Annotated in this window: 61 protein-coding genes, 3 pseudogenes and 1 riboswitch (2 of these 65 only partly in view); of the genes and pseudogenes, 29 read left to right on the forward strand and 35 right to left on the reverse strand. The window is 49.9% G+C overall.

All coding sequences use genetic code 11. The features are described 5' to 3' along the window. The 5 genes and pseudogenes from radC to O5O45_RS32060 form a co-directional block, all read left to right on the forward strand. Positions 1 to 528 carry the 3' portion of a RadC family protein gene (gene radC, locus O5O45_RS26490; protein WP_305902309.1) on the forward strand. Its footprint begins 24 nt before the window's first position, so the window shows 528 of its 552 coding nt (coding positions 25-552); its start codon lies off the left edge, out of view; the stop codon is at positions 526 to 528. Between the two features lie 383 nt (positions 529 to 911). Further along, entirely contained in the window at positions 912 to 1,133 is a 222-nt protein-coding gene (locus O5O45_RS26495) for a hypothetical protein (RefSeq protein ID WP_305902310.1), read from the forward strand. Further along, positions 1,130 to 1,693, forward strand: coding sequence for a hypothetical protein (locus tag O5O45_RS26500; protein ID WP_305902311.1), 564 nt, complete (start codon positions 1,130 to 1,132; stop codon positions 1,691 to 1,693). The genes O5O45_RS26495 and O5O45_RS26500 overlap by 4 nt, the downstream gene beginning before the upstream one ends. Before the next feature lie 278 nt (positions 1,694 to 1,971). After that, a complete protein-coding gene (locus O5O45_RS26505) occupies positions 1,972 to 2,523 on the forward strand; it encodes a hypothetical protein (protein WP_305902312.1) in 552 nt (183 codons plus the stop codon). Between the two features lie 144 nt (positions 2,524 to 2,667). Next, positions 2,668 to 2,880, forward strand: a pseudogene (locus tag O5O45_RS32060) (hypothetical protein); the annotation flags it as partial. 618 nt (positions 2,881 to 3,498) lie between these two features. Here the strand turns inward: O5O45_RS32060 and O5O45_RS26510 are convergent. Together O5O45_RS26510 and O5O45_RS26515 are read right to left on the reverse strand one after the other, a co-directional pair. Further along, complete coding sequence (locus O5O45_RS26510) at positions 3,499 to 3,897, reverse strand: GNAT family protein (protein ID WP_305902313.1); 399 nt, start codon at positions 3,895 to 3,897, stop codon at positions 3,499 to 3,501. A gap of 105 nt (positions 3,898 to 4,002) precedes the next feature. Next, complete coding sequence (locus O5O45_RS26515; protein WP_305902314.1) at positions 4,003 to 4,392, reverse strand: GFA family protein; 390 nt, start codon at positions 4,390 to 4,392, stop codon at positions 4,003 to 4,005. Between the two features lie 350 nt (positions 4,393 to 4,742). Between O5O45_RS26515 and O5O45_RS26520 the strand changes: the two genes are divergently transcribed. Then, complete coding sequence (locus O5O45_RS26520; protein WP_305906251.1) at positions 4,743 to 4,820, forward strand: hypothetical protein; 78 nt, start codon at positions 4,743 to 4,745, stop codon at positions 4,818 to 4,820. 19 nt (positions 4,821 to 4,839) lie between these two features. After that, the gene (locus O5O45_RS26525) at positions 4,840 to 5,106 is read left to right on the forward strand and encodes a transposase (RefSeq protein ID WP_305902315.1); all 267 of its coding nucleotides are present in this window, start codon (positions 4,840 to 4,842) and stop codon (positions 5,104 to 5,106) included. Positions 5,107 to 5,747: 641 nt separating this feature from the next. On the opposite strand, the gene O5O45_RS26530 is transcribed toward O5O45_RS26525, so the two are convergent. The 4 genes from O5O45_RS26530 to O5O45_RS26545 form a co-directional block, all read right to left on the reverse strand. Beyond that, positions 5,748 to 6,191 carry a GNAT family N-acetyltransferase gene (locus O5O45_RS26530; RefSeq protein WP_305902316.1) on the reverse strand — a complete coding sequence of 148 codons (444 nt, stop codon included), beginning with the start codon at positions 6,189 to 6,191 and terminating at the stop codon, positions 5,748 to 5,750. Positions 6,192 to 6,237: 46 nt separating this feature from the next. Further along, complete coding sequence (locus O5O45_RS26535; RefSeq protein ID WP_371747892.1) at positions 6,238 to 6,630, reverse strand: GFA family protein; 393 nt, start codon at positions 6,628 to 6,630, stop codon at positions 6,238 to 6,240. 123 nt (positions 6,631 to 6,753) lie between these two features. Then, positions 6,754 to 7,140, reverse strand: coding sequence for a DUF4267 domain-containing protein (locus tag O5O45_RS26540; RefSeq protein ID WP_305902317.1), 387 nt, complete (start codon positions 7,138 to 7,140; stop codon positions 6,754 to 6,756). 136 nt (positions 7,141 to 7,276) lie between these two features. Continuing rightward, positions 7,277 to 7,753: an SMI1/KNR4 family protein gene (locus O5O45_RS26545; RefSeq protein WP_305902318.1), complete on the reverse strand. Its 477-nt coding sequence runs from the start codon at positions 7,751 to 7,753 to the stop codon at positions 7,277 to 7,279. 226 nt (positions 7,754 to 7,979) lie between these two features. On the opposite strand from O5O45_RS26545, the gene O5O45_RS26550 reads away from it, so the two are divergent. Further along, on the forward strand, positions 7,980 to 8,120 hold the full coding sequence (locus O5O45_RS26550) for a hypothetical protein (RefSeq protein WP_371747893.1): 141 nt from the start codon (positions 7,980 to 7,982) through the stop codon (positions 8,118 to 8,120). A gap of 283 nt (positions 8,121 to 8,403) precedes the next feature. Here O5O45_RS26550 and O5O45_RS26555 read toward each other — a convergent pair. From O5O45_RS26555 to merT, 5 genes and pseudogenes are all read right to left on the reverse strand, one after another. After that, positions 8,404 to 8,973 (reverse strand): annotated as a pseudogene (locus O5O45_RS26555) (IS3 family transposase); the annotation flags it as partial. 147 nt (positions 8,974 to 9,120) lie between these two features. Beyond that, positions 9,121 to 9,621, reverse strand: a complete 501-nt coding sequence (locus O5O45_RS26560; protein WP_305902319.1) for a globin — start codon at positions 9,619 to 9,621, stop codon at positions 9,121 to 9,123. Beyond that, the gene (locus O5O45_RS26565) at positions 9,614 to 9,829 is read right to left on the reverse strand and encodes a GDCCVxC domain-containing (seleno)protein (protein WP_305902320.1); all 216 of its coding nucleotides are present in this window, start codon (positions 9,827 to 9,829) and stop codon (positions 9,614 to 9,616) included. Before O5O45_RS26565 ends, O5O45_RS26560 begins: the two co-directional genes overlap by 8 nt. Beyond that, entirely contained in the window at positions 9,826 to 10,110 is a 285-nt protein-coding gene (gene merP, locus O5O45_RS26570; RefSeq protein WP_305902321.1) for a mercury resistance system periplasmic binding protein MerP, read from the reverse strand. Before merP ends, O5O45_RS26565 begins: the two co-directional genes overlap by 4 nt. Before the next feature lie 12 nt (positions 10,111 to 10,122). Beyond that, positions 10,123 to 10,494 carry a mercuric ion transporter MerT gene (gene merT, locus O5O45_RS26575; RefSeq protein WP_305902322.1) on the reverse strand — a complete coding sequence of 124 codons (372 nt, stop codon included), beginning with the start codon at positions 10,492 to 10,494 and terminating at the stop codon, positions 10,123 to 10,125. A gap of 42 nt (positions 10,495 to 10,536) precedes the next feature. Between merT and O5O45_RS26580 the strand changes: the two genes are divergently transcribed. The 4 genes from O5O45_RS26580 to O5O45_RS32065 all read left to right on the forward strand — a co-directional run bounded on the left by O5O45_RS26580 (position 10,537) and on the right by O5O45_RS32065 (position 14,455). Continuing rightward, on the forward strand, positions 10,537 to 10,941 hold the full coding sequence (locus O5O45_RS26580; RefSeq protein WP_305902323.1) for a MerR family transcriptional regulator: 405 nt from the start codon (positions 10,537 to 10,539) through the stop codon (positions 10,939 to 10,941). Between the two features lie 339 nt (positions 10,942 to 11,280). Continuing rightward, a complete protein-coding gene (locus tag O5O45_RS26585) occupies positions 11,281 to 12,003 on the forward strand; it encodes a Tll0287-like domain-containing protein (protein ID WP_305902324.1) in 723 nt (240 codons plus the stop codon). A gap of 92 nt (positions 12,004 to 12,095) precedes the next feature. Further along, a complete protein-coding gene (locus tag O5O45_RS26590; RefSeq protein WP_305902325.1) occupies positions 12,096 to 13,808 on the forward strand; it encodes a methyl-accepting chemotaxis protein in 1,713 nt (570 codons plus the stop codon). Between the two features lie 281 nt (positions 13,809 to 14,089). Further along, positions 14,090 to 14,455 carry a DUF192 domain-containing protein gene (locus O5O45_RS32065; protein ID WP_371747894.1) on the forward strand — a complete coding sequence of 122 codons (366 nt, stop codon included), beginning with the start codon at positions 14,090 to 14,092 and terminating at the stop codon, positions 14,453 to 14,455. 47 nt (positions 14,456 to 14,502) lie between these two features. Here the strand turns inward: O5O45_RS32065 and O5O45_RS26595 are convergent, their stop codons facing one another. The 3 genes and pseudogenes from O5O45_RS26595 to O5O45_RS26605 all read right to left on the reverse strand — a co-directional run. Further along, positions 14,503 to 14,889, reverse strand: a complete 387-nt coding sequence (locus O5O45_RS26595) for a type 2 periplasmic-binding domain-containing protein (RefSeq protein ID WP_305902326.1) — start codon at positions 14,887 to 14,889, stop codon at positions 14,503 to 14,505. A gap of 319 nt (positions 14,890 to 15,208) precedes the next feature. Then, positions 15,209 to 15,937: a substrate-binding periplasmic protein gene (locus O5O45_RS26600; protein WP_305902327.1), complete on the reverse strand. Its 729-nt coding sequence runs from the start codon at positions 15,935 to 15,937 to the stop codon at positions 15,209 to 15,211. A 361-nt stretch (positions 15,938 to 16,298) separates the two neighbouring features. Continuing rightward, positions 16,299 to 17,201 (reverse strand): annotated as a pseudogene (locus O5O45_RS26605) (IS3 family transposase); the annotation flags it as partial. A gap of 300 nt (positions 17,202 to 17,501) precedes the next feature. Between O5O45_RS26605 and O5O45_RS26610 the strand changes: the two are divergent. Beyond that, on the forward strand, positions 17,502 to 17,750 hold the full coding sequence (locus O5O45_RS26610) for a hypothetical protein (protein ID WP_305902328.1): 249 nt from the start codon (positions 17,502 to 17,504) through the stop codon (positions 17,748 to 17,750). 114 nt (positions 17,751 to 17,864) lie between these two features. Here O5O45_RS26610 and O5O45_RS26615 read toward each other — a convergent pair whose 3' ends face one another. The 5 genes from O5O45_RS26615 to O5O45_RS26635 all read right to left on the reverse strand — a co-directional run bounded on the left by O5O45_RS26615 (position 17,865) and on the right by O5O45_RS26635 (position 25,191). Then, positions 17,865 to 18,110 (reverse strand): hypothetical protein, encoded by a 246-nt coding sequence (locus tag O5O45_RS26615; protein WP_305902329.1) that lies wholly within the window; start codon positions 18,108 to 18,110, stop codon positions 17,865 to 17,867. A 597-nt stretch (positions 18,111 to 18,707) separates the two neighbouring features. Then, entirely contained in the window at positions 18,708 to 19,301 is a 594-nt protein-coding gene (locus O5O45_RS26620) for an imm11 family protein (RefSeq protein ID WP_305902330.1), read from the reverse strand. Between the two features lie 337 nt (positions 19,302 to 19,638). Then, on the reverse strand, positions 19,639 to 20,019 hold the full coding sequence (locus O5O45_RS26625) for a hypothetical protein (RefSeq protein WP_305902331.1): 381 nt from the start codon (positions 20,017 to 20,019) through the stop codon (positions 19,639 to 19,641). A gap of 23 nt (positions 20,020 to 20,042) precedes the next feature. Further along, a complete protein-coding gene (locus O5O45_RS26630) occupies positions 20,043 to 21,059 on the reverse strand; it encodes an RHS repeat domain-containing protein (RefSeq protein WP_305902332.1) in 1,017 nt (338 codons plus the stop codon). Positions 21,060 to 21,084: 25 nt separating this feature from the next. Next, entirely contained in the window at positions 21,085 to 25,191 is a 4,107-nt protein-coding gene (locus O5O45_RS26635; RefSeq protein WP_305902333.1) for an RHS repeat domain-containing protein, read from the reverse strand. A 598-nt stretch (positions 25,192 to 25,789) separates the two neighbouring features. On the opposite strand from O5O45_RS26635, the gene O5O45_RS26640 reads away from it, so the two are divergent. Then, entirely contained in the window at positions 25,790 to 26,854 is a 1,065-nt protein-coding gene (locus O5O45_RS26640) for a helix-turn-helix domain-containing protein (RefSeq protein ID WP_305902334.1), read from the forward strand. After that, positions 26,838 to 27,341 carry a DUF3368 domain-containing protein gene (locus O5O45_RS26645; RefSeq protein WP_305902335.1) on the forward strand — a complete coding sequence of 168 codons (504 nt, stop codon included), beginning with the start codon at positions 26,838 to 26,840 and terminating at the stop codon, positions 27,339 to 27,341. The genes O5O45_RS26640 and O5O45_RS26645 overlap by 17 nt, the downstream gene beginning before the upstream one ends. Here the strand turns inward: O5O45_RS26645 and O5O45_RS26650 are convergent. Next, the gene (locus O5O45_RS26650; RefSeq protein ID WP_305902336.1) at positions 27,338 to 27,703 is read right to left on the reverse strand and encodes a hypothetical protein; all 366 of its coding nucleotides are present in this window, start codon (positions 27,701 to 27,703) and stop codon (positions 27,338 to 27,340) included. The genes O5O45_RS26645 and O5O45_RS26650 overlap by 4 nt on opposite strands. A gap of 182 nt (positions 27,704 to 27,885) precedes the next feature. On the opposite strand from O5O45_RS26650, the gene O5O45_RS26655 reads away from it, so the two are divergent. Continuing rightward, positions 27,886 to 28,920: an IS630 family transposase gene (locus O5O45_RS26655; protein WP_305902337.1), complete on the forward strand. Its 1,035-nt coding sequence runs from the start codon at positions 27,886 to 27,888 to the stop codon at positions 28,918 to 28,920. 314 nt (positions 28,921 to 29,234) lie between these two features. Beyond that, entirely contained in the window at positions 29,235 to 30,995 is a 1,761-nt protein-coding gene (locus O5O45_RS26660) for a DUF262 domain-containing protein (protein ID WP_305902338.1), read from the forward strand. A gap of 52 nt (positions 30,996 to 31,047) precedes the next feature. Here the strand turns inward: O5O45_RS26660 and O5O45_RS26665 are convergent, their stop codons facing one another. Beyond that, positions 31,048 to 31,596: an Eco29kI family restriction endonuclease gene (locus O5O45_RS26665; RefSeq protein ID WP_305902339.1), complete on the reverse strand. Its 549-nt coding sequence runs from the start codon at positions 31,594 to 31,596 to the stop codon at positions 31,048 to 31,050. A 193-nt stretch (positions 31,597 to 31,789) separates the two neighbouring features. On the opposite strand from O5O45_RS26665, the gene O5O45_RS26670 reads away from it, so the two are divergent. Together O5O45_RS26670 and O5O45_RS26675 are read left to right on the forward strand one after the other, a co-directional pair. Then, positions 31,790 to 32,194 carry a very short patch repair endonuclease gene (locus O5O45_RS26670; protein WP_305902340.1) on the forward strand — a complete coding sequence of 135 codons (405 nt, stop codon included), beginning with the start codon at positions 31,790 to 31,792 and terminating at the stop codon, positions 32,192 to 32,194. Positions 32,195 to 32,200: 6 nt separating this feature from the next. Further along, a complete protein-coding gene (locus O5O45_RS26675; RefSeq protein ID WP_305902341.1) occupies positions 32,201 to 33,379 on the forward strand; it encodes a DNA cytosine methyltransferase in 1,179 nt (392 codons plus the stop codon). On the opposite strand, the gene O5O45_RS26680 is transcribed toward O5O45_RS26675, so the two are convergent. The 3 genes from O5O45_RS26680 to O5O45_RS26690 form a co-directional block, all read right to left on the reverse strand. Next, entirely contained in the window at positions 33,380 to 34,225 is an 846-nt protein-coding gene (locus tag O5O45_RS26680; RefSeq protein ID WP_305902342.1) for an Eco29kI family restriction endonuclease, read from the reverse strand. 313 nt (positions 34,226 to 34,538) lie between these two features. Beyond that, positions 34,539 to 35,147 (reverse strand): helix-turn-helix transcriptional regulator, encoded by a 609-nt coding sequence (locus O5O45_RS26685; protein WP_305902343.1) that lies wholly within the window; start codon positions 35,145 to 35,147, stop codon positions 34,539 to 34,541. Positions 35,148 to 35,157: 10 nt separating this feature from the next. Continuing rightward, entirely contained in the window at positions 35,158 to 35,631 is a 474-nt protein-coding gene (locus O5O45_RS26690; protein WP_305902344.1) for a hypothetical protein, read from the reverse strand. A 526-nt stretch (positions 35,632 to 36,157) separates the two neighbouring features. Here O5O45_RS26690 and O5O45_RS26695 point away from each other — a divergent pair. From O5O45_RS26695 to O5O45_RS26705, 3 genes are all read left to right on the forward strand, one after another. Further along, a complete protein-coding gene (locus tag O5O45_RS26695; protein WP_305902345.1) occupies positions 36,158 to 37,123 on the forward strand; it encodes a hypothetical protein in 966 nt (321 codons plus the stop codon). A gap of 570 nt (positions 37,124 to 37,693) precedes the next feature. Further along, entirely contained in the window at positions 37,694 to 38,260 is a 567-nt protein-coding gene (locus O5O45_RS26700) for a hypothetical protein (RefSeq protein ID WP_305902346.1), read from the forward strand. Positions 38,261 to 38,427: 167 nt separating this feature from the next. After that, positions 38,428 to 39,234: a peptidoglycan-binding protein gene (locus tag O5O45_RS26705; RefSeq protein WP_305902347.1), complete on the forward strand. Its 807-nt coding sequence runs from the start codon at positions 38,428 to 38,430 to the stop codon at positions 39,232 to 39,234. 126 nt (positions 39,235 to 39,360) lie between these two features. Here O5O45_RS26705 and O5O45_RS26710 read toward each other — a convergent pair whose 3' ends face one another. The 10 genes from O5O45_RS26710 to O5O45_RS26755 all read right to left on the reverse strand — a co-directional run bounded on the left by O5O45_RS26710 (position 39,361) and on the right by O5O45_RS26755 (position 46,896). Beyond that, the gene (locus O5O45_RS26710; protein ID WP_305902348.1) at positions 39,361 to 39,909 is read right to left on the reverse strand and encodes a hypothetical protein; all 549 of its coding nucleotides are present in this window, start codon (positions 39,907 to 39,909) and stop codon (positions 39,361 to 39,363) included. Continuing rightward, on the reverse strand, positions 39,909 to 40,313 hold the full coding sequence (locus O5O45_RS26715; protein WP_305902349.1) for a DUF5675 family protein: 405 nt from the start codon (positions 40,311 to 40,313) through the stop codon (positions 39,909 to 39,911). The genes O5O45_RS26710 and O5O45_RS26715 overlap by 1 nt, the downstream gene beginning before the upstream one ends. A gap of 16 nt (positions 40,314 to 40,329) precedes the next feature. After that, positions 40,330 to 40,620: a DUF6127 family protein gene (locus tag O5O45_RS26720; RefSeq protein WP_305902350.1), complete on the reverse strand. Its 291-nt coding sequence runs from the start codon at positions 40,618 to 40,620 to the stop codon at positions 40,330 to 40,332. 59 nt (positions 40,621 to 40,679) lie between these two features. After that, on the reverse strand, positions 40,680 to 41,033 hold the full coding sequence (locus O5O45_RS26725; RefSeq protein WP_305902351.1) for a DUF2793 domain-containing protein: 354 nt from the start codon (positions 41,031 to 41,033) through the stop codon (positions 40,680 to 40,682). After that, positions 41,033 to 43,219, reverse strand: coding sequence for a phage tail protein (locus O5O45_RS26730; RefSeq protein ID WP_305902352.1), 2,187 nt, complete (start codon positions 43,217 to 43,219; stop codon positions 41,033 to 41,035). The genes O5O45_RS26725 and O5O45_RS26730 overlap by 1 nt, the downstream gene beginning before the upstream one ends. Then, entirely contained in the window at positions 43,209 to 43,424 is a 216-nt protein-coding gene (locus O5O45_RS26735; RefSeq protein ID WP_305902353.1) for a hypothetical protein, read from the reverse strand. Before O5O45_RS26735 ends, O5O45_RS26730 begins: the two co-directional genes overlap by 11 nt. Further along, entirely contained in the window at positions 43,421 to 43,654 is a 234-nt protein-coding gene (locus tag O5O45_RS26740) for a hypothetical protein (RefSeq protein WP_011399368.1), read from the reverse strand. The genes O5O45_RS26735 and O5O45_RS26740 overlap by 4 nt, the downstream gene beginning before the upstream one ends. A 9-nt stretch (positions 43,655 to 43,663) precedes the next feature. Further along, on the reverse strand, positions 43,664 to 44,473 hold the full coding sequence (locus O5O45_RS26745) for a phage BR0599 family protein (RefSeq protein WP_305902354.1): 810 nt from the start codon (positions 44,471 to 44,473) through the stop codon (positions 43,664 to 43,666). Next, positions 44,470 to 45,747 (reverse strand): hypothetical protein, encoded by a 1,278-nt coding sequence (locus tag O5O45_RS26750; RefSeq protein WP_305902355.1) that lies wholly within the window; start codon positions 45,745 to 45,747, stop codon positions 44,470 to 44,472. Before O5O45_RS26750 ends, O5O45_RS26745 begins: the two co-directional genes overlap by 4 nt. After that, a protein-coding gene (locus O5O45_RS26755; protein ID WP_305902356.1) for an IS3 family transposase occupies positions 45,737 to 46,896 on the reverse strand; the annotation gives its coding sequence in 2 pieces (ribosomal slippage) (positions 45,737 to 46,632 and positions 46,632 to 46,896; 1,161 coding nt in all). The genes O5O45_RS26750 and O5O45_RS26755 overlap by 11 nt, the downstream gene beginning before the upstream one ends. 870 nt (positions 46,897 to 47,766) lie before the next feature. On the opposite strand from O5O45_RS26755, the gene O5O45_RS26760 reads away from it, so the two are divergent. Next, positions 47,767 to 49,200 (forward strand): aminotransferase-like domain-containing protein, encoded by a 1,434-nt coding sequence (locus O5O45_RS26760; protein WP_305902357.1) that lies wholly within the window; start codon positions 47,767 to 47,769, stop codon positions 49,198 to 49,200. A gap of 6 nt (positions 49,201 to 49,206) precedes the next feature. On the opposite strand, the gene O5O45_RS26765 is transcribed toward O5O45_RS26760, so the two are convergent. Beyond that, positions 49,207 to 49,812, reverse strand: coding sequence for a hypothetical protein (locus O5O45_RS26765; protein WP_305902358.1), 606 nt, complete (start codon positions 49,810 to 49,812; stop codon positions 49,207 to 49,209). A gap of 106 nt (positions 49,813 to 49,918) precedes the next feature. Continuing rightward, a riboswitch (cobalamin riboswitch) is annotated at positions 49,919 to 50,193 on the forward strand. A gap of 78 nt (positions 50,194 to 50,271) precedes the next feature. Between O5O45_RS26765 and O5O45_RS26770 the strand changes: the two genes are divergently transcribed. From O5O45_RS26770 to O5O45_RS26795, 6 genes are all read left to right on the forward strand, one after another. Next, the gene (locus O5O45_RS26770; RefSeq protein WP_305902359.1) at positions 50,272 to 51,153 is read left to right on the forward strand and encodes an ABC transporter substrate-binding protein; all 882 of its coding nucleotides are present in this window, start codon (positions 50,272 to 50,274) and stop codon (positions 51,151 to 51,153) included. Continuing rightward, on the forward strand, positions 51,143 to 52,114 hold the full coding sequence (locus O5O45_RS26775; RefSeq protein WP_305902360.1) for a FecCD family ABC transporter permease: 972 nt from the start codon (positions 51,143 to 51,145) through the stop codon (positions 52,112 to 52,114). The genes O5O45_RS26770 and O5O45_RS26775 overlap by 11 nt, the downstream gene beginning before the upstream one ends. After that, complete coding sequence (locus tag O5O45_RS26780) at positions 52,111 to 52,893, forward strand: ABC transporter ATP-binding protein (RefSeq protein WP_305902361.1); 783 nt, start codon at positions 52,111 to 52,113, stop codon at positions 52,891 to 52,893. Before O5O45_RS26775 ends, O5O45_RS26780 begins: the two co-directional genes overlap by 4 nt. Before the next feature lie 2 nt (positions 52,894 to 52,895). After that, positions 52,896 to 53,654, forward strand: a complete 759-nt coding sequence (locus O5O45_RS26785) for an energy transducer TonB (protein ID WP_305902362.1) — start codon at positions 52,896 to 52,898, stop codon at positions 53,652 to 53,654. A gap of 175 nt (positions 53,655 to 53,829) precedes the next feature. Then, complete coding sequence (locus tag O5O45_RS26790; RefSeq protein ID WP_305902363.1) at positions 53,830 to 54,846, forward strand: LacI family DNA-binding transcriptional regulator; 1,017 nt, start codon at positions 53,830 to 53,832, stop codon at positions 54,844 to 54,846. A gap of 287 nt (positions 54,847 to 55,133) precedes the next feature. Further along, positions 55,134 to 56,176, forward strand: the beginning of a protein-coding gene (locus O5O45_RS26795; RefSeq protein WP_305902364.1) for a glycoside hydrolase family 3 protein. The gene runs 2,128 nt beyond the window's last position; 1,043 of the gene's 3,171 nt are visible here — the first part of the coding sequence; it begins with the start codon at positions 55,134 to 55,136; the stop codon falls past the right edge of the window.

Consider the following 56,176-nt stretch of genomic DNA (forward strand, 5'->3'; position numbering starts at 1 on the left):
GCCACGCTTCATTTGAACAGGCGCACCGGGGAATTTACCCTATCCGTGCCCCTGGATTCGGACATCGTTTTAAAGGCCGCCAAACGCGCTCTGGCGCAACGGTTTAAACGTCATTCCTGCAATATGGATGACCCGGGTAAAGTGAAAGAGTATCTGATGATGCATCTGGCGCCGGAGCCACGCGAAACGTTCGTGGGACTTTTCCTGGATACTCAGAACCGATTGATCGCCTACGAAGTGCTATTCCGTGGCGCGATCGACGAGGCCCATATTTATCCTCGCGAAGTGGTGAAAGCGGCGTTACGCCATAACGCTGCGAAAGTCATCGTCGCCCACAATCATCCCTCTGGCGATCCCAAACCTAGCGTGAACGACCAGCTCATTACCTACCGCTTGCTGCAAGCGTTGATGCTTGTTGAAATTCCACTCATCGACCACTTTGTGGTGGGAGGGGATCAAGTCGTGAGCATGGCGGCGCAGGGTCTTTTTGGGAAACGGCCACGGAAACTGCCCGAGCCAGTAATGTAAAAACTCTATGACGACGGGAATAGACACGTCCCGTCGTTTCACTCGCTAACCTTTCCAATAGGCAAAAGTCACCAGCCTCGGGACTTCATCCTCTTTAGCTGATACTCCATTGACGATTGGCTCATTAGACGTGTGATCTCTTTTAAGCTCAATCCACGATATGTTTTGGCTTCTTTATGAGAGATTTCGCCGCTTAGCAATGACGTTTCAAGGCTATCGCAAAGTGCAGCGTCAGGCACATATTCAGGGAGATATCGACGAATTGCTTCTTCAGCAATTTGTTGGGGAGATTATTGACTGCGCCGGTCCATAAGAAATATGGAATTTCTCCCGATAGGATTGAGGTTCTCGCATGCTGCCAAGTTCCAGGAAGCGCCCTCCAAGTGTTGGCTAATGCAGCTGGCGTTCCTGTATTTGCAGGTGGAGGTATGGCAGTGCAATCAAATGGTGACGTACGCGTCGTCGATGAGAAAAAAGCTGCCGAGTTCTTTAACGGAGAGGGTGCGAATATTAAGCCCGAAGACTTAACAGGAGCACAGCAAAGGGCTTTGAATTACCCTAAAGGCCAAGACGGCACTGTTTTCTTTCCGGAGAAAGAATCATGAAAACATTCATTTTAGAGGCAATTGGGTTCTGGTCTGATCGTTACGAGGACGGAGTGACCCCAACGTATCTATGTGGCGAACTTCATTCAGACTTGAAAGCCAAAGTGATTGGTTATTTGAAAAATGGAGTTCGAGGCATGTCATTTTTAGGCTATGCCAGGTGCCGTTTTGAATGCGAAGACTCGGAAACGAATGTGCTTGGTAGTGCAGATCTGACAGACGGCAAATGGATTTGGCCTGAGGGCCTTTATCACTATGTTGAGAAGCACGATCTGTTGTTACCCAGGAAGTTTATTGATCATCTGGTGTCGATAGACTTCGTCCTCCCAGAGATTGATAAGGATTTAGCTCGGGTGCATGAGGACCTTTTTGAAGCTAGCGATGTCGAGCTTAAGGTCAGCTCGCACGAATGGAATGCATGGCTAAAAGAAATGGGAGAAGACGAGTATTTAAAATCGCCCGTCATCGTGCCTAAGAAGGTGCATAAATTCGATCCTGACTACGACCCCATAGCAATGGCTCACTTGATGTTTGGGGACGACGACAATCAAAAATTCTGATTTCTGCTTACTCACTTATCATGTGAGGGGCACGTGATAGGATAGTTTTATTTTGGACACCTCTAGCTTGCAACACTTCAAAGAACATTGCCCCGGCTTTCGTCATTACTACGCGCTGTACGAGTATTAGATGAACAGAAGGTTACCCAGCGCACTGAAGCGAAGGGTCGCCCCCCCCTCACGAATGAAGAGCTAAATTCTTGTTTGCGTCCTGTAGGGGAAGGATTTGAAACCTTCGCACCCAATGGTTCATGTTCTACTGTCGCATAGGAATAAACATGATCGTCACCTCTCTGAATGAAATCGGCTTCTGGTCGAATAATTATGAAAACGGAGTTACTCCAAGCTATCTGTGCGGAGATATTGGTTCTGACAAAGAAAGCATCATAAATTACCTGAAGAATGCCGCGCGCTGCGATGGTTGGCTCGGGTACGCACGCTGCCGCTTTGAATGTGAACACTCAGAGAGTAGTCCGCTTGGCGCTGCAGAACTGACTGATGGAGAGTGGTATTGGCCTGAGGGACTGGCTCACTATGTTGAAGCCCATCATCTATTGCTCCCCCCTCAATTTCTGGAACATATCAGGTCCTTAAACTACAGGGTCCCGGAGCTAGATCCAGTGTTCTTAAAGGCAGTTCGTAACGCCTCCAACCTAAATGAAAATGACGAGTTCAAGATCAAGTTCAGTAATCACATCTGGCTGAACTGGCTCAGTGAAATGGGGGAGGAAAGCTATCTAAAACACCCAGTAGTTGTCCCTAAAGCAAAGCCAGCAGCTAGTTCGACTTTCGATCAGGATAGTTTACTACCGGGTAACGGAGACCTATAGGAGCTACGACTGGGGCGCTTGTTCTTGGCTGCTCAACTTTCGGTGACACTTTAAGCTCAGGAAGAATTGTACAGAATCTAGGACTTTTTCAATTTATCCACTTTAAAGGGCCACTGCCCCGGCTTTCGTCATTACTACACACTAGTCGACTGCGCCATTGACGAGCGCATTTATCCGCAATTAACCAAAGGCTCCTGCGACAGCTCGACGCTCTTTTGGCACGTTATTGGAGAAACGTTAAAGGCTGCGTCTCCCCACATCGTCGAGTTGGGCAGCGATCTTATTCGCTATGACAAGAAGGACTGCAGCTATCTGGGATTGCTGCAATTGGCATGTGGCCTGTTATGGTTTCGTCGGAGGAAGCTACCGGCGAAATTGGTGCGCCAAATCCGGTCAGGGTGGCAAGAGATTCGTTGTTGTGCATGGCTAAAACTCCCAATGTCATAACAACCAAGCCAAATAGCAGGCGTTATTCATGATGGGTATCTAACTCGGGCCTCCTAATTGGTCGGTAATTGACCTTATGCCTGTTAAATGAATCGTTTCCAACCCTCCAACAAAATGAGGGGACGCAATGGATTGCTCATATTTCCACCAAGATTTTTAAAAAAGCATCTATATTTAACGGACAAAAGGTAGTTGTACATTGGGACTACCTTTTGATGTGGCACAGCGCCCCAACCAGAAGTTGTTTGCTAATTCACTCTGGAGTTTGGATTGTTCAAGTGGTGTAGAGGCAACAATTAGCCTTGGGCTGAGAAAATATGAAAACCTGTGGAGACTGTCCTGTCGCCCTCCGTGTGAGGGCGTGGATTGAGTGGTTTTGATGGAGCCAGAACTGTTCAAATAATGTAAATGTGTCCACAAAGCATCCACGCAAGTTGGCAAAGTGGGTATCTAATCAGACGGTGAAACAAAAACCGATATGGATGGGTAGGATCAGTGTTACTACTATTTGTCTAATTCACCTGTGAATTACCAACTTTGAAGCTGAATTCCTTCACTTGTATTGCCGACTATACGCCAGCCAAGTTTTGTGTATAACTTTGGTATGTGCGTTAAAGCATATAGTTTAGGCGTTCGAGATACTGCTTCTTTTATTAAGCAGCTTGCTACCCCCAACTTACGTTTACTAGGGTAGGTATAAACAGCGTTTACCCAAATTGCCGTACCTTCACCGTTTAGCCCGATATAGCCACAGAACGACACTCCACCAACTAGCGACTCCTTTTCAAATGCGCCGAGCGGTTTGGGTATCACAACTTCATTCTTTTTTCGCTCGAACGATGTTAAGTCAGGCCATTCTTTTTTGAACATCCTAAGCAAAGCTTCAGCGATCGGACTCTCAAATTCAACTTCGCGCACTTCTAACATTCTTGTTTCCGCCGTCCTTCACATAACGCTTTGCACAGCGGCGCGAGGTATGAGCGTCCGGCACCGCAGGTGCGAAGTGCTGCAACTTGTTATACATTTTTCCTATTACTCGTGCGGGTGTTCATTAAACTGTTTGGCATTATCGCCAATTTTTAACCAGCCAGTTTTCTCAGAAACAAACTCATGAAACTGATTTTCGATTTCACTGTCTATGCAATTTGCATTTATTGGAAAAGACCCCATTTCCGAAAGAACCTGGCCAAGAGCAGAGCCACAAACCGAACAAAAACACCGATCATATTTGTATGGTGCCACGGCCTTGTAGACTGTAATTTTATCGCGGCCAGTAGTGATATCAAATTTATCAGATTTTACGAATACCAAAGAGCTAGCCCCGATTTTACGGCAGCGGCTGCAATGACACATGCCCATCATGCTAGGCTTTTCGGTCAATTCAAATTGAACCGCTCCACAACAACAGCTTCCCTTAATCATGTCACACCTTTAGGTAAAAGATATTTCGCCTGCAAAAGAGTGACACAGCGACTGTATGAATAAACAGTGCCCGATGATGTATAACATGTGTATATCTCGCATGCGCATCTTTCCATTGCAACACTTTGAAGATAGTTCCTCCAGCCCACTGATGCCAGTGCAAAAATCCCGGAAAGTCAAACTGCCTCATTTACGAAAAAACGTGCGAGTATCTTGACTCCTTCGTTAACGAACACCCTGTGCCGACAGCATCTCCATGACACAGTTGTTCGCAAGCTCTTGCGACGGGCGGTGAAAGACGCAAGCCGTGTCAACTGCCCACATTTCGTCATTCTTACGCTACTCATCTCTTGGCAGCGGGCACAGACATCAGGACAGTTCAGGGATTACTTGGACACAATGATGTTATTAATCAGGCATCGATATAGATATCGATACAATGCCTGCATGATTATACACGCCAAGGCGGTGAAAGCTTGGCTTGAGGAGAACCGGGATCATATTGAGGTATTCTATTTACCCGCCTATTCCCCGGAACTGAACCCGGACGAGTACTTGAATTGTGACTTAAAAGCAGGAGTACATGGGGGTAAGCCGGCGCGAAGGAAAGGAGATCTGAAAAAGAAAACCCGATCACATATGTGCATGTTGCAAAAGAAACCTGCGAGGGTGAAGAAATACTTTAATCACCCAAGCATCAAATATGCGGCATAAAATACCTATATCGATGCATGGTTAATAGTACAACTCAAACCTATACACACGTCCTGGGAAATCATTACGCGGAAACTGGGAGTCCTCTGGACCAAATTAAATCAGGTTAAGCTAGATTGGCTGTTACAGCTTGATTCCAAAGCATTCAATAATGGAATTCTTGATCTATCCAAAACCTTTCCCCCTGGGACTTAGAGCCTAACTCCCTTTTCACAAACTCGGCATTTACGAAAACCGCGCAGGCGTGGGGAGGAGTGAATTTTCACTAAGTAGAAGGTTTCACAGCACGCTGACCGGATGCTTGGTTGCTAATCCGGCCTCTCAACATTCACATAGAATATATGATTAATATTTCTCTTTGATTTTCAGAAAACTAAAAAATATAGAGATATCACAATTCCGAAAATTGGACACACATGTCCACATAGCGTCCTCGGAGGTCACCAAAACGGCATCTAATCAGATTTTGGTACAGAAGCCGATATGGCTAATTGCTTGAATCCGCACTTGAGGGCTTAACGCCGCCAGCAGCGGCAGCTTGTATGGAGCATCTTTTGTGTAAAAATGAGCGTAGCGAAACACAAAAGGTGCGGAGTGTAAGCTGTCCATCCCACGCAGTGGGGCGATGCTGCCCGGCCTTGTTAGAAGCGGTAAATAAGTGGAACCACAAAATTTGGAACTTCTTTGCTCGGAAAGTAAGAACTAAACCCAAATTTACGATAAAAACCTTCAGCATTTTTTGAAGAGTTTACACGGATGTAGCCTCTAGTATTTTTAGGCCTGCATTTACTAACCGCCTCGCTAAGCAATAAACGACCAGCACCACAACCGTGATTGACTGGAGTAACAAAAAGATCTGACAAATTCCAAGAATCCTGCACCAAGATAAAGCCCAGCACCTCTTCAGACATACATTTTAAAAATACATTGCTTTCTTTTTGGACACCTTTCTCAATATGTATAAACGTATTTGCAATAATTTCAGCTTTAATTTCTACCGGGACATCAACTGAACTTTCAATTGCTTCTTTGGCAATACCTTTCAGAATCCCAAAATCGTTCTCTGACACTAACTCGATGTTCATTATTCGGACTTCTAAGGCATTGTTATATCCTCGATTGTTTAATGCTTTAGGATGGATGGCCATCAAACTGTTTCGCAGAATCAGCGATTTTAAGCCAATTTGGCTTTTCGGAGACGAATTCGTGGAATTGGTTCTCAATTTCGATTACGTCATCAATACAATTCGCGGCTATTGGAAACGACTCCTCTTGAGAGAGGATTTCTCCGAGAGCTGAACCGCAAACCGAACAAAAACACCGATCGTATTTGTACGGAGGGATTGCCCTGTAAGTGGATATTTTATCTCGACCCTGCGTGATTTTGAGCGCATTGGATTTAACGAAAGCTATAGCACTTGCCCCAACTTTTCTACAACGAGTACAGTGGCATGTGCCCAACATGGTGGGAGCTTCACTTAACTCGAATTGGACAGCGCCACAGCAACAGCTACCTTTAATCATTCTCGTATTTCCTGTAAATGGGTATAACGCCTGCCGCTACGGATTGCGGTAAGAAGGCGGCATTATTATGCATGTTTTTGCATAAATGGTGACAGCTTGACCAAGTCCGCTTGATGGTGCTTGTTAGGCATTTTCTCTTTTTACAACCATTTGCAAAACCATAAATGTAGCAATTAGATAAACTACTGTAACCACATGCTTAGCAACTATATCGGTCGAAGCTCCCGCCTGATAAGCAAGCCAACCATCAGTGATTGGCATTACAGTGCCGAATAATGTAGCCCATAAGAGTACTTTGAAGTTCCGAAGATAAAGCAAAAACATTATTATAAGTGCAACGAACAAGGTACGAGAAGCATATATTTTTACCCAATCTAAATCGCCTTGCGACTCTAAAACAGTACCCCGAACAGCGGAAAATGCCACTGGATCTAAATAAGCGAAAATGGAATAAAAACCCTGTAGCAAGGCCATCAGTAGTACTAACGTAAATCCAATTTTACTCAGCATACTTATTATTCTTCCTGTAACTGTATTTGGCTAATTCTACGACCGCCTAACGCCTCAAACACTGGTTTGGTGAAGCTGGCGGATTTTTTTGGAACAAAAAGGTGACATCTTTGCCAAGTCCGCGTGCTTTGATTTGTTAGCCGTTGCTTGGCGCCAAACCATTTAATAACCATTCTTCTAATGAAGACGCCAATAGATAAATCTCGCTATCGGCCTCCCACTCTACAATTATTCGGCCATCTGGATCTATTGCGATCGGACTTCCTGAACCGTCCCATCCGATGATAAAGCAATTACCAATAGTCCAGCCGTTTTCAATAACACACTCTTCATCAAACTTAGTATAAGTTGAATGCAATTCGTCGATTTGATCTACCCACTCAGAGCCAATGACGCCACCTCCGCAGTTTAAAAGAAACCATTTATAGTCTTCAGGTATCTCTCGACATGCCCCCTCGAACTCTTCGATTTGCGATTTACTCGCAGCAGAATAAGTAATATCTGGCTCTCTTGCTGCCCAGAGATCAAGGATTATTTTCTTCGATTCTTCGCTGATCATATTTAAACGGTTAACATTTGTATATCGTGTATGCGCGTTTTCCCATTCCAACACTTTGAAGATAGTTCCTCCAGCCCACTGATGCCAGTGCAAAAATCCCGGAAAGTCAAACTACCTCATTTACGAAAAAACGTGCGAGTATCTTGACTCCTTCGTTAACGAACATCCTGTGCCGACAGCATCTCCATGACACAGTTGTTCGCAAGCTCTTGCGACGGGCGGAGAAAGACGCAAGCAGTGTCAACTGCCCACATTTCGTCATTCTTACGCTACTCATCTCTTGGCAGCGGGCACAGACATCAGGACAGTTCAGGGATTATTAGGACACAATGATGTTAGTGCAATTCAAACCTATACACACGTCTTGGGAAATCATTACGCGGAAACTGGGAGTCCTCTGGACCGAAATAAATCAGGTTAAGCTAGATTGGCTGTTACAGCTTGATTCCAAAGCATTCAATAATGGAATTCTTGATCTATCCAAAACCTTTCCCCCTGGGACTTAGAGCCTAACTCCCTTTTCACAAACTCGGCATTTACGAAAACCGCGCTGGCGTGGGGAGGAGTGATTTTTTGTTCCATAAAGCCTTGCAGACCGCAGTGATTGTTGGCGGATGCAGAAGCTTTAATTACTGCTTAAATGCTGAACTCGGAACTGGTGGTAGTGAATCGCTCCGGTTTTGTCGGAGGCAGTTTTATTTGAGTCATGCAACTGCAGACTCGGCTTGTTGATAATACAGGTTTTCGTATTCGACGGGAGGCACATCTCCTATCGACTGTAACAATCGACGATTGTTGAACCACTCCACCCAGGTGAGGGTCGCCTGTTCTATTTCATCCAGCCCTTTCCAGGGCCCTTTTTTGTGAATAACCTCCGCCTTGTGCAAGCCGTTGATGGTTTCCGCCAGGGCGTTATCGTAGGAATCTCCTACGCTTCCGACAGAGGCCTTAAACCCCGCCTCAGCTAGGCGCTCAGTGTACTTGATCGACAGGTACTGGCTGCCGCGATCACTGTGATGAATGACCCCCTTGGGCTTTTCTCTCGCCCACAGCGCCTGCTCTAAGGCATCAAGCACAATACCCGTCTGCAGACTTTTGAGCGCACGCCAGCCTACGATATAGCGTGAGAAAACGTCCACAACGAAGGCCACGTAAACGAAGCCTGACCAGGTTGCAACGTAGGCGATGTCTGCGACCCTCAACTGGTTCGGGCGCTCAGCGCTGAAGTTGCGATTAACCAGATCCAGCGGCTTGTCGGCCGGTTCATCGGGAATTTAGCCTCCGACAAACCTGGGGCGACTCACTGTGGTTATTGGATGATGCGGCATTTATTACGCAGGATGATGCCTGCATTGTGGGGCGCGTTTGATTACTGATAGATTAGTTTATAATTTCCACTCTTTTGGAACAAAATGGCCCCATCAGTTCTCACCGCCGAGACCACTTTTGAGGGTCTCTATAGCTGGACTCAGCGCTGTCCGCCATGCGGTGGCGACGATTTCATCAAACTGCTCATCATACTCACTGACTGTTTCAATCAGGCACTCAAGCCACACATCAATCATTGCCGACGTAACCCCCATGGCGCGATGGCAATAAGTCGCCAACGCCAACAATAAGACGTCATCCTCATTGACCTCCCTAATCACATTAGCCAAGGTATAGAGCGCACACCGAAGCTTCTGCGTCTGTTTCATCACCGGAAGACGATTTAGTATTTCCCGAATACCGGAATCTCGAGCCTTGAGACGAAGGCAAAAGCCATTTACAAAGGCGATATCCGTCTTAACCGTCCTAAAGCAACGATCAAAGCTTCGCAGAAATATGATGCGATAGGTGTTATCCGTATCGATTGGACTATTTGCTTCCATTTCAACATTATCGATCTGAAATCCTAACTCGGCAAAAATTCCGCTATCCATTCTTCTTCTGAGCTGGCGGGCAAGGCAAGCTCCCGTACGAACAAAAGACGCAACAATCTCCGGGCTTGGGCCTCAGTAGAGTGTGGCACCCCTCGCACCGGTAAAACCACTGACAGGCGTTTATGGGCATCGTTTCCGTCTTGTCGTGACCGCATTCAGGGCAGGTCAGGATCGATTCACGAAACGGTAATTCTTTCACCTCGGTCATTTCGACGCGCCTTCCGGATGGGATGGGTAACCCGCATTCCGAGTGGCCTGGGTTAACGAGGCAACGCTGGCGACAGCGTCGTCGAAGATCACGAGGGCCTGACGCTTTTCCAGGCTTACCTCGGCTCGTCTAACGCCCTCCGTTCCTATTAACGCTTTTTTCACCGTGATAGGGCAAATAGGGCAGTTCATTCCCGGCACGGACAAAATGACGGTACTCTCCGCAGCAGTGGTGGTGACGGCGAACGTAAGCAGAAAAAAGAAAGGAAGGATTTTGGACATGTCAGCCTCCTCTTAGTAAAACCAGGGCGCAAGTAAGGGAAATATGAAGGGGGTGAGCGCCAGCCCCGCCACGGCGAAAAACAGCGCCTTGTAGGCCCTTCTGACGCGAGGCGTGGCGCACGCCTGATCGGGACCACATTGTGACCGGGGGCGCCAGATGCGCCGCCACGCGAGGAACAACGAAACGGCGGCTATGCCAATAAAAACAGGGCTGTATGGCTCCAGCGCCGTCAAGTTGGCTATCCACGCCCCAGACACGCCCAAGGTAATCAATACCAAGGGGCCAAGGCAGCAGGCGGAGGCGAGGATCGCCGCCATTGCCCCACTTAATAAGGCGCCTCGCGCATTGATGGCTCTAACGGGGTTTGGCGATTCATGTCTCATCCATTAAGCTTACAACCGTACCTAAGTACGGACTCAAGTATCATGACAAACGCCACCTCATCTTTTTCCATTGGGGCGTTAGCCGACAGAGCCAGCGTCAATTCTGAAACCATCCGCTTTTATCAACGCAAAGGATTGATGCGGGTCCCTATAAAGCCTCCAAGTGGCATTCGCCGATATGGAGAAAATGACTTGGTACGGCTACGCTTCATCAAGTCCGCTCAACACTTGGGATTCAGTCTGAAAGAGGTGGGGGAACTACTCAATTTCGAGGACGGCGCTCACTGTGTTGAGGCGCGTGAACAGGCTGAGATCAAGCTGGCGGAAGTCAGGGAAAAGCTCGCAGGGTTAAAACGCATTGAAGAGGCGTTAATAGCGCTGATTGACAACTGCGATTCGCATCAAGAAAAGGGTCCCTGTCCCTTGATTGCCACATTGCAAGAGTGAATCGCGAATAGTCTTTTTCATTCGCCTTGAATTTATAACTCTCGTTAGAGGGGAACTAACGCCTTGTCGCCAAGTTATTGATGCCCAGCCACACAACGCATAGAAATTTATTGGCGTCTCTTGTTGTGAATAATGATTGCTATGCTATACCTAAGTTAAACCCACGCAGTAGCGTGAGGGACATCTTGGCTCCCATGGATTCCTTGACGCAGAAGAGGATTAAGAGTAGTGCGAATTTCCAACTTCTAATGCTTCTCCCCGTCAGCAAGCCAATGTAGATGAACCGACCACGAATGTTGCAGCCGTCCGTTTTCCTTAATCACTCTGGAGGGGGATGTAATGGGCTTCTTAAAGATATATGCCTGCATATTAATTCTGTCGCTTTCCCATCTATCGTACGCCGAAACTGATTTATACGCAGTCAGCGCCGACATAACCACCCTGTATAGATCCGCGAGGGCTGTGATTTCAGATAATCAAGCGCTGATAAATGACGCCAGCAAAGGTGATAAAGGGCTAAGCGCAGAGGCGGTGGTAGAAAAAACGTTGGAAAACTACCGTAAGGCGGTCAATCACGATTTAGATATGACGACCAATACAGACGCCAAGGAGGCGTTATTGCAATCAGTAAGTGAAGTGATGGAGGAGGCGCAGGATCTAATCAATGAACCAGATAAAGGATTTAAAGGTTTTCTTCCTGCTATTTTCGCAAGACAAGTCGCCACCAAGTTTTCACAGAAAATGGAAGGTAAGATGCAAATCAAGCTTACCGCTCCCAAGGACTACGTTCGTAATAGAGCGAATAGGCCTGACAAATGGGAGAGCAACGTTATAGAAAGCATGTTTCGCGATACGTCTTATGAGAAAGGAAAGCCCTACGCGGAACAATCCGCGCTGAAAGGAAAAAACGCTTATAGATACATCCTGCCGGAATACTACGGACCTTCATGCCTCGGGTGTCATGGCGAGCCGAAAGGAAGTCTGGATATCACAGGAGGCAAAAAGGAAGGCGGCGTCTTAGGGGAGCTTGGTGGCGCCATTAGCCTCATTATATTTAATTAGGAGCTAAATAAAGAAGAGCTAACATAATACAGAACTCAGGTAAGAGCGGGATTAATAAAAGATCATGATTGCCATGATTAAGAGGTGGCAAGATGAAGTTAACGATTAGATCCAAGCTAATAGGCGCCTGTATCATCTTCGCTATTGTTGTCGCATGTGGCGTTTTGTATCTTATTAGTCAAATATCCGCAAACACACAAGTAATTACTGAGCAAAATACTTATGTGGCCTCCCAATCGGACTCCGTAAAGCTTCAAAATAAGCTGTTACATCAACAAGCAGATGAACTGAAACGCCTCGCACTTCTCAACGATATATCCAAACAATTTGCAGATCTACGCTTTTGGTTGTACGACTTGTCTGTTAGCTGGTTGAACGAGTCGGAGGGTATGGCGGAACGATCAAGGGATGCGTTGAATAAGAAGTTAGATGAGTTATCTGGGACCAATAAGTCGCTGGCTCAGTCGATCAAAGGGCTACAGGATACTTTCTATGAAAAAATGATTGAGGCAGTGGACGCCTATGTTGACGAAAATAGAGTGCTGGGGAATTCTCTCGTCGCCCAAGCAAGGCAATCAAGCATAGAAATCGATAAGAAGCTTAATGAAGCGCTGCAAGAAGCCCGGAAGACATCCCAGGAAATGAGCGCTCATGTTGAGACGGCGGGCGGCGATGTGATGGAGTCTGCGCACTTGCTGCAGAACTCAGCTTCCAGCGTCCTGAGTAACAACGATACGTTGAAATGGGTGGCGTGGACCGTATTGCTGTCTGTTGTCGGCGTTAGCTTGATTTTTTCTTTTACGCTCATCCGCTCAATTTGTACGCCAATCTTTAAGTTAAGGGACGATATCAGTTATATCCAGGAGCACTCCGACCTAACGCACCCCATATCATTAACGAGCAATGACGAATTGGGTGAAATGGCTCAAGCGTTAAATCAAATGTTATATAAGTTCAAGGAGGCAATGCAACAAGTCAATCAAGCAGCGTCGTCCTTACGTATGGCGATGGAGTCAACGAACACTACGATGCTGGAGACGCATGACGGAGTGAGTAAACAACGGGTAGAAACAGATCAGGTTGCGTCCGCAATTACAGAGCTTGCAGCGACTGTTGAGCAAGTGGCTAAAAATACCGCTGACGCCGCACTCGCGGCGAGTGATGCAGATACGGCCGCTCAAAAGGGCCGGCAAATTGTTGATACAACCAATGCTGCGATTTTACTCCTCTCAGATAAAGTCAAGAACGCCACCCATGTCATAGAGCAGCTACATAGCGATAGTAAAAGCATTGGTTCGCTATTGGACGTCATCCAAGGCATTTCGGAGCAAACAAACCTATTAGCCTTAAACGCGGCAATTGAAGCCGCCAGAGCAGGAGAAGCAGGTAGAGGATTCGCCGTTGTAGCGGATGAAGTGCGCAATCTGGCCAAAAAGACACAGGAGTCCACACTGGTAATACAAACGACTATTCAGAATCTTCAAGGAGGGGCGACTCAAGCAGTAAAAGCCATGGAGGAAGGGCGCAATCAAGCAGAACATGGCGTCGCCCAGGTCGCGGACGCCGCCCGATCTTTAGACCAAATAACAAAATCCGTCACTGACCTAGCCTCCCTCAATACACAAATCGCCAGTGCAGCGGAAGAGCAGATGGCTGTCACTGAGCATATTAATAAAAGCGTAATTAGTATCTCAGAAGTCGCATCGAAAACCACTGGCCGAGTGCAATGCGTTACTGAACAATGCCAGGATCTCACGGACATGTCAGTAGAAATGGAACGCCTAGTCGGACGGTTTAAAATTTAGTACATTAATCTCTCCTATGAGGCGCACCAAGCGGTACTCACTCCCGCCTATAAATATCACTGTACGAAGTAATGTCCTGATATTTCGTTTACAGTAGACAAGGAAAAAACAGAGTAAAGGATTTATGAGTCAGCCCTCGAGAAGCCTGTCTGCAGCAACTATATTCCAACGATTATTGACTTTCTTGTTTGTGATTCTATGCCAAGGATGCGCCTCCAACGATCTTGCTTTTCTAAAGCCCACACATACATTGTTAACGCCCAAGGGCGATCAGATTCCTGTTGGCTGAGCAGTTCCCTTCTCATCAGGGACTACTGTTCTATTATAATACGTTCCAACTTCGCGCATTCTGGACGGCGGAAACGTATTTTAATCTGGACATTATATTCTTGGACGATAGTTATGTAGTTACCGCCATAGAAAGGAATGTTCCTAACTACCGCTATTCCGAGCCGGCCGAGCCGAGACCGCGCACAGGACTGCATCCTTGCCGATTTATTCTGGAGTTGGTTGCCGGGCGAAGTAAAGAACTCAATCTACAGGTTGGTGACCGGCTCCGTTGGACAGTCCCGGAAGAAATTGAAACCTTCCTGCTCTCAGTTTCTCAGCACTCCCGCCCGGTCACGTGGCCGGGGGTCTCTGACTAACTTAGGTATAACTCTCCCCTTGTAGGTTTGGCTATTCCATATCTCAGTCAAAGGTCTGATTTATCCTCACTATGCTCCGTCAGAATTCTCACCTCTGTTCCATCCTGGCGAATCAATTCGAGCCCGAGGTTGAAGTCATCAATAATTTCCTGGTGTTTGGGGTTACGTTTGGACACACAGTTATGAAAGTGATTGATGAATAAAGATGGAGAGAGCAGTTCCAACCTATACGCTTCCAACGCAAGTACTGTGTTCACCAGTTGAACGATGCGCTGCTTCTTCTCCACAACCAAGTCAAGTCGGCCAGCCAGTAACTTTCTGATGTTCGTTTCTGCGCCGAACGCGTACTCAATGTTCAAATAGGAGGATTCCGCCTTATCAAACTCAGGACTCACTTTGGATTTGCTGATGTGGCCGATTCTATAAGGTTTCATATCCTCAAAGGAGCGGAAAACGATCTCTTTGTCTCGGAGTTTTTAACCAGATAGCATCCCACCTTTTCCTCATCTCCGGCTACTACAAGCGATCTGCTCTCAGCGGCTACGACTACAGTGCAAACGAAGCAGGCGAGCACTCCCGCTAGGTTCAAAAGTACAGACGATACGCGCACCATCTCCGCCCCACTAAAATCACGCCACACAAACCCGGGGCGATTCAATCAACAATAAAGTCCAATTTTATTGGGGTCTTTAAGGGGCAAGTAAGCTCAACCAGGATTGTATGCGTGATGCTGCACGAGTCTTCTCGTTGTCCTCAAGGCAACCATTGATTCAATTTCTCCAAGACCGTGTCGTCCACCTGCTTGCTACAAATTATGTAGCGATGATTGCCTGGCGGGGAGTCAGTAAAATGAATGTACTTGTAGTCACGTTGGGAAAACCCCGATGCTTGTATCAGTCCTTCCGCCTCGTCCTCTGCTATAAAGAAATAATCAGCTCGATCAACGTTCAACATTAACAGCATATTCACGTTCTCAACCGTCACCGCCAGTATATTCGGCTTTACCTTCTTAATCAGTTTGTCGATGTATTCACCATAGGAGTATCCGCTTTTCACCAACAGACGAAGGTCTTTTCGTCGAAAAGCGGTCTCAATGCTTTGGCCACTGGAGAGTTTTCCGTTACTGGTTAGAGCCAGTCCAATAGTGGGTTTATCCTGATAGAGGGGGTTACTGTACTTGGCGAAGGTTTCCCTTTCCGGGTTCTTGAACCAGCCGATAGAGCAATCTCGCCCGGAGTTCTTTTTCAGTATTTCAATCTGCCAGTTGGAGGGGGTCTGAACCCAATAATGTGGAATGCCCGCACTTTGGAATGCCTTCGCGGCTGGCGTCGCCGTCAGTCCAAATACAATGCCCGTGTCGGCAGTCGACATGTAGGGAGGTCGCTCGTGGTAGTGGATGGCGATTCGGTCATCGGATAGTGTCGCTTGGCTTGCAGTCAACACCGCCCACAAAAAAAGGTTCCGGCACACATTGAGCTTCATATCAATGCCCCCAACAAATGCTGGTATTCATACCTAAATTATACTATTCCTTTCTAAAACCGCCTCTGATGAAAGGCATTTATGCGGGACGGACTGAAGCCATGAATAGTAGGAGTCACCCCATATCGGGCGGAGCCAGAAACATCGCATTTTGTGATTATAACGAACTGAAACGCCTTCTCGAAACACAAGAGGCGGCGCATCTATTGGACTATGTCGCCACAGTTCGTGGCGTATTCATGTTAAATGGGATGGGCTTCGATCAACTGATCCATAATCCTCTGATGCTACATCAAACGTCGCTCATATTTGCTCTGCTTGGAGAGCATGCTGATCCTGCCCACAAAGATTAGACACGTCATTAAGCGACTTTCGATGCCTCATAACTCTCTGGGCTGAGATACCCATTTGCGCTATGAAGGCGGGTCCGATTGTAATCCACTTCGATATACTCAAACACGGCTTCACGCATTTCTTGTCGGGTTGCGTACCGCTCTCCGTGAATCGCTTCCACTTTCAGGGAGTGAAAGAAGCTTTCCACACAGGCATTGTCATAGCAATTGCCTTTGCCGCTCATGCTGCAACGAAGCCCATGCGCCTGAATCAACGTCTGATAGGCTTCTGAGCAATATTGGGAACCTCGATCTGAATGGACGATCACCCCTTTGGGCTGACGTCGACGCCACAACGCCATGCGCAAGGCGTCACAGACCAGCTCCGATTTCATTCGCTCGCTCATCGCCCAGCCTATGACTTTACGGCTGAACAGGTCCAGCACGACGGCTAGATACAGCCAACCTTCTTGCGTCCACAAATAGGTGATGTCACCCGCCCATTTTTGATTTATCTCCGTTGCATTAAAGTCCTGCTGAAGAAGGTTTTCCACCACAGGCAGGCTATGCCTGGAGTGAGTGGTGGCCTTAAACTTTCTGGCGGCTTTCGCTCTCAAGCCCAAGCGTTGCATGCTTCTGGCCACCGTTTTACGGTTAGCCTGGACTCCCTGTCGCGCCAAGTCTTTGGTCAGCCGGGGCGCCCCATTACGCTTTTTAGCTTTATCAAAAGCGGCTCCAACCTGGATGTCCAGGGATTGCTGACGCTGTCGTCGCAGAGAAGGGGCTTTCTGTCGATGGAGCCAAACGTAGTAGCCGCTTCTTGAGACCTGAAGCGTTCTCGCCATACAAGTGACGCGAAAAAGGCTCGTGTGAGAGTGCATAAAGGCGTACCTCACTTCACGCTTTTGGCGAAGTACGCCGCCGCTTTTTTTAACACGGCAAGCTCTTCCGCCTTGTACTCGTCGGAATAACGTTGGCGAGATTTGGAATTTGATGTTTTCTGTTTGGTCATAGTTCACCTCTGTAGCGTAGTTTACTCGCTTAACAGGGTGTCTATCATTGGTGGGTAGGATCAGTGAAATTGGACCCCAAAAATTCCCGACAGGTTGAGTTAGCAAAAGACGATTATCCACCATGCCCTAGGAGAAAGCTCGGACTCTAAAATCGAAAACCTTTGCCCACCGAGCAAAGTGGTTGACTTTGAGGCTCACGGAGAATTTCAGGAGGGCTATGTGTTTAGAGCTATCACGCCCAGAGACGAAGAGGATTTTTACTTTCTGATAGAACGTTCACAAGAAAGCGACAATCCCACTATCGACGATGTTAAGTTCATATTGGTTAAACATAACTGTGAAATACGCGAGTTGCTTTTATTTCGGGCGCATACTCGGCATTACTACTGTATCGAGGAAATGCCCTTCTCTACTATTGCAGCTAAGTTGTCCTGGCGAGACGTCTGCCCACCTTATTTACAGCAATAATTTCGTAAGTCGCTGACAGTAGACCGTCTCACAAGGCGAGCGTGATTGAGATAATCCAAACCCAAACGGCTCAGTGTTCGTAATCTGCTCAGTCGGCATGCTACAGACTATTATCTACCGTTTCGGCCAATCCTTTGTTCCCAGTAAGATAAATATGGAAATACCACCTATAGCGGCGATAAGTTCTCCTATGTTGCGCAGGCCGACCTCTTCCCCCCCCAACACACTGCCTGAGTTTAGTATAGAGGCAATCATGACAAGCATTCCTGTAAGAGCTAATAAGACGGCCATGCTAATCTGGCTTTTTAAACGTACACGAGATACCAAGGATTCATGGGATGGCTTATGTCTAACTTTCATTACTCAACTCCTTTTTGGCAATAGATCACCATCATACGATGATTAAGTACAATATAGTTCAATTGAGCTGCCCATGAGCTAACAGGTTCTATAACACAACGTTCTGACCTAGAATCTCCAAACCAGCCCAGCACCCTCCGCCTACCCAATGCTGCTATCAAACCACTCGATTTAAACGCATCACAACGTCCTGTTTATAAAGGAAAAATGTTTTTGTGAAGACTGGTACACCAACTTAACAACAGAACGTAGGAGGAGAGAGAATAGCCCAGGAGAGAGGGAGTTAGGGTCTAATAGCATGGCTTGAGACACTCCGCCAAGTACGCGAGAACCAGCAGGAACCCGCGCCACCCTGCACAAACCTACACTAATTAATACGACGTAGAGGGTGTATTGCAGATACAGCGTCTGTAGGGAGTGACAACGGGAGCAAACCTTGTTGAAAGGGGTATTTACAAGTGCGGTGGGTCTGAGCTTGCTATTTCAGGTTGCTTCCAAATGTCTGAGACTCGCTGGAGCTGTCCGTTTCCTCGACCCTGTAAAATAAGGCCAACCTTCTTAGGTTGGCCTTTGATCACTTGTAAAAACCTGATCTAGCTACTTAACTGATTGGAGCTGAGTTCGCGGGGTCTTTTCCTCAAAGATCAATGCTTGGTTGGGCCAGCTTTCCAAGCACTCTTTAATAACTTGATCTACGAACAACAGACCTTCCCAATTCTGAATTCTGAAAGCTTTAACCTCTGGAGATACTTTATTGGGATCAACTACCAATACGGGCACCGCGTAGTATTGCCCCACTTTGTGAGGCACTCCATCCTCTTCTTTCCATAGCTCAACAATTGACTTTTCCTTATCCAAACAATCAATGCACTGCAGGAAGTTCATTACAACCCATTGACCATTCAAACCATCCACTTCAATGGGAATTAGCTGCGCCTCCACTCCTAAAGAGACCAGCTTCTCGGCCAAAGTTTTTTCTACGATGGGTACTTCTAAGTACGTCAGATTAAATGCCAATAGAGTCCCTTGAATTTCAACTTCAGCCTTTAATGGAGCCGGGCCAGAATAATAATTTCCCTTACACAACCACCAAAATTGAAAGTCCTCATCTAAATTCCATCGCAATTTGTCAATGTAGGTTAAATCAGTCCGAGTCATATCCTGCATGACGTTAAAATATCTTTTGGTCATCTCCGGCTTCTCCAACTACCAGTTCTGGTAACCGTTGAGTGTTGAGTCAACAATATTAATAGACAGGACCGCAAGCTGTTTAGCCGCATCATTCAATATATTATATAAGCCTTACTTACTTCAGAGAACTCGCCCCCCCCTTACACCAGATGTATATTGAGCAGAATGCCTTCACATAGCGGGCCAAAAGCAAAGTCACCGTCTTAGACAGTGACTTTGTATGAAGAAGACAAAATCAAGCAACTGATGGCCGACTAGAATATTAGCTGCTCTAACATTTAGGGAAGGTTAATGACAACATTTTTTAATTTAATTAAAACAACCATCTCAAAACATTTTAAAGAACTATTTTCCTACTTGGATCATGCTTACTATATTTTTCGATCCATCCATCTTCTGTATACAACTCCCCGCACAGGCCATCAATATTTTCTTTTATATTTGTCACTTCACCACCATTTTTTACAACAACTTCAATCTCTTCATTCTGTTCGACCATAAAGAGAAGTTCGTGAAGGGTTGAATCTATTACCTCTTTTACTATTTTTGAGACAAATTTCTGTGTATTTTCATCTAGTGATTGGTAAACCACTGCATTTATTTGTGATTCTTGGTCTTTATATCCGCCTGCAAACTTTTGGACAAATCTATCAATCACAACATCTCTTACTTGCGTAATTAATATTTGGCCAAATTTGTCAAGATTCTCATAATTCATAATATGCTCCAAATCATTTTAATCTATCGTTGCCAAGGTATTCTCGAAGGAGCCCTAACGCCCTGGGCTCTTAGATTTAGTAGCGATCTTGCCACTAAACTGCGAGCAAGTTCTCTTGAGGCACCGGCATGTCTTAATGCCTCGACAGCAATTCGAGTATGCTCCCTTAAAGTATTTGGGCGCCCACTTTTCAGCAACTCTCCAAACGCAGCTCTTTGATAAGTGTTCATTACAGTATGCTCAAGCCCAAGCTTCTTCATAGCCTCCTGGCTTATTGAGAAGCCCTTTGCAGGATTATAGCTGACATGACCAACAAAGCCTGATTTCGCATGAATGTGATGACCGCCAACTTTGGAGTATGCACCTAATGCTGTCTCTATTGCGACAACCCCCGCTAAACCAGCAATAGATGCTGACGCTACTCGGGAGTTGGGATGAGAACTGGCGGATATTAGCTCGTATCGATGATATTCCCACACAAACTCGAATTCCCCAGGAAAGTATTTCCAGCCATACCTGAAGGCATACTCATTCATTACTTGAGTTGGATTATCAAACTCTCTTTTATATTCGTTGTACTCTTTCCTACTGAAAGAACCATCTATCTTTTCCCCTGTATTAAAGTCTATGCCAAATAGACCTGATGGATCTATATACTTATAAGGGTTGTTATAGGTATATGTGTACCGATTAAAGTGCGACACACCACCTTGCATAACATCCACGGGGTCCACCGCCATAAAACGCCCCACCACGGGGTCGTAATAACGCGCATTCAGGTACGTCAGCCCAGTATCGTTGTCATGAAGTTTGCCGGTATATCCAACCCTTTCGTCGGCAGCGGCGCCTGATTTGACCACTTTCTCCCCGTATGGGGCATAGGTTTCACGCCAGATGACGTTGCCGCCCTCATCTGTGGCCGCGACCGGCGATCCGAGATTATCGTGATGTAAGTATTTGACACGTATTGCCGCGCTCGAAAGGGACGAGAGCAGCATCAACAACAGAGCGGATAGTGAAATAAACTTCCTAATATCCATGTCTTTTACCTTTCTGTATCCTTGCTTAGTTTGGGAAGATAGTGGCTGGCCACTCGGTTGAATCTCGGAGTCGGCTCATGGTGTCGTAGTCGATTTCCCAATAAAAGCTCGTTTGGGGCACGCCTCCAATGGTCATATAGAATCTTTCCGCCTTATCGAAATCAAACTCAAAGGAGATGAGTCGAAGTTTGGCGAATAAGCTGGTGGGGATATCCCCCTTAAAGGCTATGGATAGACGGTGTATGCCTGTCGTTCCGGTTCTTGCTGTAAGGTAAATAAGTTTTACTTGATAGTTGTCACTCTCAATCATATCACTGGAGATTGAGCCATATGGTATGAGGCCACCGCTATATCCAATCGAGGCGTTGTCTTTAAAAGGGGTTACAACAAAGCTGGTGGGCTCGGTCGTCGTCTCAGGCGGCTCAATGTCCTGCTCTATTTCCGTTACAACCTTGCCGTCAAACATGACATAGTTGGTGGCGATCAGATTCACCATGTCCTCTTCATAGAGAAGATCTCCTGACATGGAATGCGCCTGGTAGATGCCTTTGTCCTCATGAATTTCCAATGCGCGCAAGCCATGGCCGTCATACTCATAGTCAATATCGACTTGCGGAACATTGGCGACCGGACTGCTGTTAGTGACGATACTCAACATGTCGCCAGAGTGGTCGTAGGTCATGGTGAAACGCCCATTATTCACCACATTGCCATAGCCATCATATTGGAATGCGTAGGGTATCCCCGTTGTACTTTTCAGTCGATTGGAGCCAGCGTCGTATACATAGCCGATTGATCCCAAATTACCTAAGCTCTTGGAAATCAGATTATCTTTGTGGTCATAGGTAAAGCTGCCAGTTCCCCACGCCCCATTGGCTGTTTTGAGGCGCCCCAAACCGTCATAGGTCAGTCCTGAGACAGATTGATTATTATCAACATAATTGGTGATGGCGGTAATGTTGCCCAATGCGTCGAAGCCGTAGCTCAGGTTGCTGGCGACCACTCCGCCTTTGGCGCTGGTGGCATGACTCACAAAACGACGATCATTCAGCGCCTGAGCGACAACCTGACCGTTTCCATACTGGTAATGGCTGGGTGTTCCAGTGGGGTGATATGAGACGCCACTGACCAACTCACCCACCGGAGAGTTAACTCTGGTCACCTGCCCCAGATCATTGACATCGTATTCAACATAGAAATCATTCGGATAAGCTATCCTGCGTAGAAATCCACTGTCGTCGTATTCATAATCCAAGGCGAATATTTTAGGGTCGAGCACCGTAATGGTCAGAGTTTCCTTATCCAAACTTCCTGTTGGAGTGTATTCGTAACTCCAGCTTGTCATGCCTTTGGTCAGGGTTTTAAGCAGACCGTTCATATAGTAGTAATAAACAACATCATGTCCGGTCGGATAGTCTATTTTCTGTAAGCGGTTATTTGGATAGTAGGAGTAAGTCGTGGTTCCAACACTGGCGACATCCCGAGTGCGTATATTGCCAGCAGGATCATAGGTGAAAGTCACCGGATTACGCTCAGGCTCATTGATCGTTTTCAACTTGTGAGTGCCGGCGTAATAACCATAGCTGCGTGTAACGCCACCTTGATTAACGGATGTAATGTCTCCTGTCTTATTTCTATTGAGGGTGGTCACTTGACGATCCTCGCCAGAAATATCCTGCACAACATAGCGGCTCCAGGTTTTTTCCGGAGAGCCGAATCCTTCCATTAGATTGGCGGTTTTATACCCTTTCGCATCAGTGACAGTCGTAGCGTAGTCAAATCCGTAGCCCGTCAGATAGCTAGCACAGGCTGAGCCATAACAGTATTGGGTGACGCTATTGTCCACCGTGGTGGTCTCGGTAAGAATCTGGTTTAAGGCGTCATAAGTTTTACGAACGCCATGGCCTTCAGTACTGTTGTAGGATGGATACGAGGTAAAGACCGTGCGACCCGCTGCGTCATACTCAGTGCGGGTATAAGTGGGTGTGACGCCTGCACCTTCCATCTTGGTCAGATAGGGGCGCCCCAATCCGTCAAGCGCGATCTCTTTGCGATACAGCGTCCCTTCTCTTGCTTCAGCCACCTTATTTGTCTCATAGGCGTAATAAGTTGGCGCAATGTTTGGCGGACTGACCTTCGTCACGCGATTTAGGCCATCGTACTCATAATAAGTTCGGTTTCCTTCCTGATCCTCCTGCCACTGAACAGTGCCGCTTGGATTTACCTCTCTGCGAATAGCCCCGGATGAAGGGTACTCCTCCAAGGTCGGCATGCCTCGGAAATAGTTCAAATAGTAAATTTCCTGATAGCCCCAAGTATTGGTATAGCCTCGTTTACGCAAATCGCCGGTGTCATGATAGGCATAACTTTCAGTAATGCCATTAATAGTCGTGGACTCTACCTGGCCTTTCTCGTTGTATGAAATGCTGTTTATCCAAGACTCGCCGTTGTCGCCTTCGATTTTAACCTGGAGAGGAAGTCCAATTAGCTGAGGCTTCGATACAGATTCCCATTGCTGGTTCAGGTAGGTTTTACGGGTGACTCGACTTTTTCCGCCGGTCACTTCCGTTATGGTTTGAGGCTGATAGTAGCTGGTGAAATCCGCATACTGGGTCACATACTTCCCGTCCACAACCATTTTGCTCAGCATCAAGGGAGTGGCGTTCTTGATGGCGTACAAGTTTTTGATATTCAAATTCTCGCCATAGAACCGCCCCACTTTCCCCCAGGTGTCATACGTGTATTCAATCGTGCGCAGCGGATTTCCGCCGGCGGGTTCGAATACCTTGACCGAATACAGCTGGCCCTCTCTGGCTACTCGATCATTGTTGATGCCAATATTGGTATGCCAGAATACTTTTTCAGTCTTGGCGGAAGGGGAAACGCTGACCGTTTTCCAGAAGCGGTCGTTGTCGAACCATACATCGTCATAACTGAACGTGGTGACGGAATCTTTTAATGCCGGTCCCTTCAACGTTCTTTTCGAAAGGGAGTACTGGCCCACGCCTCTGGGATGATGGGTGGTGGAGATCACCTCATAGTCATAGGCAATCGTCGCGCCTGAAGGCACAGTGACAGAGCGAAGTTTCTTCCCTTTCTTATCCGTGTAGGTAAAGCCCCAGGTCGTATTATCGGGAAGCGTTACGGTTTTCAGTCCGTCATGGATCTGCTTACCCATCTCTTCCTTGAAAAAGTGATCATACTTCCAGACACGGTTTCCCGTTGATTCATGTACGACTATTTCTTTCAAATAGGGAATCACGCCAACAGATGGTGAAGCCGTGCCAAAACGCCACGTTGAAGTCACGTTTTCTTGCGTCGGCTCTCCGTAATTGAAATCTATCAGGCGCCCATCATTGGTTGTAATCTGCTTGGGGAATATGTGCTCCTTCGCCGAAATCTCGCTTCCTTCGCAGCTTTCCCGTTCTGGTTTTGACATGGGAAATTTCATGCACTGACCGTTTCTTACATAGTCAGTGGAAACCTTTCTGTGGTATTTGTATTTGATCCAGTTACCGTAGGCGTCAGTCACTGAAGAGGCATACACTAATAGCTGACCGCCAACATTATATTCACTCCTTCTGTCCGCACTTTGGTTCTGGTCAAAGACGTAGGTTTTACCATCGGGAGAATAGGCGGTGACATTCAGCTCGTCGATTTTCCCCTTCCAACCCACCTCGCCACGAACAGACAATAGTTCGCCATCTTTAATGACCAAAGGGACCGCCTTGCTACCAGGGATTTCGAGGGTTATGCCACTGACTTCATGATCCCCCCAGCAGTGCTGCCCCTTGTCTCCATGATCCCGACATTCATTCCACGTTTTGACCACATAAGAAAGACGGGGCATATCAATATTCCAAGGCCCCAGTATTTCTTTCCCGTGATCCGCCAAGTTAAAGGAACGATAAATATCGATATCCATGCCGCCTTGCCCAGGCAAGGAAAACTCTTTGACGGACCATCTAACCTCCCCAGTAAATTCGTCTAGTTGCTCGCCGGATATCGCCGTATTGCCGGTATCCGCCGCAGCGAGAAAGGTGTTTTCTATTTGATCGCTTTCAGCCAGGGCCACTCCCGTCGTCATAACCAGTGGAGCGAACCATTTCCATATATGCTTGTTCCTGAGCATAGCTTCCTCAATAAAACTTCATGTTAATAAAGGCGATAGCAATGATTGTGCTTGGTGGTTGAACTGGGTATTAAGCAGGTGAACCACAAAGCAACCAAAGTTGCATTTCAGATTGAAGAAGAAAAGAAAGCAGGGAGAATAAGGAGTGAATGTTTCGATAGCGTCCCTGCCGTCTCTTTTTCTCTCAGATACTCAAAGACATGATTCGGGCTTTAATAGCTCGATTTTTCAATGTTTGAGCACTGTTTCCATTTAGCGAGCGGCATATTAATAAATTTTGAACCTGATTAGAAGTCTCCTTAGTCGAACAAAGAATATACAATATAAGTTGCCATTAAACACAATGTCAAATGCATTTTTAGCTAAACATCATTAGGAGAGGAGAACATCAACTTGTTAAGACTAAGCGGGAGAGCGACACTTACTGACGCTTCAATGGATAAATTATAGACATCGCCGGGATATACAGAATTTCTGAATCTCTAGCGACTAATTGCCTTCTCCTTGAGTTGGTAATGGAAGAAGTTTACACTTCATCGTAAATCAATGATTTTTGTAAACCTTTACAATAACTCCATCAGGATAAGAGAGGACAGCAATGTTCAGCATTCGACTCAAACGAGCTCGCAAGGCAGCCGGGTTATCCCTGCGCGAGCTAGGAGCGCGTGTTGAGGTATCCCATGCTGCTATCAAAAAGTACGAGGATGGTACAACCATGCCTTCAAGCGATATTCTCATTAAACTATCGCGAGCCTTAAATGTACGCACAGAATATTTCTTTCGACCAGAAGCTGTAGAGCTTGAAAATATTGAATACCGCAAACGAGGGACCCTCCCAAAGAAACAACTGAAGGCTATTACACACAAAGTCATTGACCAGATTGAGCGTCGGATTGAGCTGGAAAATCTTTTTCCTCAGCCACCGGTCAAAACGTTTGCTCCAGTAGCAGAACTACCTGGACAGGTCGACACAATGGAGCAAATAGAAAGCATTGCCGAGACTGTTCGGGACGCTTGGGAGTTGGGATACGATCCGATTCCCGATCTGATCGATGTTCTGGAAACTAACGGCATTCGCGTGTTCAAAATCGACACGGATGGCGAGAACAAGTTTGATGGCCTCGCCGCTCGGGTTAATGACATGCCCATCGTTGTTGTAGGCCGTCATTGGCCAGGAGATCGTCAGCGTTTTACGCTAGCGCATGAACTGGGGCACCTTATGTTGGAAGGCCGTCTCACGGAAGGTCTGAATGAAGAGCTCGCCAGCAACCGCTTTGCCGGTGCTTTCTTGTTTCCCCGCAATTCTGTGCTACAAGAGCTAGGTCAGCGCCGAAACGCCATAGAGCTCAAGGAGTTAGGGTTGCTTAAAGAAGAGTTTGGCTTATCAATGGCAGGCATCCTTTATCGGGCCCGAGATGTTGGCATCATTTCTCACGCCTATCGGGAAGAGCAAGCCAAGTTATTCTACTCCAAGGGGTGGCATCTGAAGGAGCCAGGACTTGATTACCCTTCCGAGCAAGCACATGTTTTCGAGCAATTGGTATTTCACGCGCTTGCCGAAGAGTACATTGGTGAATCGAAAGCGGCGGAACTTATGAATTTGTCGCTACATCAGTTCCAACGTGTTCGCTTCATGGAAAGCGGCAATGCAGTTTTTAATTAGCGACGCCAACATCTTGATTGACATTGAGGTTGGCGACCTAGCTGCGCCAATGTTTAGTCTTGGCTACAAATTCCTCGTCCCTGACATTCTCTATTACGAGGAGTTGGAGGAACAGCATGCCCATTTGCTAGACCTAGGACTACAAATTCGTTCGTTATCGGAACAAGGGGTCAGACGAATGGAGACGCTGGCCCAAAGGTATGCAAGACCAGGGCGTAATGACTTGTTCGCACTAGCCTTGGCCGAAGCCGAGAAGTGTCCACTATTAACTGGCGACGCCGCATTGAGGCAGGCGGCAGAAACAGAGCAAATCGACGTCAAAGGCACGATTTGGCTTATTCTAGAAATGGTTCGCGAAGAGCGTATCACTGTGGCTGTAGCCAGAGCGGCGCTAGACAGAATGCGCAGCTCTGGCCGGCGATTGCCGTGGGATGTGGCGGAAGAACTCCTGTCAGAACTCGAAGCCAATTCACAAAGCGACAACTAATCTATCAGCCGACTAATAAAACGCGCGAAAAAGCCAATCGCATTTCTCTCTTGATAGCTTGGCCGGCTGAGCAGTGTATAATTCCGAACCCCGTAGTAGAGCCCGACAAGACCGCAAGCAATTCCCGCCCACTCAAACCAATGGATTCTTTTTCCGAACACCGCTTGTAACATGGGTTGGTAGATATTGCCTGACATTGCCTCAAGCTTTGAAACAAGCCAAAAAGGCATTATGAAGTAGAGGGACACAAATAATATCGCCCCCATTAAAAGCGCGCCCCACCAGGGCAATCTAGCGCCAACATGAGTAGCGTCAGAAATGATTGATATGTTAGAGCTGTTTTTCCTATAGCGACGTCCCATTCTTGGCTTCCTAATTAACTCATTCGTTGTTTCGTAGCGATCACAAGACACACATTTTCACTGCAAATTACCATTGAGCAAACTTCCACTTCGGGTCTGATCTGACCGAACTCCGTCGCGGCACGAGTTCGCCCCTGTTCTATATTAACCTGGCATCGATATAGATATGATACAATGCCCATATGATTATAGAAGACGCTCGCTCATTACCTGCCGCAGCGCAGGAAGAAAAAAGAAAACAGGCCGTGCGACTGCGCAAGCAGGGGTATAGCTATCAGGAAATAGCCGATAAGGTCGGTGTCCATAACCTGACGGTGGGAAAGTGGATCAGAGCTTATGAAGCGCAAGGGGTTAGCGGGATTAAATCCAAGCCCCGCGGACGAGAGCCCGGCTCGGGACAGCGATTGACGCCAAGCCAGGAGAACCGAATCAGATGTTTGATTGTCGATAAAAGCCCGGACCAGCTCAAGCTGGAGTATGCGCTCTGGACCCGTAAGGCGGTGCAACAGCTTATTGCGCAGGAGACGGGAGAGCACTTGGCGATCCGAACGGTTGGCAGTTATCTGACCGCCTGGGGTTTCACGCCGCAGAAGCCGGTGAAGAAAGCGTATGAGCAAAACCCGTCTCAAGTCGAGAAGTGGCTGAAGGAGGAATATCCGGTCATCAGTGGACGAGCGAAGGCGGAAGGGGCGGAGATCTATTGGGGCGATGAGACAGGGCTTCGAAGCGACGCTCAACATGGGCGGGGCTATGCGCCGAAAGGGAAAACGCCGGTGATTCGCCTGAACGCCAAGCGTGAGTCGGTCAACATGATCTCGGCGATCAGCAACCAGGGCAAAGTGCGGTTTCAAATCTATGACGGCTCAATGGACGCAGACCGGTTGATAGGGTTCATGAAGCGGCTGATCCAAGACGCCCAACGGAAGGTCTTCCTGATACTGGACAATTTGAGAGTCCATCACGCCAAGGTTGTGAAGGCCTGGCTTGAGGAGAATGAGGATCGTATAGAAGTGTTCTATTTACCCGCCTATTCCCCGGAATTGAACCCGGACGAATACTTGAATTGTGATTTAAAAGCGGGAGTTCACAGTGGTAAGCCGGCACGAAAGAAAGGGGATCTCAAAAAGAAAGTTCGATCCCATATGTGTATGTTGCAAAAGAAGCCTTCGAGGGTGAAAAAATACTTTAACCACCCAAGCATCAAATATGCGGCATAGAATGCCTATATCGATGCCGGATTAATAAAACCCGGAGGATTCCCCTTGTGCATCGCTCGCCTCTTCGTCGGTCGAAATATTACCGCCCTTGTACTGCTGCGATACATCTCGGAAGGTTATGCGACACTTATTGCTTCGAATCCAAGCTAACTTAAAGCAACTAGTTCGCTACTGCGCCCATATTCGCCAAAAAGCAGTGGGATTTGTGTATCCATTTCTGGGCGGCTACCCTTTATTCTGATTGCTGTAGCTATTATCCCCAACCATAAAAATTAATGATACTATCCTTGGGTAACCTACGCGCAGGAATGGATATGGCCAAAGTTTACTTAGATCATTTGATACCGCGAGACAATTTCAGGTATGTTGACAAGAATAGACAGGGGCTTATGGAGGATACCTATAAGCAATCGGACATCCGACTCAGTGATATCGCTGTCGATTGGTTCACAAGATTACGAAAGCCCGACTTCCAGCGAGAAACGAACTCTTGGTCCCCAGAGGGATGCGTCGCGTTACTCAAGTCAATACTCAATGGGGATGTTGTTCCAGGAATTATTGTCTGGAAGAGTAATGAGTCAACCTTGATCTATGTAATAGATGGCGCGCACAGACTGTCAGTTTTAAGGGCATGGATGCTTGATGACTGGGGGGACAAAAACATCGCGTATTACAATGAGCTACACAAAGCTGAAATTGTGTCTGCCGCAGAACAAGTCCGACAGATTGTAAACTCGGAAGTTGGATCATATGAAGACTTCAAATCTTTTCACCAACAGCTTCGACATTTGGTTAATGAGTCAAAAGCTCCCAGGAAGGAGATGTCTTCTTGGGCATTTCAACGAGCGAATTTTTACTCAAGCATCACTGATGGTTTAACTTTGGTGACCCAATGGGTCAAAGGGACATATCAAGAAGCGGAACGCTCATTCTTACAAATAAATAGAAGCGGTGAAAGGCTAGGTTCTTTTGAGCAAATGTTGATTGAGCATAGAAATGGCCCATATGGCAGAGTCGTTTCCAGTATAGTTAGCTCAGGACGGTCGGGCCACTTCTGGCCTGAGGGTGAAATAGAAGAGGAGCTTAACATTTATGTTGACGAATTTCCAAAGTATGCCGAGTCGATACATAATATTTTATTTCGCCCCCCTTACAATGGTGAAATATTAGACTTTAACCAGCCTTTGGTTATATCAAAACCAAGCGATAGATATGAAGACGGGCTTGAACTCGTAGCTCTAATATCTGAAAACTTATTACTATCCACAGATGAGTTAAAGTTGGAGTTACTCTCGAAGCATTGTACATCTGGAACACGAACAATAATAACACAGGCGAATGAGATTTTTCGCGTGGTACTCGACAGACTGTCACAGCTTATTGGAGAAAACACTAACCCGAAGTCTTTGGGCATAGTGCCTCTTATATACACCTACAACCATCAAGGCGTATATTCTAGAAACTTATTATATGCATTTGTGTACTGGTTATTCTCTGGAACTGACCAAGAGATCCGTGATAGGAAGATATTGTATAGCAGCGTGAGAGAACGATTTGAACGAATACTAACGACATTCAAATCTCAAATCACTAGCGTCGCATCCAGAAAAGGGGGAACGTTCAAATCAACAAAAGATATCTCCCAAACTCTAAACACCACTTTAACAATTTTAGTGGGAAACAGAGATAAATCATATCCGGCGGTCAGTGAGCTTATAAAGAAAGAGTTTGATTTTACACCTCCGAAGTCTGACGCCCATCCAGGCAGAACTATTCGAAAGTCTCAAAAAAATAAAGTTAATATAAACAGTTTAGTTGAAAGCTCTGTAAGGTGTGCGATTTGTGGGGGATTAATAGACCTTCGCCAAGGTAAGCAGTATGACCATCATTTTGAAAAATACTCAAAAGTTAAAATAACAGAATCTGCTAATATGAAGCCCACTCATCCGTTTTGCAATAATATGCGGGATAAAATCGAGGCATTACAAAAAAGCAACTCAAGTGCTAAGTTGCCAAAATTTGTGCCAGGAGAGGCTCCCCAACATACAAACCAACGTCAGCTTACTTTGTTTTAAGTAACATATGCGGCTTAAGGGTCCTTAAAGGACCCCGTATAAGTAGCGCAATCTACTCTCCGCCAAGATTTTCAGCCCAGGGTCGCCCTGGGTGAAGCCGATCCCAATCTGACTTGGCCTGCTCATACCTTCCCTTCCCCGGATCGTTGTTTCCGAATCCAAATATCGTGGTGTTCCAAACTGGGCGCCACTCCCTTATCAAATGGGACTCGACCACGGAAATCAACGAGGACGATTCTCCGGACATGATCATGAAGCGGCATTTGAAATCCGAAAGGTCCAAGTTCGAAGCCTGCTTGATGCTTCTCGCGTGCGAACTCAGCCTCTTTTTCAATTTGGGCTCAGTGACGCTTGATTCGGCTCCTGTTCTCCAACCGGTCGGAACGGCTTTCCCCACATAAAGAGGCGCGCCTCTTTCGCGCTCCAACTGGTAGCTGGAGTGGGAGCCTTGATAATAAAGGGTGTATACCCCGGCGCCTAGAAAGTTCGAGTTTGGCGGTAGATCGTACAGGGGAGTTCTTTGCAGGAATGTCATCGCCTCCCTGACCAGCTGTGCTATTTTCGTTGAATGGAACATATGCTCGTGGGCATTTACCGACATCCGGAAACCTCCTTATTTGGCAAAAAAGTATCCTATTCACCGGTTGACTTTTTAACAATAGGGGCTTCACCCAGGGGTATATTTCTTAACTTGAAAGGCTTCCCCGCCAGAGTTGTAATGGCGCCGGAACGGTGCTATTACTACGCGCGCTTAAATAGGGGACGACGCACGGGAGAGAAAAAGGACTAGCGACATGGTGGACTCGGTCACGCCGTCTCGGCGATCTGAAATCATGGGCAGGGTCAGGTCAAAGGATACCTCTCCGGAGATGGCCGTGAGAAAGATGGTCCACTCCCTAGGGTATAGATATCGCCTCCACCGGAAGGACCTTCCCGGACGTCCGGACCTCGTTTTTCCGGGGCGCGGAAAAATAATCTTTGTCCATGGGTGCTTTTGGCATCGTCATCCTGGATGTTCGCTAGCCCGAGTTCCCAAATCGCGAGTTGATTTTTGGGAGGCTAAACTCAATGCGAACCGGGAGCGGGATCTTCAGACGTTGAAAAAGCTTGAAGAGATGGGCTGGTCTTGTCTGGTGATATGGGAGTGCGAAATAAGGGAAAGTGGTTTAAGGGAACGAATAAAAGAATTTTTGGGGTAGAAGGCAATGAGTTCAATAGAGCTATTCGCAGGCGCGGGTGGTTTAGCCATAGGTATGAGTCAAGCGGGCTTCAAACATTCGGCTATCGTCGAATGGAATGCGGACGCCTGTGAAACCGTCAGGCTCAATATGGCGAAGGGTGTGGATGTCGTGGCGAACTGGCCACAGCCATACCAGGGCGATGCGCGGGAGTTCGACTATGGCTGTTTGGGCGATGATGTCGTGGTTGTCTCGGGAGGTCCGCCCTGTCAACCATTCTCTTTGGGAGGCAAGCACCAAGGCTTTCTCGACGATAGAGACATGTTTCCCGAGGCGGTGCGGGCGGTCAGGGAGTTGAAGCCAAAGGCATTCATCTTCGAGAACGTGAAAGGATTGCTTCGGCAAAACTTCGCCGAATATTTCGAGTATGTGATCCTTCAATTGACCTACCCAGAGCTTGTGCGCAAGAGGAACGAGAAGTGGGTCGATCACCTGTCTCGACTTGAACGGCGACACACCTCGGGTCGTCGGGCCCGCGGCGTAACCTACAATGTTGTATTCCGTTTACTGAATGCCGCGAATTATGGCGTACCGCAGAAGAGGGAACGTGTCTTCATCGTGGGATTCCGTTCCGATCTTGGCATAGAGTGGAACTTTCCTGACGAAACCCACTCGGAGGAAGCCCTGTTGGTTTCGAAGTGGATAACGGGGGATTATTGGGAAAGGCATGGAATTGCCATTGCCGATCGTCCAGAAATGCCCGCGCGCCTCGCAGCCCGAATCGACAAACTCAGACGACGCGGCCTATTCGAGGAAAACCATCAGCCTTGGGTGACAGTGAGGGATGCGATATGCGACCTTCCCGACCCTGAAGAATTTCCCGTCAACAACATACCCAACCATTCCCATAACCCTGGCGCGCGATCCTATCCCGGTCATACTGGAAGTCCGTGGGACGAGCCGGCCAAAACATTGAAGGCTGGAGATCACGGCGTGCCGGGAGGAGAAAACATGCTGGCGCGGTACGACGGAACGGTGCGTTACTTCACGGTCAGGGAGGCGGCCAGGCTACAAACCTTCCCCGATCACTACCTGTTCAATGGCTCGTGGACGGAGACGATGCGCCAGTTGGGTAACGCGGTTCCGGTCAAACTGGCCGAGACCGTCGCCGCTTCCGTGGCGGCGGCCCTGCGAGAACACATCTAATCAATGCTGGCACATATCCTCAAGGAAGCGGTCCATCGCTTCCTCTCGCGTGTCATAGGGTGGGTATTGCGCGAAATGAGTGGCCAATAGGTTTCTAATATCCTCTTCCGATAATTGATCGTGGATTGTCTCCCCCGCCCACGACCTTCCCGAGTGAAGCGTGTCCCACGGCGAGCGCTTGTTGCCTCGAGTGCTCGCCGAGTCTCCGTGTTTGCCTATCCCATAGCAGATTTTCGTTTCCTTGTTCCATACAGGTTTGTAAAGCGATATCAGATATCGCTCCGCAGCCTCCTGCCATCCGCTCACCACCACAAGGAATCGACATTCGAAATCATCCACGGACAAGTTACTGGCTTTGGAAATGCTTTTGAAGTGCTCCTTCAACCTCCGGTCCAGCTTCTCTCCCTGCTCGATTGGCGAACGCGCGTTCGCCAAATCCGGATCGGCCTTACCAACATAAATGGGGTGATCCTTCCTCGATATGGGGGCGTAAGGCTCAAATTCTCCTCGATAATATAGCGCATAGACTCCAGAACCATAAAAGCGGGCCTTATCCTCCAATCTCATCCTCGGTTGGGACAACAAAGCCATGGCCACCATGCGCCCCATGACATCCGGAGCGCTGGGGTCAAAAACCGAATTGGGCTGTCTAACCGGATCGATGCGTCCAATGGTCTCCGTAATTCGCCCCGTAATATCAAAGAGCGACTTTCTGACCTTGCGTAGTTGGTGATCCTTTAAATTGTCCGCGCCCTCGGCGGAAAGTGCGTTCGTTAATTCATCCAATTGCTCCACCCAGTTGAACAAGGGGTGGGAGAGCGTTGATTTACTCTTCTTCGGGGGCATGCGTCGACATCCAATCGGTCATTAATCAAGAAGGAAACAAAACGGCGATTATGTCGGCGCGATGCCCCTCTGTCACGCCTTTTTCATGTCAGCGAATGTGGCCCCGTACAAATCTGGGTTGATTTGGCTCGTTAGCTTACACACTTAAGAAGTAAGGACGGAATGACTGAGAAAAAGCCTCTTCATTCCTCGTCCGTGGAAGCTATAGAGTGATTAAAGAAACTGAAGTGAAAGTGGATCGATGCAAATTCTTTAGGCGTCAACTTGTAAAAACAATCAAAGTTACAAACATTTCCCAAACTTGTCGCTGAGATCACGGAATAGCGACAGAGGAAAAAAGCGCCACCGCTTCAGTAATACGCCTCGTTCCCGTTTTAGAGAGAATGCCTCGAACTTGCGTGCGCACCGTGTTTTCCCGAACATGGTGCGCTTCGGCGTATTCAGCCGGAGTCATGCCTTCAACCAAAGCGGTAGCAAGACGTAACTCAGCTTTGGTTAGCCCGTATGGTGGCGGAGTCAATCGATCCAGCCCGGGGTTTTTTAGAAGTGTTCGTAAAATTAGCTGTGCAAGCGGCTCCTGCCAGCCTTCACAAAATCGACTATCAGGATAAAGCGGAGCCAGGATGATTTCCAACTTTGGTCGCCCCAATTCATCAGTGAGGCATTCAAGATTAGGTGAATGTATTGGAGGAGCCTCACAGACTTCCCTTATTCGCAGCATCAGCTTGGCTTGAACATATGGATCGTAGAACGCCAAGCGACCATTATCAATTTTGAAACATTTTAACTCTCTACATAACTCTTCAGCTTTATCATTGATATAGCGAATTTGCCCCGTTCCCTCCACCGCAATCACCGCATAAGGGAGAGCTGCCAAGAGAGCTTGGGACAAAGTTGATTCCAGCCAAAGGCTTTGCGTCACCTGAAAAACCTTAAACGGTAGAGCCAAGAGATTCGTAATCTGCTTGTGTACTATGAAGCACCGTTCGATCGAACATCTCTTGCTTGCTAAAGCGATGCGTCGCAAGAACCAAGCTGTAATTTTCCGTATGGTAAACGCCTGCCGAGAAATAGCGTATCTGCGGAAGGTAGGAGTTTTGATAATATTCTCTTTTACTTACATATTTCTCGGTGTTGTCGCCACAGCAACAATACATGCCAGAAGTGAACGTAAGCATGAGTGAAGCGCTAGGGTCAATATCATGATAGTGTTGGACGTAGGGGGTTGCAGTAAAATCATGGATCCAATTCCATAAACTGCTAATAGCCCCTAGCACATAATCTTTGACATAAAAGCTTGCGGCCTTGCTGCGGGATAGCGCTATCAAATCGCATAGCGCGAAGAACCAGTATGGCGGGTCGACTATTGATTCGTAAAGTTTGGCGATAACGCTATCAACGACCATGCAACGTCCCTCCTTCCCTCTAAGGTTCGTCAAGCCGTTCAGCTCTCATATACCTGCATTAGAGCAAAATGGAAGCCACGATGGGATTTGATCAAAGACCAGCTTCAAACATCAGGCATCGGCTAACTAAAGTATTACTGCAAGTATAATAAGCAGCTCCTTCGTCGGCCCTGTATCTAAAAGACTAAATTCGAATAAGGACTTAAATTTTAAATTCATTTTTTTATAAAAATATAGAGAGCATCTCTCAAATGTCTTCAGTGTGCATAGATCCCATGCATCTTAATTGTTTTAGCTCCGTATTTCGTTCAAGATTAAACCTAGAAAATTTTCATCATCAATTTTGATGATGCCCACTCATTAAAATAAAAATATAATTGTTACAAACAAAAATATAGCATACAAAGTTTCTCCATTTAGTTACCGCCTGCCAAAAACGCAAGATACGTGTTTCAGTCAAGGATAGCCTGGATAGAATTACTGACAACAATTCTTAACAGTAATAAGACATAGCAGGGGTGGTCAAATGAAAAAAACGGGATTATTGATAGTATTGTTACTTATTTCAGGATGCACAAGCATAGGTATTAATAAGGGACAACTACCTTCAACACTCGGAGAAAGCGAAAGTGGTTATGGATATATACCTTTAGATGGCCTAGCAATTAGCCAAACCTTACAAGATGATAGCTGTAAAGATTGGAGGCTATTAACTGGTTCGGAATCCTTGCCTTCAACAGCGTTTGACATTAAGGGGGCAAAAGCGGGTGAAGATCCGTTTAAGCCTCTTCTTGAAACACTCCCTGACATTTCGGTTCGGTTTGCAGTCGCTAGCTTTGATTCAAATGGAGGATTATCTTTTGGACCTGCTAAAGTAACAATAAAAGGTAAGAAATATCGTGCCATTCTAGACTACGTTAATATTGATACCATACCTGTTAGCTTATGGATTACAGCATTCAAAAATAACAACCCAGTTAAGATTGGAAATACAAATATCGTCGCTGATTACTATGAGGCTTCGATACTAACAATCGCAGATCAACAACCTACGTACCCGGAAAGCCAATTAGTTACTGTGCCTGTGTATGTTGGTATCGGAATGAGATTATCCGCCGACATTACGGCTATTGAAGGCGATGTTCCACTCACAAGTTTGGGTGCTATTGGTTTGGAAGCACAATCTAAAAAGCTTACTGGTACATTAACAGTTCAAACGATTGGAATTACCGGCGAATCTGTTGCCACTTCACTACCGCTTCCCAGTAGTTTAGATCAAACAACAATTGAAAACGGCATACTTTCGATTGGAAGCAATAGAGCGGTTGTTTACAGACCAGCAACGGGTACAGGAGGCATTTACACTACTCCTCGTGTTGTAGGTCTGTATAGTCCAGTTGGATCTGAGCCTGCACTAGTGAATGCAATTTATTCTGAACTTTCACGAGAGCGACCAAAATGGCCACGTCCATGTAAGGCGCCAAGTTCTTAAACCTGCATACAAAACGCTACGCAAAGATAAACTACTCACTACGCCCTTATTCCTGTGATCGTGGTACTACGAAAAGCAATCGGAGTTGACCATCAAGGAGAAGCTATGATTAAACATATTGTCGCTAGTATAGCACTCTTTCTTTTATTGCACATGCCCTTACTCAGGAAGAATAAAACTCACCCATCAACGCAGTAAAATAAATGTTTTTTCTTCCCAATAAGAACGGATATTATTTAATAAGTGAATATGATGTGAAATATGGCCTACCTGTTAAATTAAAAATACTGAAAGAAAATCTATCTGGAAATATTTCATATGAAAGTCGGGAAGTAATTTTGATTGCGCTAGATAAGTATAAAACCTCCCCTCATGCATGTGATGCTGAAATATTGAAGATTCGAGAGAACCTCTGAAAAACGTTGGCGAGACCAAAAGTGCAAGGAAAAGGTCGGCGAAAGAGCGCAGTTTATTGTGAATAAATGAGTATTTTGATCCGATTTATGACACAGCAACGCAGGCAGTTTTTCAGAGATCCCATAGTTAACTTTACAAATAAGGGAAATATCGATGGATGCATTTACATTTGATGCAGCTAATTTCCTAATAGGTATTCTGGTTGGTGCGGTTGCGTCACTTTTTCTTAAACTTAACTCGCTAAAAACGCTAGGGCTTAAATTAGACAAGATCGGCCTAGATTTAGGAGTAGAAGGTTTTGAAAATGAAAGTGCGAGAAATTCTATTTCAATAAATTTTGATGGGAATAATAGCAGTTTTGGTGATGTTACCACAGGAAATATTGATAAATCGGTAGTCAATTCAAAATTTTATAGAAATATAAAACATGTATTGACGGCTGGCAGCCAAAGAATCGCAAAGATTTTACGCCAAGAAAGAATAGAAATCATCTCTGATGATCTAATTTTTCGGGAGAGATTGGATAGTATACCTAGGAAAGACGATTGGTTTCAGAAATATATCAATGAATGTCTATCAAGTACGTCGTTTAGAAATCAAATTATTCAGAGAATGCAACAATTTGAAGCTAATGGATGGAATGTAGAAACCATGAACTTCGACAACACCAAAGGAGGGTTGGTTATTATTTTCGAAGTAAGCAGAAGATTTCATCAATAAAAATTGAAAAGTCCATAAATTTGACAACCTTCCACTACTGGAAAATCGCTCAATTTGGTTGATATTCATCCAAACAAGCTGAGAAAGAGAAACTGAGCAGATGATCAGAATGCTCAACTTCGTTCATTTCGGTAAAAATTCTGCCGGTATATTTGAGGAGGATTTTTATGATTGATCCACTGACATCAAAATGGTTACCACGAGACCTTAAACGAGAACTTCAAGCTATTGATAATGGGACTTTCATATCAATTTATCATGGAAAGGGACCACGAAGCAGGTTAGTCCAGGAATGGCTGAATCTGGCGGGACACCATATCGCCATTGATTCTGATTTTGGCCAGGCGACAGAGCTAGCAGTCAGGGCCTTTCGTGCACAAAACAATTTAAGCACCGGCAACAATACGGTAGATGGCAAGGTTGACAGCGACTTGTTTCGAATTCTGATCGAGCCAATGTTATCGGTATTACAACCCCTGCCACCAATCAATGGCAGCTTAGGAAGTATGGTAGTCGAATACGCTAACAACCACCTCCAAAGACATCCAGTCGAAGTCGGTGGCCAGAATCGTGGGCCCTGGGTACGCTTATATATGAATGGAAAAGAGGGCTACAACTGGCCTTGGTGTGCGGGATTCGTCACCTTCATACTACGTCAGGCATGTGACACACTAAGAATAAGCATGCCTATTAAAGGGTCGTTTTCTTGTGATAGCTTGGCGGCACAAGCGCAAGCCAAAGGTCTCTTCGTTAGTGAAGCAAAGAGAAGCTTTTCTAATTTAAGTGACGTAGCCATTTTTTTGAACCGAAGAACCTCAACAGACTGGATACACACTGGCTTTGTAACTCGATTTTCTGATGGAACCTTTGACACCATAGAAGGCAACACCAACGATGAGGGCAGCCGGGAAGGCTATGAGGTATGTGCCAGAATACAAGGCTACAAGTCAAAGGACTTCATTTGTTTATATTAAAACAATCTGGTCATAATAGGTGTCACATAAAAAACTGGTTTTCATCATACTCGATCTTTTTATTCGTGGATTAAACCAACAAGTGCAGCACCACTCGTTTTTAATGCACAGAAATGTTCTCCAAAGTTATCTTGCGCTTTCTGGAGAGGCGCAACGGGAGCTACTCGGCCTTGATCCAAACCACCAAGTGACGGCCGTCGTTGTCAGAAATAACATCTGCGCGATGGCCTCTTTGTACAGGACCATTAAATCGACCGGGCTTAGCGCGCCAACGCCACCGAGATGACGGCTAATATTCAGAGTGACAAACGTCGCCAGAATAAGCAGATAGACAGTAATCAGCGGTCGCATCAGGCCTCGGATAGCGTCGACAAACCACATCCCATAAGTTTGACTCTGCTCTTTAAGCCCGTCCTTGAACGCCGCGGTCTCCGCGATATCTCGGTTTATCCTTCCTTCCGTGTCCGCTCTTAGAATTTGTTTGTCCGCCAGCGCCAGTTCATGGTTGTACTGAAGCTCTGCTTCCTGTTTGCGAAGCGTGGCCATTTTCAGCTCATAGGTGAGTCTGAACTGTTGATCCTTGCGTTCTTCTCGTTTGGTTAACCAACTCCCAAACATGCCCACCAATGCGCCCAACCCTGACGAGGAAAACAGCGCCAGCAGTCCTTCCAGCATTAGTGTTCTCCCTGGATGGCCAGTCGCATTGGCTCCCGATTCAGCAGTTCAACGAATACCCGAAGCGCTGAGCGGGAGTTAAGCACCGCCCGCTCGCCAGCGAGCCAGCCTCGACGGTCGCCGATCAGCAGGCATCCCCGGGTATCGGCAACCACATTGCCGTGGTGAATCAGAATGCCTGTGCGATTTGGCACATCCCGCAGCCAATACACATTCCTGTATTTGCCGCTGCTGGAGCGCTCCATAAAGGTCGCTTCATAGACGCCGGCGGGAATGCAACTGACATTCGGCCGATTATCCAACCAGGGCCGCTCGAGGATCTGAAACCTCTCTTCTTTCACCGTCAGCGTACTAAGAATGCATCCTGAGCGAATTTCATCCCGGATCATCATCGCCTCGATCATCTCAATCTCCTTGTGATCAGGATTGGAATAGTCTGAGTTTAATCGCGGCGCCCACCAAAAGCGCCGCCAGCAGGCCGGTGGTCATGGCTTTCACCAGCGTGCGCCAGGCGGTGCGTCGAGCATCGCGCCAAGCTTCAAGCAAGTCTCGTAGTTCTCTGATGTCGCGAGCGGCATGACCGTTCTCTAATCCAAGATGAGACAGAACGCGCAAGGCGCCTTTTTCCGCCGCATGATCGAGTAGTTCGTCCAGTTCTTCCCGCCGCAACAGCAGGATGTCTTCGGGCACAGAGAGATTCGTCTCCGTCATTAGGGGGACTCCAAAGAATGTTTAGATCGTTTTCTTAAGTGGATGGAACGCCATAGGCGTCAGAGCGAGACGCCGCCGCTCCAATCCGTTCCGGTATAAGCGCAAAGCCTGGCTTCCTCTTCCACAAAGCACAGCCAGCCAGTTTTAGGTGTGTAATAGTCCCAGGCGTTTTGAATACGGACGGCGACCTGTCCGGCCTTGTTCTTCCATTCCCCGGTCGCATTGACGGGAATCAGATAACGATCGCCGTCCTGTGCCGTTGCAGGCGGAGCGCTCAGGTGTCGTCCCTTCACGGATAAGCCCACCAGCGCGCCCAGGCGTTTAAGGTTGGCGTCCATCCCCGCGGCCCAGCCGGATTCGCCGGAGCTCCAGCCATAGTGCAGGCCCAAATTGGGGTCGGTGTGTGCAGGCATCAAAGCCCTCCATAATAGTGATCATAATGTAGTCCGTAACCAGCGCGATCGATGCTGAGGTTGTGTTTTCGCCAGCTGGCGAGACCGCCGCGTGTCGCCTCCAGTTCAAAGCGTAGACGTCCATTGGGGCGCTCCATCCCTGCGTCGACCATCTCCTGCGCCAGCGGGTAGCGCTGCGCGGTTCCGGTTAAATTGGCGTAGGTCCGCAGTAACTTTCCGTTCTCGCCATACACGTGCAGGTGGTAGGTCACCCCAGGCTCCGGACCGATATCGCCACGGCTTTGCGGCGCCAGGTCCACGGTCTGGCTCAGCCGATCCCGGTGGGACCAAGTCAGCGACAGATCGCCACTCATGGCCTTTGGATACGCCTTGCCATTGATTCTCAGGTTGCCAGGGGGATATGGCCGATTCTGGCGCCGCCCCATGACAATGCTGTCGGTGGGCGCCGAGATCAGCGGAAGGGTCCCTTTTCCGGTCGTCGTCAGCAGCCGCGCGTCGACTTTTTCCCCAGCAGCGTAATCAGTGGAGTCCGTCCCTTGAAATCCCTCTGCGAACCAAAGCCGGCCGCCAGCCTCATGCGACGTCGGCACGGTGTCGAGCACACCGCGTAACAGTGTGAGACTGCGCGCGGATAGGTCGATCGCAGTCACTGCCACGACCTCATCGTTCATATAGGCGTAGCCGCCCACTTCCACCAAGTCGAGGTCGCGCTCATCCTTCACCATCACGATGCTCTCCACTTGCGCCCCAAGGGGCTCGACGAGAACTGCGGTAGGACAAAACTCGCCCTGCTCTCGCCGTTGATAATTGGGAGCGGTATGCGATTTACTGTGCAGCTCATAATTGAGTGCGCCGGGCGCAGGTCTGGCCACTAGCGCCTGCAGGTAGCAGTCCGATGCGTCCAGGTAGGCCAATTCCGCAGGCGCCATAGCGCGGACCAGATCCCAGTAGGGAGCCTCCATGAGGAGCCGGTGCGAAGCCACCGCAGGCGTGGGAACGGGATCGCTCCATCCCGTTGGCTGAGCGGAGGTGTAACTGGCCGCAGGTAAGCCAAACACGTCTTCAACCGCTTCAATATGAATCGCGCCCTGGGTCAGGGTTCCGCCATCGATGGCGGCGATGCGCAACACCAGTGACTCAATGCCTAATGCCGGCCAGGTGAGGATAAACACATCTCCCGGCGCCAGCCGCCATCCATTGCGGTTTACCTTGAGACGGACCTTCGCCAGAGGTGTGGAGACGGCGGTTAAGTCGCGCATGGCCACTCGGGACGCCAGCACATCCGATGTAATGCCGGGATAGCGCCGGGTCTGGGACACCACTGCGCCCTGGGCCTGGATATTGGCCAGGTCCTGCACCGTCACACTGGTTTCCTTGAAACTCTCGGGATGGGTGTAGATCAGCACCAGCTCGTTGGTGGTTTCTCCCCAGGCCGCTCGCTGAAAGCTCTCCAGCTCGATCACAGTGTTCGGACCAAAAACCGGTAAGGCTGACTGCGTATAGTTGGCCCGCACCAGCTTCAGCACAAAGCGTCCATTGGTGGGAGAGGTCGTCAGAACGCCGCCAATATGATCCAGCACCTCTTTCACAAACTGCTCGATTTTACTTTGCTGCGACCAGATCAGGCTTAACCCGAAGCCTTCCTGATACAACGCATCGGCCGCCGCCCGAAAACCGCCGTCATCCAGACTGATGGCGGGATATCCCATGCCCCATACGGGGTTGGTCAGACACTCGTAAAGGATGTGGGCCGGATTGGCGGCGCCATGAATCTCCGCCTTGTCGGGATACCAGGCCCTAAAGCAACGCTTCACCCGCACCGCCCAGGGTTTGATATAGGGATTATTGGCGGCGAGGCAGACCTGCCTCAGAATGAGGCTGAACAATCCGCGATAGGCGGGCTGAGGATCTCCCTGGACGGCTTTAAGGTAGTCATTGGGTTGTTGCGTCTCTTCCCCAAACGCCGCATCCACGGAGCCATAGACGCCGCCCTCACGCTTGTCGCCGCCAAACAACTCTTTCTCGTTGAGCTGAAGTCGTCCACTACTTTTGAGGTCGCCTTTCCAGGCTTGGCGATCGCCGACCTGAATTTCGGTGAGGGCGTCCACCGGACCGTGGCAGATCGCCAAGTGCATCCCGAGGTAGTAGCGATACCCAACGGTGACCGACTTACTGCTACCGCCCATCCTGTTCCTCGTCTCGGCGTATTCGCGCCTGAGCCACGACCGCTTGGGCCATGACGTCGCCGGTGGCCAGCAGTGTCCGCGCCGACACTCCCGCTTCCAAAAACCGGGACCAGTCCAACCCATGGCGAGCGAACCAGGCGCGGCCGCCGCGATTGCAATAGCCCAACGCCCGCATGTCGGCGTGGGTGACCGTCAGCGACGTCATTTCTTTCCGCCTTTGGATTTGATGGGCGTGGTGCGCAAATCGCCGTACCAGACCACATTGGCGCTGCGCACCAGCACTGTCCCGAACACCACGGGAATGGGACGCCCCTCGTCGGCGGTGGGCGCGTCCAAATCCTTTAACTCCGCCGCCGGCGGTTGCGGCGGTTTGGGCGCCAGCGCGTACTGAACCAGTGTGGCGACGATCCACACGACGATTTGCATCCAAGGCATGAAAGGTCCTCAGTAAATTGGGCTGCCGCCGAAGGGGTTCTTGGAGGGAATAAAGGGAAAGCCGCCGTAGTTCAGGCTATTGCCGAATTTGGCCTCACAGGTCGTCAACGTGTGGTCGCAGCCTGGGTACAACATCACCGCTGCGCCAACGCGAAGACCCGGCGGCGCTGTGGACAGCGTGATCGCGTCGCCACTCTGGCCGACGATCATGCGCTTTTCCGTCAGTCCCTCGGCGGACCAGGTGGCGAATCCTCCCGCGAAATAGCCGTCCGCATAGTCGGCCGCTGCGGCGACGCGAATGACGGGGCCTTCCAGCGCCATCACGTTCCCCTTAATGCGATGCGCCGTGGGACTGGCGCCGCAGGCCGCGCCATAGAGCGCATGAGGACAATTGCGTTGATACAGACGACGCAAGCCCGTTCGTTGCAAACTGGTATAGACTGGCTCGCAATTGAACTCCACTTCAGAGCCGCGCCATTCCGCATTCAGCACCCGTCCCATCCACACGGGAACCGTCTCTGAGTCATCCATATGTCGTCGGTATACGGTCAACAACGTCACTTCAGAAGGCGGCGTGGAAATAAACGCTTGAGCCACCGCCACATCCCGAGGCAGGGTGACGCGAAAGCCTGCGCGTCCGCTTTGCGCGCTGCGCTCGATGGGGCCGCGTTTAATGGCGATGGCGGTATAAACCATGGCGTTATACGCTTCATCCTGGGCCGTGCTGGTGTAGCGCCAGGCACGCGTTCCGCGCCGAAACTCATATAACTCAACCGGGCTGGCGGCGTCCATCGACACTTCGCGTTCTGCGTAACTCATACATCATCTCTAAGGGTAACAAGGGACAGGGTGACTTCCGCCAACGCATCGGTATGGTGGGTGATTTCCACCGCGTCGGCGTCCAACCGCACCAGGGTGAGGAAGGAGATCCGTAAAAAATCCGTCGTCGCCATGGCCGAGCCAAGGGGGGATTCCATGGAAATTTGCTCACTCGCAGCGTCCATTTCCGAGGCCCCGAGGATACGTCGATAAAAACGGGCTCCGGAAACGGCGTGAATCAGTAAATCGCGACGTCCCACCGCGGCGGCGGGCCCAGTCGCGTAGCCCCGATTCTCCACCGTTAGGGACGTATCCTGGGCGCCAACCGGCGCGACCACCACGAGATCGGATTGGAAACTGGGCAGCCAGAAGGGCTTCAAACGCCCGGCCCTGGCCGCCAGCCAACGGCGGAAATCAGCAATGGCGGCGCGCCCGACCAACAACCAGCGATGCACACGGCGGCGGCGATCCATACCACTGAGGTCATCAATCACCCGACGCCCAGTCAGGTAATCCAGTTCACGCCAATCACGCCCCACACCGCCATCGAGATCCTCGCGCCAGTCCGGAGGCGTGAGCAGCACCGGATAGCCCTGGTAGTCATCCCCTTCCGGCAGCGCCGTCAGAGAACCTTCCTCCTCCAGACGAAACTGAGTCTTGGCCGCGACGATGACGTCGGTCACATAAGTCAGACTCTGGTCGTTGCGCACTCGCGCCGGACACACCGGGGCAATACGGGAGCCAACAGGCCATGTTCGTTCCAGTGGCCGTTTAAGAGTCAGCTGATGAGGCTCCACAGACTCGATTTCCGCAAACTCCGCGCGCAGATCATACATCACTCCCAACAGCCCACCCACGGCGAAGTCGCGGTGTGTGGCGTCCACAGGGAGCGTTCGCGTCCCGGCGGGAATCGCCATCGCCGACGCCACCGCGTCTGTCCACCAGGGCAGACCATAAACTCGCGCCTGCCAGGATATGAGCAGGTTCTCCATCAGCACGCGGGACCGGTCCGTCCCAGTCAGAATTCGATATTCCAGACTTCGCCTCGGCTGCGCCCGCAAACGCACCCGTTGTTCAACGCCTGTCTGGGAACGCATTACATCAGTGAGCCACTCCAAGCGTTCAATTACTGGTTCAGACCAGTCTGGCGGCAGCGTCCAGCCCACGATGCGTCGTCCAATCACCCGCAGCGTTGGCGAATCCTGTGCGAACAGGAACTTAAACAACGCATCCATCTGGGGTGGACCGTTGGGAGTGTTCTGGTCAAATCCCACCGGACACTTTCTTTAGAGAGTTTTCATAATTAACCGGCGACATATCATTGTTCGCCGTATGCAGTCTTTCGAGGTTGTAATATCTCATGTAGGCTGCGACATCCTGCTTCATGTGCTCCCGGGTGGGCTGAGGGATTTTTAATATCCAGTCATGCTTAAGGCTGCCAAAAAAGCGCTCAACCACCGCATTGTCCCAACACGCTCCCACGTCCCCCATACTCGCCCTGATTTCATACTTTTCCAGCAGCTTTCGATAATGTCCGCTGGTGTACTGTGAACCACGGTCACTATGGAATACCAAGCCCTTGGCCGGCTTCCGCAAGTTGTACGCCTTGATCAGCGCCTGACTGACCAGACTTGTCGTCATGCGCTTGTCGATGCGCCAGCCGACGATCCTTCGGGAATATAAATCCATGACAATGGCCAGATACATCCAGCCTTCTCCTGTTTTTAGATAGGTCACATCGCCAGCCCAAACCTGATTGGGCGCAGTAGGATTAAAATTCTGATTCAACAAGTTATCTGCAACCGCATGATGATGCTTGCGCCTTGTCGTGGCCTTGTAAGCAACGCGTTGAGTGACCTGAAGACCCAACCACTTCATGAGCTTGCGAACCCGATAACGCCCTATCTGAAAGCCTTCTTCGCGTAGCTTCTTCATCATCTCTCGACTGCCCAGACTGCTTCGAGAAGCGTTAAACAGTCGCTTCATTCGCCGATGCAGATGAAGTTCATCAAACCGGATCACCGGCGCGCGGCGCCGACGCCAGGCATAGTAGGCTGATCGACTTGCACGCAGAGCCCGGCAAAGCACTTTCACTGGGAAGCGACTCGACTCTGCTTGAATGAAGGCGAACTTTATTTCATTTCTTTCGCGAAGAAGGCCGAAGCCTTTTTTAGGATTTCCTTTTCCATGCGCAGCTCTTTGTTTTCTTTGCGAAGCCGTTTTAACTCGGCGCGCTCGTCTTCAGCCAGAACCTGGTTTTCAAGCTGAGCTTCAATTTTTTCCTTCCACTTGTAGAGCACATTGGCGCTAATGCCGAGGGATTTAGCCGCTTCTGGGACGGAATAACCTTGATCGCGCACCAGGGAAACGGCCTCTTCTTTAAACTCTTTTGTATACTGCCTATACGACCTTTTCTGACTCATGCTGACACCTTAATCGTTGACGGGTATTGTCTCTTATTAACGTGTCCAGGACTATTAGACCACTACACTTATCGCTTAAACTGGAACTGATGGTGGTGAAGGAATCACTGACATTGAGGCTTGCAATAAGCCTCTTTTTTAATTCACTGGCCTTAACCGTATTCTCGAATACTGGCCGAAACTACCGCCTGAGATCGCTTGCTCTCAGGCGGTGGCAGCAATCGTGTGAGTTTAACTACTTACCCTTAGATGGCCCATTGCCACGTCCTTTGCCAGAGGGATTACCTGTAGTGCTAGGCCAGTTCCCACCCGGGAAACCAGTTGATGGGCGGCCTTTACCCCCACCTTGTGAAGAGCCTTTACCTTTTGACATAAACACCTCCATCCATGTGTTGGTATTAAGCAGAAAGCTGCTGATTGGAGCATCCATCAATAATACCTACTTGTCTGGATGCTTCATGAGCAATTTTATAACAGAGAGATAGCTAAATCGAAGAGTAATAGCAATGTAAGCTTCAAAATTAATCTCCTCTATCTTGTACATTTTCTCCAGCGAATCAGCTATCAAACCGCTCGATTTGCACGCATCGTAACTTGCTGTTTAAAAAGGGAAAGTATTTTTAAAAGACTGGTACACCAACTTAACAACAAAACGTAGGAGGAGAGAGAATAGCCCAGGAGAGAGGGAATTAGGGCCAAATAACATAGGTCGAGACGCTCCGCCAAGTACGCGAGAACCAGCAGGAACCCGCGCCACCCTGCACAAACCTACACTAAATAATACGACGTAGAGGGTGTATTGCAGAAACAGCGTCTGTACTGGTAAATCGATGAAAAACTGTACTTGTCCATGAAAGAGGCGCGACCGGCATGAGCAAAAAGCGATATGAAGAAGTGGCTGAGGCCGTGGCGGGACGCATCCGTCAGGGCATGTACACGGTGGGAGAGCGCATACCAGGCACCCGGGATTTGGTGGCGCACTTCAGCGTCAGCGTGTCCACTATCATGGCGGCGCAACGTCTGTTGGAGCGGCAGGGCTGGGTGGAGGCGCGGCCGCGATCCGGCTATTACGTGCGTCGCCGCAATCAGGATGGAGTCGCTGAACTGGGAGCGGCGTTGCCCAAGGTGACAGGATTCGAAGGCGCGCCGACCCTGGTGGACACGCAGCAGACCATCATGAGCCTGGTGCAGGCGACCCAGTCGCCCCGGGGCATGAACTTCGCCATGGCGGCGCCGGCGACGCAGTTTCTCCCCGTCGCGGCCATGGAAAAAGCATTCCGGGCTGCCTTGCGCGAGCCTGGCGAAGCGATTGAAGCCTATAGCTTTCCCCCCGGCGCGTTGCGTCTGCGCGAGGCTATTGTGCAGCGGATGAAAGATGCATGGTGCGATCTGGAGCCGGACGACATTCTCATCACCAACGGATGTCATGAGGCGCTGACTCTGGCGCTGAGGGCGGTGACGCAGCCGGGAGATGTGGTGGCGGTGGAATCGCCCACTTACTTTGGATTGCTGCAGGTCATTGATGCCTTGGGACTAAAGGCGCTGGAAATTCCCGTTGACCCGAAAAGCGGACTCAGCCTGGAGGCGCTGCAACTGGCCTTGGAGCAATGGCCGGTCAAGGCCTGCGTGGCCATGCCCAACTTCAGCAATCCCCTGGGGTGTTTGATGCCGGATGAGCGCAAGGAGCAACTGGTGCGCTTGTTGGAAGCCCGCAGCGCGCCCTTGATCGAGAACGATATCTACGGCGAGTTAGGCTTTTCCGGCCTACGGCCGCGAGCAGCGAAAAGCTATGATCGCGCCGGGGGCGTGCTTTACTGTTCGTCGTTTTCCAAATCAATCGCCCCAGGTTTGCGGGTGGGGTGGATGGCGCCGGGGCGCTGGCGGACGCGGGTCGGCTACCTGAAGTTCGCCAGCACGTTGGCCTGCCCGAGCTTGCCGCAGATGGCGGTGGCGCATTATCTGGCGCAGGCGGATTTCGATCGCCATCTGCGACGTATGCGGCATGAGTTCTCAGTGCATGTGGAACGCATGACGACGGCGGTGTTGCGGTATTTTCCCGCTGGCGTGCGGGTGTCGCAACCGACGGGTGGTTTTGTGCTGTGGGTGGAGCTGGAGGAGGACTGCGATACGGTCGCGCTGTATCGCAAAGCGTTGGCCGCCGGCGTGAGCATCGCGCCAGGAACCCTGTTCAGCGGCAGTGGCGACAAGTACAGACACTGCCTGCGGCTTAATTGCGCGGCGCCCTGGACGGCGGAGGCGGAAGAAGCGATCCGCCAGTTGGGCGTTTGGCTGCGCGCAGGCTAAGCGGGATTACCAGCCGAAGCTGAAAGTGGGGTCAATGAAGAACATGACGCCGCTATAACAGGCTAGCATCAGAAAGCTGCTGATAAAGCCGTGAAAAGCAGTCTTGTAGCCGGCTTCTTCGTCCTTCTTGATAAGAAAGCGATAGCCGGCGAAACAACTCAAGCCAATCACAAACAAAGCCACCAAGGCGAAGCCGCCGTTGACCACCTGCATATTGATGATGAAATTCTCTCGCGCCTTTGCAGCCTCGGTCGCTTCGTCCGGATACAGGATAAAAGAGCCCGGCAGCAATGGGTGGGCGGTGGCTTCAATGGTGTAGCGATAGAAAGGCCAGAAGCGTCCGCAACGGGCGAGCAGGCGATTGCCTTCCTGGTCACTGACTACGGCGTTGGCGGCGAATAACGGGCCGCCGCAAAGGTCGAACTCCTTTTTCACCTCTTCCCGGCTGTGCAATTCGACACTGCGTTCGATGCTCACCGGGGACCAACCGGTCAGATTGAAGACGGTGTATTCCAACAGGCTCAAGCCATAGGCCAATCCTGCATACATAAACACGAGGAACAGCAGACGTTTCAGAATGAGTCCATGGCGGGACAAGGGCGCGTCGGTCATACAGTCTTATTCTTGTCGGTAATTACGGGAGCGTAAAACTGACACAATCTTGCAGACAGGTCCAGAGCCCCTCTTTGGCTTTCTGGACTTAAAATGACCAATTCATGATAATGTGGGCCGCAATGGTTCCAGTTGCTCAAAACTCGATCACTTTCGATAAGAGCAGGATTAAATGGGAATCCGGTGGGCGCCACTTTATGCGCGTCCGATCAGCCGGAGCTGTCCCCGCAACTGTGAGCGAAGAGTTCGTCCCGGATAACGCCGCCCCTCCTTATCGCGACGTTATCAAAGGCCACTGAGTGGAGACTGTCTCCAGTTCGGGAAGGCGGGGCAGGACTGTGAAACGCAAGCCAGGAGACCTGCCATTGTTCGACTCCCATTCGGAGCCTGTTTTATCCGACCGTAAACGGGGAATTTACGCCGGATTCGCACCTCGCATCGATTCAAGGCGGCATCTGCATGTTGGTTAAGGCTTTTCGGGCCCTGGGATTGCTATCAGCGCTTACTTTCACACTTTCCGTCAAAGCGGGCGATGCGCGCGCGGCTGAGCCCACGGTCATGTCGGTCAATCAGTGCGTTGACCAAATGATGGGGTATCTCGCCCCGGAAAATCTGGTGTCGGTCACCTGGCTCAGCCATCAGCCCTCTGAGCTGGAAATTGCACCGACCTTGCGTGACATTCCCGCCAACTTTGGTTTTATCGAGCAGGTGCTGAAACTCCGGCCGGATATCGTGATGGCGGGCCAGTATGGCGCATCCTCGCTCAAGCCGTTGGTGCGGAAGTTCAATATGCGTTGGGTGGAGATCCCGTTGCCGCAATCCCTTGATGATCTGGAGGCAAGCTGGAAGCTAGTGGGCGAAGCAGTGCGCAAACCCGAACAAGCGGCGGCGATCGTCAGCGGGTTGCGGAAATATTTCGCCGAGATTCATGGGCGGATAGCGGACAAGCAAGTCAGGGCGCTGATCCTGAACGCCAATGGCTGGATCGCTGGCGAGGGTAATTTCCAGGATGCCTTTCTGGACGCTATCGGCGTGATTAACGTGGCGAGCGAGCAAGGCGTGCAAGGCTGGGGACAAGTGGATCTGGAGACCTTGGTGCGCTGGCGACCGGATTTGCTGTTGATGATAAGCAACAGCTATGACAGCGAGGCGCTGGCCACCACCTGGGTGGAGCATCCGTTGCTGCAGCGCCGTCCTGCCCGTTTTAAACCGCTGTATATCCCCGCCGACTGGCTCTCCTGCGGAACCCCCGCCATGACCCTGGCGGCCCAGAAGGTGGCGGAGCATATCTTGGCGCAAGAGCGCAAAGCGCCTGGGGCGGAGACTGCGAATGACTTATAACCGTTTGCTGCTGATTCTGAGCGTGGCGCTGGTCTTTTTGATAGGTCTGTCTTTGTGCACCGGTCGGGTGACCGGGGTGAGCTGGCCGGGGTGGGATCTGGAAACTCAATTGATTTTATGGGAAATCCGTTTGCCGCGGACACTGCTGGCGCTGCTATGTGGAACTGTATTGGCGTTGTCCGGCGCTGTGTTGCAGGGATTGTTACGCAACCCGTTGGCGGACGCTGGCGTACTGGGGGTTTCCTCCACGGCGGCGCTGAGTTCGGTGTGCGCCATCTACTTTGGTTTTTCCGCCAGTGGCCTGTTTACGCCTGTGGCGGGCATTATCGGCGCCATGTTGGGATTGCTGGCGCTGGTGGCGATCGTCGGGTCGGAAGCGGGCATTGTGATGATCATCCTCGCCGGCGCAGCGATTAACTCCTTCAGCTCGGCGCTGACGGCGCTGGCCTTGAATATGGCGCCGAATCCTTTCGCGGTGCAGGACATTCTGTTCTGGCTGATGGGGTCATTTGAACATCGCACCCTGCAGCACTTTTATCTGGCGGCCCCGCCCGCACTGTTGGGCATTGCGTTGCTGTTCAGCGTGTCGCGTTCCCTGGATGTCCTGTCGCTGGGGGAGAATACCGCTCGCTCCATGGGCGTGCGTCTGCAGAAAGTGCAATGGGTGGCGGGCCTGGGCGTGGCGCTGGCGGTCGGGGCCAGCGTGGCGGTGAGCGGCGTGATTGGTTTCGTGGGGCTGGTGGTGCCTCACATGCTGCGGCCGTTTACCGAGTGGCGGCCTGGGCGATTGCTGGTTCCCAGCGCCCTGGCGGGCGCCAGCCTGATGTTGCTGACCGATATCTCCGTACGCTGTCTGCCACCGGGGCCGGAGCTGCGCGTTGGCGTCATTACGGCATTGTTGGGCGGGCCGTTCTTCCTCTGGCTGCTGCGCCACCTGCGCAAGGCGGAGGCGCTAGTATGAGCGAGGCGTTGAGTCTGGAACTCAGCGGATTGCAAGTGGGTTATCCCGGCGCCCCGGTTTTATCCGATGTCAGCTTCCGTCTGCCATCCGGACAACTCACGGCGATACTGGGCAGTAACGGCGCTGGCAAGTCCACCCTGTTGAAAACCATCGTCGGTCTGATCCCCAAGTTATCCGGCGCGATGCGACTGCAAGGTCTGGACCTGTGTGAGATGGCGCCAAAACAGCGGGCGCAGCATATCTCTTATCTGGATCAGGACACCGACTGTCACTGGCCTCTGAGTGTGGAAACCCTGGTCGGTCTAGGGCGGTTTCCAGCGCAGACCCATCGCAGCAGATTAAGCGCGCAGGATCAGGCCCTGATTCAGAACGCCATGCGGCAAGCGGACGTGACGCACTTGGCGCAGCGCACTGTCACCCGTTTGTCCGGCGGCGAGCGGGCCAGGGTGATGCTGGCGCGGGCGCTGGCGGTAGACGCTCCCGTATTGATGGCGGACGAGCCGGTGGCGGGCTTGGACCCGCAGCACCAGATTCAGGTGATGAGCCATTTGCAGGATTGGGCCCGGCTAGGGCGAATCGGCGTGGTAGTGTTGCATGACCTGACCCTGGCGCTGCGCTTTTGCGGGCAGGCGATGCTGGCGCTGCCGGACGGAACCGTGGTGGCGGGCGACACTAACGTGGTCTTGAGCGATGAGCGCATCCAGCAGGCGTTCGGCGTCTCAGTGGTGCGGGGGCGACATGAGGAGCAGCCCTATCTGCTGCCCTGGAGTCTGACCTGAGCATGGACGTCGTCAACGCTAAATATCCGCCATTATTATGGATGGCCTTGGTGGCCTCTTTGGTGGCGCATTTGGTGTTGATGCTGTCTTTCAATTCGCCTCAATCCACTAGAAATCGACTCACATCGACCACGATGACCGTGGCTATTCAGGCTCCGGCGGCGCCAAGGGCGGTTTCCACGACTCCCGCAGCAGTACATACTCAAATGCAACCTGCGCCACAACCTCAACCCGCCGACACTCCAGAACCCGTTCCAGTGAAGCCCAAAGTGGCGCCCAGGCAGGTTGCGACCCCCGCTCCCAAGCCAAAACCGGCGCCGGCAAGCAAGCCTGTCGTAAAAGAGAATACGCCCAAGCCAGCGCAGGTGGCGCACAAACCTGTTTCGCAACCTGTTCCCCAAACCACGATGGTGAAGCCGCAGGTCGCGCCTGCTGTGAACAAGTCCGCTCAGGCGGCCCCAGCGTCGGCGCCTGTGGCGGTCAGTGCGCCGCCGGAGCCCAGATATCAGTTGGGCGAAGCCAATACGCCCAAGCCGGAGTATCCTGGCATCGCTACCCGGCGCGGCTGGCAGGGCACTGTCATGGTGGAGCTGTTGGTGGATGCCTTGGGCAATCCCGTGAAAGTCTCCATTAAGCGGTCCAGCGGCTATACCGTGCTCGACAAACAAGCGCTGAAAACCCTCTCCGGCTGGCGTCTGGCGGCGGTGGATGGAAGCGGCCGGGAGACCATCGTGGTGCCGGTGGTGTTTCGTCTGAATTGACAAATTTCCCATACTGTCGCATAACTTCCTGCAGACTCCCGTTGTGGCTATGCCTGCATGCGCGGGCTGCAAGGGAGCTTGTTAGGCTATCGCCTAGTTGACATGCATTGCCCGCTTCTCCCATGATGGCCGGCTCTGAAAGCGTTTCCCCTTAAGCAAGGTGCCCGTCCTCCGAATGATTACAATAAAAGAAGTCTCCGACCGCGCGAAGGTCTCGATATCCACTGTCTCCCGTGTGATTAACAACACGGCTCCCGTTAAGGAAAGCACCCGTAAACGGGTATTCAAAGCCATGAAGGATCTGGGGTATCGTCCCAATTCATTCGCACAGGGGCTGGTCACCAACCGTTCCAATAATATTGGTCTGGTGGTGACGGATTTGCTTGGCGTGTTTTTCGGCCCGCTTATTTCCAGTCTGGAGCGCGCTTTGCGCGAATCCGGCTATAACCTCATCATTTCCGTAGAAAATTACTCATCCGACGAGATCAAGGAAACCATCGACATGCTGGCTGGCCGCCGTTGCGACGCCATCATTTTGTTTCCGTACTGCCTGACGGATGAAGAGTTGATCAGCCTGAAGGAAAAATCCCCGCCGCTGGTGCTGTTGAACCGCTATGTGCCTGAATTGGCTGGCGAATGCGTTATTGTCGACAACGAGCAGGGCAGTCATCTGGTGGTGGAGTATCTGGCGTCCCTGGGACATCGCCGCATCGCCTGTATCAGCGGACCGTTAGGCAATGAAGAAGGACGCGCGCGTCTGTCCGGCTATCGCCGTTCGCTGGAAAACCTGGGGATGTGCTATGACAAGGACCTGGTGGTGGAAGGCGACTTCACCGTGGAAGGGGGCTATGTCGCTACCCAGCGCCTGTTGAAGCGCAGTTGCGACTTCACTGCGATATTCGCCTGCAACGATCAGATGGCCGCTGGCGCCATGAAGGCGTTGCGCGAAGCCAAACTAAGTGTTCCCGATGAAATTTCCCTGGTTGGTTTCGATGACGTGGAGTACGCCTCGTTACTGTATCCGGCCCTGACCACGGTGCGTCAGCCGGTGAACGCCATGGGTAAACGCGCCGCGGCGCTGGCGATTCAATCTATTCAGGGCGAACGCCGGACGCAGCCGGCTCCCATGTTTGAGCCGGAACTGGTGTTGCGCGACTCCGTCGCCCCTCCCAAAAACTCCTCAACATCTTAAAAACCTCGCTTTGGCGTTATTGGCCTCTATTGACAATAACGTCTGAATTAGGGCAATTTATGAAATCGCTTTCATATTGGCGCGAGCTGTTTTGCGGTGAATTTATCGCATAGCGTCGACAAAGCTGGTTAATGCCCTGGTTTTCGATAGTAATAGGCCGTTGTTCAGGCCGAAATACTCAGCAAACTATCACGTATCAGGGAATATAGCCGGTTTTATTAACTCTGAAATGAAAGCGCTTTCATAATGTTTCGGTCCACTATCGCTAAATATAAAAAGGTGACCACATGTACGTATCCAGACGTCTCAAGCTGAAGGCGCTGTCGACCATGATGATTGTCGCGGCGCTGACGGCATGCAGCAGTGATTCCAACGATAACGACGGCAAAGATGGGCCAGGTGCGCCTGATCCGGTAGCCGGCGTTGATTACATCAATACCTTCAGTGATTGGCCGGCTATTCAAAGCGCCATCGCCAAAGACCCGCAAATTGAAGCCAGGATCGCCGAAATCATGGCGACTATGTCCCTGGAAGAAAAAGTCGGACAGATGATTCAGCCAGAGCTGCAGCACCTGACTCCGGAAGAAGTAAAACAGTACCACATTGGCTCCGTGCTGAACGGTGGCGGTTCCTGGCCGGGAACGAATAAGCATGCGACGGTGCAGGAATGGCTGGATATCGCTGATGCGTTGTGGGAAGCATCCATGGATGAGAGCGACGGTAACGCCGCCATCCCCATAATCTGGGGGACGGATGCGGTGCATGGTCACAGCAACGTGGTGGGTGCGACCCTGTTCCCCCACAACATTGGTCTGGGTGCGGCGCGAGATGCGGATTTGATTCGTAGAATCGGCGCGGCGACTGCGAAAGAAGTGGCGGTGACCGGTATTGACTGGACCTTCGCGCCAACTCTCGCAGTGGTGAGGGATGATCGTTGGGGGCGTACCTATGAAGGTTACTCTGAGGATGGCGAGATTATCTTTGATTACGGCGCCGCGATGGTTGAGGGCCTGCAGGGTAATTTCGATCAGTCGCATGTGGTGGCCACGGCCAAGCACTTTATTGGCGACGGCGGCACAGACAAGGGGAATGATCAGGGCGATAACCTGGCGGACCAGAACACGCTGATCAATCTGCATGGGCAGGGTTACTATTCCGCTCTGCGCGCTGGCGCTCAGACTGTGATGGCTTCTTTCAACAGCTGGCAGGGTGAGAAGCTGCACGGCAGAAAGGATCTGCTGACTGATGTGCTGAAAGGCAAGATGGGCTTTGATGGCCTGATCGTGTCTGACTGGAACGGCATTGGCCAGGTGGATGGCTGTACGGAAAG

Source organism: Hahella sp. HNIBRBA332 (genome assembly GCF_030719035.1).
Lineage (GTDB): Bacteria > Pseudomonadota > Gammaproteobacteria > Pseudomonadales > Oleiphilaceae > Hahella.

Bases quoted from the DNA above. Each gene is read 5' to 3' on its own strand.
- O5O45_RS26735 (WP_305902353.1), bottom strand. From the start codon at position 43,424: ATGACGTCGCTGACGGTCACCCACGCCGACATGCGGGCGTTGGGCTAT.
- O5O45_RS26710 (WP_305902348.1), bottom strand. From the start codon at position 39,909: ATGCTGGAAGGACTGCTGGCGCTGTTTTCCTCGTCAGGGTTGGGCGCA.
- O5O45_RS26775 (WP_305902360.1), top strand. From the start codon at position 51,143: ATGACTTATAACCGTTTGCTGCTGATTCTGAGCGTGGCGCTGGTCTTT.
- O5O45_RS26760 (WP_305902357.1), top strand. From the start codon at position 47,767: ATGAGCAAAAAGCGATATGAAGAAGTGGCTGAGGCCGTGGCGGGACGC.
- O5O45_RS26660 (WP_305902338.1), top strand. From the start codon at position 29,235: ATGGCCAAAGTTTACTTAGATCATTTGATACCGCGAGACAATTTCAGG.
- O5O45_RS26765 (WP_305902358.1), bottom strand. From the start codon at position 49,812: ATGACCGACGCGCCCTTGTCCCGCCATGGACTCATTCTGAAACGTCTG.
- O5O45_RS26640 (WP_305902334.1), top strand. From the start codon at position 25,790: ATGTTCAGCATTCGACTCAAACGAGCTCGCAAGGCAGCCGGGTTATCC.
- O5O45_RS26600 (WP_305902327.1), bottom strand. From the start codon at position 15,937: ATGAAGCTCAATGTGTGCCGGAACCTTTTTTTGTGGGCGGTGTTGACT.
- O5O45_RS26535 (WP_371747892.1), bottom strand. From the start codon at position 6,630: ATGATTAAAGGTAGCTGTTGCTGTGGCGCTGTCCAATTCGAGTTAAGT.
- O5O45_RS26675 (WP_305902341.1), top strand. From the start codon at position 32,201: ATGAGTTCAATAGAGCTATTCGCAGGCGCGGGTGGTTTAGCCATAGGT.
- O5O45_RS26630 (WP_305902332.1), bottom strand. From the start codon at position 21,059: ATGGATATTAGGAAGTTTATTTCACTATCCGCTCTGTTGTTGATGCTG.
- O5O45_RS26720 (WP_305902350.1), bottom strand. From the start codon at position 40,620: ATGACGGAGACGAATCTCTCTGTGCCCGAAGACATCCTGCTGTTGCGG.
- O5O45_RS26620 (WP_305902330.1), bottom strand. From the start codon at position 19,301: ATGACCAAAAGATATTTTAACGTCATGCAGGATATGACTCGGACTGAT.
- O5O45_RS26650 (WP_305902336.1), bottom strand. From the start codon at position 27,703: ATGGGACGTCGCTATAGGAAAAACAGCTCTAACATATCAATCATTTCT.
- O5O45_RS26500 (WP_305902311.1), top strand. From the start codon at position 1,130: ATGAAAACATTCATTTTAGAGGCAATTGGGTTCTGGTCTGATCGTTAC.
- O5O45_RS26680 (WP_305902342.1), bottom strand. From the start codon at position 34,225: ATGCCCCCGAAGAAGAGTAAATCAACGCTCTCCCACCCCTTGTTCAAC.
- O5O45_RS26655 (WP_305902337.1), top strand. From the start codon at position 27,886: ATGATTATAGAAGACGCTCGCTCATTACCTGCCGCAGCGCAGGAAGAA.
- O5O45_RS26790 (WP_305902363.1), top strand. From the start codon at position 53,830: ATGATTACAATAAAAGAAGTCTCCGACCGCGCGAAGGTCTCGATATCC.
- O5O45_RS26670 (WP_305902340.1), top strand. From the start codon at position 31,790: ATGGTGGACTCGGTCACGCCGTCTCGGCGATCTGAAATCATGGGCAGG.
- O5O45_RS26725 (WP_305902351.1), bottom strand. From the start codon at position 41,033: ATGCCTGCACACACCGACCCCAATTTGGGCCTGCACTATGGCTGGAGC.
- merP (WP_305902321.1), bottom strand. From the start codon at position 10,110: ATGTCCAAAATCCTTCCTTTCTTTTTTCTGCTTACGTTCGCCGTCACC.
- O5O45_RS26585 (WP_305902324.1), top strand. From the start codon at position 11,281: ATGGGCTTCTTAAAGATATATGCCTGCATATTAATTCTGTCGCTTTCC.
- O5O45_RS26715 (WP_305902349.1), bottom strand. From the start codon at position 40,313: ATGATCGAGGCGATGATGATCCGGGATGAAATTCGCTCAGGATGCATT.
- O5O45_RS26770 (WP_305902359.1), top strand. From the start codon at position 50,272: ATGTTGGTTAAGGCTTTTCGGGCCCTGGGATTGCTATCAGCGCTTACT.
- O5O45_RS26740 (WP_011399368.1), bottom strand. From the start codon at position 43,654: ATGCCTTGGATGCAAATCGTCGTGTGGATCGTCGCCACACTGGTTCAG.
- merT (WP_305902322.1), bottom strand. From the start codon at position 10,494: ATGAGACATGAATCGCCAAACCCCGTTAGAGCCATCAATGCGCGAGGC.
- O5O45_RS26580 (WP_305902323.1), top strand. From the start codon at position 10,537: ATGACAAACGCCACCTCATCTTTTTCCATTGGGGCGTTAGCCGACAGA.
- O5O45_RS26635 (WP_305902333.1), bottom strand. From the start codon at position 25,191: ATGCTCAGGAACAAGCATATATGGAAATGGTTCGCTCCACTGGTTATG.
- O5O45_RS26625 (WP_305902331.1), bottom strand. From the start codon at position 20,019: ATGAATTATGAGAATCTTGACAAATTTGGCCAAATATTAATTACGCAA.
- O5O45_RS26690 (WP_305902344.1), bottom strand. From the start codon at position 35,631: ATGGTCGTTGATAGCGTTATCGCCAAACTTTACGAATCAATAGTCGAC.
- O5O45_RS26510 (WP_305902313.1), bottom strand. From the start codon at position 3,897: ATGTTAGAAGTGCGCGAAGTTGAATTTGAGAGTCCGATCGCTGAAGCT.
- O5O45_RS26645 (WP_305902335.1), top strand. From the start codon at position 26,838: ATGCAGTTTTTAATTAGCGACGCCAACATCTTGATTGACATTGAGGTT.
- O5O45_RS26515 (WP_305902314.1), bottom strand. From the start codon at position 4,392: ATGATTAAGGGAAGCTGTTGTTGTGGAGCGGTTCAATTTGAATTGACC.
- O5O45_RS26560 (WP_305902319.1), bottom strand. From the start codon at position 9,621: ATGGATAGCGGAATTTTTGCCGAGTTAGGATTTCAGATCGATAATGTT.
- O5O45_RS26525 (WP_305902315.1), top strand. From the start codon at position 4,840: ATGATTATACACGCCAAGGCGGTGAAAGCTTGGCTTGAGGAGAACCGG.
- O5O45_RS26745 (WP_305902354.1), bottom strand. From the start codon at position 44,473: ATGAGTTACGCAGAACGCGAAGTGTCGATGGACGCCGCCAGCCCGGTT.
- O5O45_RS26590 (WP_305902325.1), top strand. From the start codon at position 12,096: ATGAAGTTAACGATTAGATCCAAGCTAATAGGCGCCTGTATCATCTTC.
- O5O45_RS26785 (WP_305902362.1), top strand. From the start codon at position 52,896: ATGGACGTCGTCAACGCTAAATATCCGCCATTATTATGGATGGCCTTG.
- O5O45_RS26780 (WP_305902361.1), top strand. From the start codon at position 52,111: ATGAGCGAGGCGTTGAGTCTGGAACTCAGCGGATTGCAAGTGGGTTAT.
- O5O45_RS26540 (WP_305902317.1), bottom strand. From the start codon at position 7,140: ATGCTGAGTAAAATTGGATTTACGTTAGTACTACTGATGGCCTTGCTA.
- O5O45_RS26530 (WP_305902316.1), bottom strand. From the start codon at position 6,191: ATGAACATCGAGTTAGTGTCAGAGAACGATTTTGGGATTCTGAAAGGT.
- O5O45_RS26700 (WP_305902346.1), top strand. From the start codon at position 37,694: ATGGATGCATTTACATTTGATGCAGCTAATTTCCTAATAGGTATTCTG.
- O5O45_RS26505 (WP_305902312.1), top strand. From the start codon at position 1,972: ATGATCGTCACCTCTCTGAATGAAATCGGCTTCTGGTCGAATAATTAT.
- O5O45_RS26665 (WP_305902339.1), bottom strand. From the start codon at position 31,596: ATGTCGGTAAATGCCCACGAGCATATGTTCCATTCAACGAAAATAGCA.
- O5O45_RS26595 (WP_305902326.1), bottom strand. From the start codon at position 14,889: ATGAAACCTTATAGAATCGGCCACATCAGCAAATCCAAAGTGAGTCCT.
- O5O45_RS26565 (WP_305902320.1), bottom strand. From the start codon at position 9,829: ATGACCGAGGTGAAAGAATTACCGTTTCGTGAATCGATCCTGACCTGC.
- O5O45_RS26695 (WP_305902345.1), top strand. From the start codon at position 36,158: ATGAAAAAAACGGGATTATTGATAGTATTGTTACTTATTTCAGGATGC.
- O5O45_RS26730 (WP_305902352.1), bottom strand. From the start codon at position 43,219: ATGGGCGGTAGCAGTAAGTCGGTCACCGTTGGGTATCGCTACTACCTC.
- O5O45_RS26615 (WP_305902329.1), bottom strand. From the start codon at position 18,110: ATGAAAGTTAGACATAAGCCATCCCATGAATCCTTGGTATCTCGTGTA.
- O5O45_RS26705 (WP_305902347.1), top strand. From the start codon at position 38,428: ATGATTGATCCACTGACATCAAAATGGTTACCACGAGACCTTAAACGA.